Annotated in this window: 29 protein-coding genes and 4 pseudogenes (1 of these 33 running past the window's edge); 24 read left to right on the top strand and 9 right to left on the bottom strand. The window is 70.4% G+C overall.

The window, feature by feature from the left end; genetic code table 11:
- Window positions 1–1,317 (top strand): group II intron reverse transcriptase/maturase (gene ltrA / locus CLM62_RS27380; protein ID WP_107483826.1); only part of this gene is annotated, 1,317 nt, incomplete at its 5' end.
- A gap of 115 nt (window positions 1,318–1,432) precedes the next feature.
- Window positions 1,433–1,684: pseudogene (locus CLM62_RS27385) on the top strand (ATP-binding protein); the annotation flags it as partial.
- Between the two features lie 105 nt (window positions 1,685–1,789).
- On the opposite strand, the gene CLM62_RS27390 reads toward CLM62_RS27385, so the two are convergent.
- Complete coding sequence (locus CLM62_RS27390; protein WP_095752590.1) at window positions 1,790–2,455, bottom strand: maleylpyruvate isomerase family mycothiol-dependent enzyme; 666 nt, start codon at window positions 2,453–2,455, stop codon at window positions 1,790–1,792.
- A 344-nt stretch (window positions 2,456–2,799) separates the two neighbouring features.
- On the opposite strand from CLM62_RS27390, the gene CLM62_RS50250 reads away from it, so the two are divergent.
- The gene (locus CLM62_RS50250; RefSeq protein WP_179382247.1) at window positions 2,800–3,345 is read left to right on the top strand and encodes a multiubiquitin domain-containing protein; all 546 of its coding nucleotides are present in this window, start codon (window positions 2,800–2,802) and stop codon (window positions 3,343–3,345) included.
- A 23-nt stretch (window positions 3,346–3,368) separates the two neighbouring features.
- Here the strand turns inward: CLM62_RS50250 and CLM62_RS27400 are convergent, their stop codons facing one another.
- A complete protein-coding gene (locus CLM62_RS27400) occupies window positions 3,369–3,926 on the bottom strand; it encodes a transposase (RefSeq protein ID WP_257004122.1) in 558 nt (185 codons plus the stop codon).
- Window positions 3,923–4,462, bottom strand: coding sequence for a winged helix-turn-helix domain-containing protein (locus CLM62_RS27405; RefSeq protein WP_095752592.1), 540 nt, complete (start codon window positions 4,460–4,462; stop codon window positions 3,923–3,925). The genes CLM62_RS27400 and CLM62_RS27405 overlap by 4 nt, the downstream gene beginning before the upstream one ends.
- A 61-nt stretch (window positions 4,463–4,523) precedes the next feature.
- Between CLM62_RS27405 and CLM62_RS51900 the strand changes: the two are divergent.
- The 3 genes and pseudogenes from CLM62_RS51900 to CLM62_RS27420 all read left to right on the top strand — a co-directional run.
- A pseudogene (locus tag CLM62_RS51900) lies at window positions 4,524–4,709 on the top strand (ABC transporter ATP-binding protein); the annotation flags it as partial.
- 205 nt (window positions 4,710–4,914) lie between these two features.
- A complete protein-coding gene (locus tag CLM62_RS27415) occupies window positions 4,915–6,801 on the top strand; it encodes an AfsR/SARP family transcriptional regulator (RefSeq protein ID WP_179382248.1) in 1,887 nt (628 codons plus the stop codon).
- Between the two features lie 6 nt (window positions 6,802–6,807).
- On the top strand, window positions 6,808–7,158 hold the full coding sequence (locus CLM62_RS27420) for a hypothetical protein (RefSeq protein ID WP_095752594.1): 351 nt from the start codon (window positions 6,808–6,810) through the stop codon (window positions 7,156–7,158).
- Here CLM62_RS27420 and CLM62_RS27425 read toward each other — a convergent pair.
- The gene (locus tag CLM62_RS27425; RefSeq protein WP_179382249.1) at window positions 7,125–7,523 is read right to left on the bottom strand and encodes a transposase; all 399 of its coding nucleotides are present in this window, start codon (window positions 7,521–7,523) and stop codon (window positions 7,125–7,127) included. The two genes, CLM62_RS27420 and CLM62_RS27425, sit on opposite strands and share 34 nt — an antisense overlap.
- Before the next feature lie 194 nt (window positions 7,524–7,717).
- On the opposite strand from CLM62_RS27425, the gene CLM62_RS27430 reads away from it, so the two are divergent.
- From CLM62_RS27430 to CLM62_RS27505, 16 genes and pseudogenes are all read left to right on the top strand, one after another.
- Window positions 7,718–8,476, top strand: coding sequence for a thioesterase II family protein (locus CLM62_RS27430; RefSeq protein WP_095752596.1), 759 nt, complete (start codon window positions 7,718–7,720; stop codon window positions 8,474–8,476).
- Window positions 8,473–10,185, top strand: coding sequence for a non-ribosomal peptide synthetase (locus CLM62_RS27435; protein ID WP_095752597.1), 1,713 nt, complete (start codon window positions 8,473–8,475; stop codon window positions 10,183–10,185). Before CLM62_RS27430 ends, CLM62_RS27435 begins: the two co-directional genes overlap by 4 nt.
- Window positions 10,182–11,426 (top strand): cytochrome P450, encoded by a 1,245-nt coding sequence (locus tag CLM62_RS27440; protein WP_095752598.1) that lies wholly within the window; start codon window positions 10,182–10,184, stop codon window positions 11,424–11,426. The genes CLM62_RS27435 and CLM62_RS27440 overlap by 4 nt, the downstream gene beginning before the upstream one ends.
- An 83-nt stretch (window positions 11,427–11,509) precedes the next feature.
- A pseudogene (locus CLM62_RS27445) lies at window positions 11,510–24,085 on the top strand (amino acid adenylation domain-containing protein); the annotation flags it as partial.
- Between the two features lie 481 nt (window positions 24,086–24,566).
- The gene (locus tag CLM62_RS51905; protein ID WP_257004123.1) at window positions 24,567–25,595 is read left to right on the top strand and encodes a condensation domain-containing protein; all 1,029 of its coding nucleotides are present in this window, start codon (window positions 24,567–24,569) and stop codon (window positions 25,593–25,595) included.
- A complete protein-coding gene (locus CLM62_RS27455) occupies window positions 25,595–43,438 on the top strand; it encodes a non-ribosomal peptide synthetase (RefSeq protein ID WP_143659158.1) in 17,844 nt (5,947 codons plus the stop codon). Before CLM62_RS51905 ends, CLM62_RS27455 begins: the two co-directional genes overlap by 1 nt.
- On the top strand, window positions 43,435–44,199 hold the full coding sequence (locus tag CLM62_RS27460) for a thioesterase II family protein (RefSeq protein WP_095752601.1): 765 nt from the start codon (window positions 43,435–43,437) through the stop codon (window positions 44,197–44,199). The genes CLM62_RS27455 and CLM62_RS27460 overlap by 4 nt, the downstream gene beginning before the upstream one ends.
- Window positions 44,190–45,455: a crotonyl-CoA carboxylase/reductase gene (gene ccrA, locus CLM62_RS27465; RefSeq protein WP_095752602.1), complete on the top strand. Its 1,266-nt coding sequence runs from the start codon at window positions 44,190–44,192 to the stop codon at window positions 45,453–45,455. Before CLM62_RS27460 ends, ccrA begins: the two co-directional genes overlap by 10 nt.
- Entirely contained in the window at window positions 45,452–46,597 is a 1,146-nt protein-coding gene (locus CLM62_RS27470) for a CaiB/BaiF CoA-transferase family protein (RefSeq protein ID WP_095752603.1), read from the top strand. The genes ccrA and CLM62_RS27470 overlap by 4 nt, the downstream gene beginning before the upstream one ends.
- Complete coding sequence (locus CLM62_RS27475; protein WP_095752604.1) at window positions 46,594–47,817, top strand: cytochrome P450; 1,224 nt, start codon at window positions 46,594–46,596, stop codon at window positions 47,815–47,817. The genes CLM62_RS27470 and CLM62_RS27475 overlap by 4 nt, the downstream gene beginning before the upstream one ends.
- A 92-nt stretch (window positions 47,818–47,909) precedes the next feature.
- Window positions 47,910–48,119, top strand: coding sequence for an MbtH family protein (locus tag CLM62_RS27480; RefSeq protein WP_095752605.1), 210 nt, complete (start codon window positions 47,910–47,912; stop codon window positions 48,117–48,119).
- 139 nt (window positions 48,120–48,258) lie between these two features.
- Entirely contained in the window at window positions 48,259–48,666 is a 408-nt protein-coding gene (gene panD, locus CLM62_RS27485; RefSeq protein ID WP_095752606.1) for an aspartate 1-decarboxylase, read from the top strand.
- A 40-nt stretch (window positions 48,667–48,706) separates the two neighbouring features.
- The gene (gene sbnA / locus CLM62_RS27490) at window positions 48,707–49,672 is read left to right on the top strand and encodes a 2,3-diaminopropionate biosynthesis protein SbnA (RefSeq protein ID WP_095752607.1); all 966 of its coding nucleotides are present in this window, start codon (window positions 48,707–48,709) and stop codon (window positions 49,670–49,672) included.
- A gap of 21 nt (window positions 49,673–49,693) precedes the next feature.
- Window positions 49,694–50,695 (top strand): 2,3-diaminopropionate biosynthesis protein SbnB, encoded by a 1,002-nt coding sequence (gene sbnB / locus CLM62_RS27495; protein WP_095752608.1) that lies wholly within the window; start codon window positions 49,694–49,696, stop codon window positions 50,693–50,695.
- A gap of 131 nt (window positions 50,696–50,826) precedes the next feature.
- The gene (locus tag CLM62_RS27500; RefSeq protein ID WP_179382251.1) at window positions 50,827–51,174 is read left to right on the top strand and encodes a methyltransferase; all 348 of its coding nucleotides are present in this window, start codon (window positions 50,827–50,829) and stop codon (window positions 51,172–51,174) included.
- Between the two features lie 396 nt (window positions 51,175–51,570).
- A complete protein-coding gene (locus CLM62_RS27505; RefSeq protein WP_306457938.1) occupies window positions 51,571–52,692 on the top strand; it encodes an IS630 family transposase in 1,122 nt (373 codons plus the stop codon).
- A 19-nt stretch (window positions 52,693–52,711) separates the two neighbouring features.
- Here the strand turns inward: CLM62_RS27505 and CLM62_RS27510 are convergent, their stop codons facing one another.
- The 5 genes and pseudogenes from CLM62_RS27510 to CLM62_RS27530 form a co-directional block, all read right to left on the bottom strand.
- Window positions 52,712–53,356, bottom strand: coding sequence for a dihydrofolate reductase family protein (locus CLM62_RS27510; RefSeq protein ID WP_095752611.1), 645 nt, complete (start codon window positions 53,354–53,356; stop codon window positions 52,712–52,714).
- Between the two features lie 271 nt (window positions 53,357–53,627).
- Complete coding sequence (locus CLM62_RS27515; protein ID WP_218835626.1) at window positions 53,628–54,044, bottom strand: nuclear transport factor 2 family protein; 417 nt, start codon at window positions 54,042–54,044, stop codon at window positions 53,628–53,630.
- 2 nt (window positions 54,045–54,046) lie between these two features.
- On the bottom strand, window positions 54,047–54,730 hold the full coding sequence (locus CLM62_RS27520) for an SDR family NAD(P)-dependent oxidoreductase (protein WP_095752612.1): 684 nt from the start codon (window positions 54,728–54,730) through the stop codon (window positions 54,047–54,049).
- An 82-nt stretch (window positions 54,731–54,812) separates the two neighbouring features.
- Window positions 54,813–55,382, bottom strand: coding sequence for a methyltransferase (locus CLM62_RS51910; protein ID WP_257004124.1), 570 nt, complete (start codon window positions 55,380–55,382; stop codon window positions 54,813–54,815).
- Window positions 55,265–56,386: pseudogene (locus tag CLM62_RS27530) on the bottom strand (transposase); the annotation flags it as partial. The pseudogene CLM62_RS27530 and the gene CLM62_RS51910, both read right to left, overlap by 118 nt.
- A gap of 30 nt (window positions 56,387–56,416) precedes the next feature.
- Here CLM62_RS27530 and CLM62_RS27535 point away from each other — a divergent pair.
- Both CLM62_RS27535 and CLM62_RS27540 read left to right on the top strand, forming a co-directional pair.
- The gene (locus CLM62_RS27535; RefSeq protein WP_179382252.1) at window positions 56,417–57,025 is read left to right on the top strand and encodes a YdeI family protein; all 609 of its coding nucleotides are present in this window, start codon (window positions 56,417–56,419) and stop codon (window positions 57,023–57,025) included.
- A 262-nt stretch (window positions 57,026–57,287) separates the two neighbouring features.
- Window positions 57,288–57,671, top strand: partial view of an NmrA family NAD(P)-binding protein gene (locus CLM62_RS27540; protein WP_095752613.1) — the 5' portion only. Its footprint extends 54 nt past the window's final position; only the first 384 of its 438 coding nucleotides appear in the window; its start codon is at window positions 57,288–57,290; its stop codon lies off the right edge, out of view.

Genomic DNA, 57,671 nt, shown 5'->3' on the forward strand with positions numbered 1-57,671 from the left:
GTGGACGCGGTTACCCGTTACTACGTCGAGGAACGCCACGGAGTGATTCCGTTCCTGGAGGAGCTTCGCTCTTCGCTCAAGGACGGGTCCTTCGCCGCGCTGCCGGTCAAACAAGCGGTGATTCCCAAGAAGAACGGCAGAGTCCGTTACCTGGGCATCCCAACCCTGCGGGACCGCGTCGCGCAGATGGCCCTCAAGCTGGTCCTGGAGCCGATTTTCGAGGCCGACTTCTACCCGTCCAGTTACGGGTATCGGCCCGGACGTCGGGCCCAGGATGCCATCGCCGAGATCCACCGCTTCACCCGCAAGCCGTCGACCTACGACTGGGGCATCGAGGGCGACATCAAGGCTTGCTTCGACAACGTCGATCACCACGTCCTGATGGACCTGGTGGCCGAACGCATCAAGGACCGCAAGGTCCTGCGGCTGGTCAGCGCATTTCTGCGGGCCGGAGTTGTCGAACTGCACGGCGGATTCGCGGAGACCCTCACGGGCACCCCGCAAGGAGGAGTCGCCTCTCCGCTGCTGGCCAACATCTATCTTTCCGTCCTGGACCGGCATTTCTCGCGGATCTGGGACACCGAGATGAGCCCCGGGTGGCGCAGGCTAGCCCGGCGGCGCAAGGGGCTACCGAACTACCGTCTGGTGCGATACGCCGACGATTTCGTCGTGCTGGTGCACGGCACCAAGTCCGAGGCCGAAACGCTCAAGGTGGAGATCGGTGAGCTGCTGGCAAGCAAGCTGAAGATGACCCTCTCGGTCGAGAAGACCCACATCACCCACATCGACGACGGTTTCGTATTCCTGGGCTTCCACATCCAGCGCAGGCCCTGGTCCGACGGTCGTCGCGTCGTGCTCACCATTCCGTCCAAGCCCGCCTTGGCCTCGGTGATGCACAAGATCAAGAAACTGACGGGGCGAAGTACCACCTCGCACTCGTTGGAGGAGGTGCTGCGGGCGGTCAACCCGGTCCTGCGGGGCTGGGCTGCCTACTTCCGCTACGGCGCGTCCAAAAGAACGTTCTCCTACCTCGGCTGGTACGCGTGGTGGAGACTGCTTCTCTGGATTCGCTACAAACACCCCCACCTGACCTGGAAACAGCTGCGGCGCCGCTACTACGGGGCGGACCGCATCACCGAGGGCGGAATCGTCCTCTACAACCCGGCGAAGATGCGGGTCCAGCGCTACCAGTTTCGGGGAGCGCAGATCAGCACGCCCTACAACATCGACGAGGTCGATCCCGACGGAGCACGCTTCCGCCGGACGAACCACGACGATGTGGCCTTCGTCGGCCAGGTCAGCGAATACCTCGCCTGATCCAGCGGATCACGTGGAGAGCCGGATGCCCGGCCAACGGGCACGTCCGGTTCGGCGGGCGGGGACGGGAAAACCGGCACCGGAAACGGTGCACGGCGTCCCGTCCCCGACCCAACACATGGAGCTGGACCGCAGAGGCGCTGAACTGCTGTTTCAAGTGCTGACGGAGCGGGAGGAAAAGAACAGCGTCGCCATCGCCTCCAACGAGTCGTTCGGCGGGTGGACCAAAACATTCACCGATCCACGGCTCTGCGCGGCCATCGTCGACCGACTCACCTTCGGCGGGAACATCATCGAAACCGGCACCGAGTCCTATCGGCTCGCCAGCACTCGGGCGGCCCGAGCACGGGACACTGCCGCGGGCTGACCAGCCAGATTCCCATCATCACCCGACGATGACCACTCACGTCGGGTCAGCCCCGGGCCACGTCGGACACTGGTCCGGGGCCGGGCTGGAGGCCACGACATCGTGTCACGCTGTCCCGCAGCGACTGCGGAGGAGTTCCACACCGTCGCCTTCGAGATCGTCGCAGTACGTCGCGCGCCCAGTCATGGCCATTACCAGGGCCAAGGTGCGGCCGGACACGACAGGCCCGGAACCGGTCGCGAACGGGCCGTCATCCGCTACAAGTCTCAGGCCACCGATGCGTCCCTTGGCAACGACCACGAGGTCTGAGCCCTGGTAGTACTCGGCCGTCTCCGTGACGACCCCGATCGGGTAGTCGCGGCGGATGCCCAGCGGGCGCCGGATGTCTTCTCCATGCACGATCGTCTCGCCCAACATGGCGATGGCAGGCAAGGGAGGCTTGGTCGTGCTCGGGACGATGCGCCGGAAACGTTCAAGGGTCTCGCCCGGGGTCGCGCCGAGCTGCTCGGCCAGCCGCATGGCCACCTGCTTGTCGAAGTCGAACCGGCAGCGGATCACACCCGCCAGCCAGCTCACGGTGTTGAGACTTGCGCCCGCGGTCAGGTGCGCCAGCACCTCACGCACCGTCAAACCGGCGCAAAGCGATGGCGCTGCCCACTGCTCGTCCGTCAGATCTGTGAGATCGGCCGCCAGCGCCGCTCGCTCGGTGCGGATCAAGGGCCAGACTCCGGTCTCGCGATTGCGGTCTGCTGTCAGTGCCGGATCAGTCATTTGGGCTGGACTCCTGTCAAGGATCGTGATCTGCGTTGCCCCCGGCCCGAACAGTGGGCGTCCGGCAGGGGCGTTCCCAAAGGAGACTCTTGCTCAGGAGCAAAGTCATCGCCCGTGAGCGATCCTTTTTTCAGGCGCCTGAACCCGGATTGCACGCGCACCGGCAGCCACCGCAGTTGGCGCGCCAAGCTCACCAGCGGCTGCCCAGCGTTGCCAGTTCTCATCGACATTTTGGAGCCGTCTGATCGCTAAGTGCTACCCAAAACCATCGACAAACGTTGCCCGCTCCCGCTTACGCAACCACCCATCCGTCGCCCCGCCCGCTGGCGGGGCAGGAATACCCCATGAGTGCCACGCCCGACCAGGTCAGTCCCATCGACCAGGAGCACCGTCCGCCGCGCACGATGCCGGTGACCATCAACAACCAGACGGTCCAGCTGCCCGAGCGGGAGATGACCGGCCTGGAGATCAAGCAGGCCGCCGCTGAGCAGGGTCTGCCGATCGACACCGGTTTCCAGCTCTCCGTGAAGCACGGACACCGCTACGACGTCGTCGGGGACGCCGTCACCGTCACTGTGGACGGATCCGGCGGCCTCTACGTCGTCATCGACGACCTGCCCGTCGGTCCCGCCTACACCCCCGCGCGGACCCGGCTCGGCTTCCAGATCTCCGCTGCCTACCCCGACGCGGACATATATCCCCACTACACGGGCACGCTCAGCCGCACCGACGGCCAGCCACATGGCCAGGCCATCCAGCACGTCACCTGGCAAGGACGCCCGAACGAGCCGGCCCTGCAGATCTCCCGCCGCTCCAACCACCGCGACCCCACGGTCGACACCCCTGTCAACAGGGCAGTGAGGATCCTGGCATGGCTCACCGCACAGTGAACCCACCCGCCGCGGGAGCAAGCCTACTGATCTTTTCGGATTGGCTTCGGGTGATGCGAGGTGAAGATCAGCCCGGTCTCGGTGAGGCAGCCGTCGATGAGTTCGGGATGGCGCTGGATGTGGGCGAGTCCTCGGTGGAGGGTGCGGGTGAGGTGTTCGGGATCGGTGAGAGCGGTGTTGGCCATCGGTCCGCGCCGTAACAGCGACCAGATGCCTTCCACGGGATCCAAGTCCGGGATGTAGGAAGGCAATTGGATGATTGTGAGCCACTCGTGGCCGGCGGCGTGCGTGCGCATCCCGGCCGTGCGATGGGTGTTCGGATTGTCCCAGACAACAATGATCGGAGCGCCGAGTTGCAAGTGCGCGCGGACCAGGAGGTCACGGTAGTCCTGCCAGGAGAAACTCTTGCGTGCTCTTTGGAGGAGCGAGTGGAAGCGGGGCCGGTAGATCAGCCGGGACCGTTCGCCGGGCCGGTGGCAGCACATCGCGGCGATCGAGACCCGTCGCCGGGACCGCCCCCGCACTCTGACCACGGGAGTCTGTCCGCGCCGGCCCCACGTGCGGGCTCGTGGCGGCGTCATCGCGAACCCGGCCTCGTCCTCGAAGACGATGTAGGCCCCGAGCGCCGCCGCGGTCCTTCCACCTGCGGCCACACGTCCTTCTTCCAGAGCTCGACCGCATGGTCGTCGCGTTCCAGCGCGCGACGAGCCGGGCTCTGCCAGGACCAGCCGTGGCGGTGCAGGAGCCGCCACACTCCCGCGATGGAGCAGCTGATCTGGAACTGGCGGCCGATCACCGTTCTCACGCGTTCCAGAGTCCACCGCTGATCTTCCCAGCCATGTGCGGCCGGCCCCTTGGCCAGTTCTTCCTCCAGCCTGGCGAACCGTTCGTCCGACAGCTTCGGCAGCTTCGCAGGTCCCTTCGATTTCAGACCCGCCATGCCGCCTTCACGCCAGTCGTGGCGCCAGCGCTCCACCGAACGCTCGCTCACCCGCAAGTCCTTGGCGATGTCCGACGTTCTGTCACCCCGTGCGAACCTCTCCCCGGCCTCCAGCCGGAGCCCTTCACGCGCAGCCCGCCGCTCAGCCGTGAGGCCCCCACCATCCGCACACCGCATCACACCGGCATACCGCAGGGATCACCCATCGTCACCACCCGAAGCCAATCCGAAAAGGTCACTAGTACTCGGCCTGGACCGGCCGACGTCCGGTACCGCCACCATCGGCGGCCGCGCCTACGCGACGCTCGACGAGCCGCTACGCCACGTCGGCGCCCTGCTCGACGCGCAGGCCGCGCACGGCGCGCGCACCGCACGGGACCATCTGCGCGTGCTCGCCGCGAGCAACCGCCTCCCGGAGCGCCGCAACGAGACGCTGTGCGGAGCGGTCAATGGGGCGCCTACCGGAACGGACTTTGATCCGTCGTTTTTGCCGTCGACGACCCGCGTCGTGAGCAGTTTTGACAGGGTTGCAGCCTGTGGTGATCGGGTGACTGTCGTGCAACGATCAAGTTATGAGGTTCTGCGTACTTGGATCGTTGAGAGTGTCGAACGGGCAGGGGATAGGGACAATGCTGACTGGACGCAGAGACAGAGCGTTCCTGGCGGAGATGCTGGCCCACGCGGGGCGCGTGGTGTCGATCGACCACCTCGCCGAGGCGGCATGGCCCGCCCAGGCACCGGTTAATCGGGCCAACGCGGTACATGTCAGGGTGTCGCGCCTCAGATCGCTCTTCCGGTCCATGTCCGACCCGGGCACCGTCATGGCGGTGATGTCGACCGAGCCCGGTGCCTACCGACTGTCACCCGACGAAGTCGACGCCGATCAGTTCGAGACGTTATTGGCGGCAGGCATGCGGGAGCGCGACAAGGGATTCCTCGACAAGGCGGCCGACCTGCTCGATCGCGCCCTGTCGCTCTGGGAAGGAGAGGCGTTCACAGACGTCACAGCGGGTGACTGCGTCGCCGCCGAAGCCGATAGGCTGACTGAGCTGCGGTTGGTCGCTCTGGAACAGCACACCGATGTGATGCTGGCCATGGGAGCGCACACGCAGGTGGTGAGCAGACTTAAGCCCCTCGTCGCGAGGTACCCGCTCCGTGAGACGTTCCACGGCCACCTGATGATGGCCCTCCACCGGTCCAGCCGCTCGGCCGAGGCCCTCGCGGTCTACGCCGAGCTGTGTTCGAAGCTTGCCGACGAGCTCGGTGCTGAGCCGACTTCCGAACTGCGTGACCTGCATCGGTCCCTTTTGGAGCACGACGCGCGGGACAGCGGCACGGCGAACGCGTGGTCGTCGATCACCGTGTCGCGGTCTGGATGGGCGTCCCCGTCGCAACTTCCCGCCGACACTCCTGATTTTGTACCGGGTGAGGCCTCCAAGGTCGTTGCTCCCATCTTCACGGCCAGTGACCACACCACCACGACCGTCGCGGCGATCACGGGCCAGGGCGGGGCCGGAAAGACCACAGTCGCCGTCCACCTCGCGCATCAGCTGCGTTCCTTATTCCCGGACGGACAGCTCTACGTCGATCTGGGCGGCAGCGCCGAGCATCCCACGGAGCCCGAGGCGGCACTCGCCCAGATGCTGAGCGCGATGAACCTTCCTCTGTCGGAGCTGCCCGAGGGCCTCACGGCGAAGGCTGCCTGCTTCCGTGACGGTCTAAAGGACCGGCGCGTTCTCCTGGTGCTCGACGACGCCGCCGACGAGGCACAGTTGCAGCACCTGCTCCCGGGCAACCCGGAGAGCGGCGTAATCATCACCAGCAGGGCACGGCTCACCGGCATGCCTTTCACCTCCCGCATCGAGCTCAACGACATGAGCCAGCACCAGGCCGTGGTGCTTCTCAAGCGCGTCGTGGGTGCCGCGCGGGTGGACCAAGAACTGGCCGCGGCTCGCGAAGTGGCTCGCCTCTGCTGCTACCTGCCGTTCGCGCTGCGCATCGCCGGGGCCAGGCTTGCGGCCAAGCCGCACTGGACATTCGGTGATCTCGCCTCCCGTCTGTCCCACTCGCGCTGGCTTCTGGACGAACTCACCCGCGACTCACTCAGCGTCCGCTCCTGCTTCGCTCCCGCCTATCGTCGCCTGACCGAGGATGAGCGGCGCCTCTTCCGGATGATCGGACTGTCCGGCGTCGGGGTCTTCTCCGCCTTCTCGACGACCGCAGTGCAGGACCTCCCGGTGCCTGACAGCGCTGAGGCGCTGGAACGGCTGGTGGACAGCCGGTTACTCAAGGTGGTCGACAGGGATCCGCTGATGTTCCGGATGCTCGGTCTGGCGGCTGCTTTTGCCAGGGAAGTGGCAGAGGCGGACGCGTCGGACACCGAACGGGAGGCGGCGCAGCGCCTACGGCGCCTTCAGGATCAACGAGCGGCGCTTTTGGATGTCGGCATCGTGGGACCACTGGGAGCGGGGGACACGAAACCGCGGGTGCGCAGCCGTCTCCGAGGGAGCATCTGATCCTGCGTGAGTCATGTCCACGGACGTGGTGTACGGCTGAGGGGGCAAGACCCCGGCAACAGCTATCTGGCCTGCCCCCTGGGCAACGCCGTCGTCGCCGCCCGCATCGACACCTTCCTGGGCGAGCGCTACCGGCGCATCGCCCGCCGCTGCGGCAAGAAGAAAGCCGTCGTCGCCATCGGCCGCTCCCTCCTCGTGATCACCTGGCACCTGCTGTCCGACCCTGACGCCCGTTACCACGACCTCGGCTCCGGCTTCTACGACCAGCGCATCAGCCCCGAACGCAAGATACGCACCGCCAGCCGGCAACTGACCGCCCTCGGCTACACAGTCACCCTCCAACCCACCCCAGCCTGAGCCACCCCACCCCGCCAGCCCTCCGACCATCCCAAGTCCCAGGGCCACCCCCGCACGCCCCCCACAACCGGAGATTTTCGGATGAGGGCATCACGTTCCATGGCCGGCTCCTTGTTGTCCTTCAGCACCGCGTTCTCTCGTCGCAGCCGGGCGATCTCCTCATCCACGTCGGCTGGCTTGCCCTTCTCGCCTCGCTTGGCCCGTGACACCCAACTCGCGAGCGTCGCCTCGTTGATCCCCAGGTCATCGGCAACCTCGGAGATCGGATTCCCCGTCTCGGTCACGATCCCTACAGCCCTCTCACGAAACTCCGACTTGGACACCCGACGCTTCTCTGCCGTGACTCTCAGCTCCCCTGCAGTCACGGACTCCACGCTACGAGGGGGGACTCACAGGCCCCTGCCTTCCGGCCCAGCAGAGCGGAGGCAAGCCGACTGAAAGGGAAATGAAACCGGAACTGAAGAGGTGGTTGGCATGATTCAGGCTGAGCCAGATGGGGGATGTCGCGGCGCAGGGTTGCTGACCCTTGCCGACGACTTGAGAAAGTCTGACGGGGGCCATGTCATCGTTGAACGCCAACCGTATCCGTGGGCAGTGGTTGCTTCGCCGTCCCAATGACGCCGCGACGTGCCGCATTTTCTGCTTCCCGTACTCCGGGGTCGGAGCCTCCATGTACGCGCGCTGGCCGGAGTGGGCCGGGAGCGCGGAAGTGTGCCCGATTCAGCCACCGGGCCGGGAAAACCGGCTGGCGGAACCCCACTACGGCACCTTTGACGCCCTCGCCGAACAGGTGATTCCCGAGCTCGAACCCTATTTGGACCGACCGTTCGCGTTCTTCGGGCACTGCAGTTCGGCACTCGCCGGTTTCGCGGTGGCCACCCGGCTCGCCGGGGCCGGTCTGCCCGTGCCGCGACGGCTCTTCGTATCCTCGCAGGTGGCGCCGCACGAGCCGCCGTACGGCCGGTTCCTCGCCATGAGTGACGAGGAGCTGACCACCGAGCTTGCCGGGCTGACCCGGTCCATGGGCGGGGAACCGGTTCCGGACCTGCTCGAGCTGGGGCTCTCGGTCATGAAGGCTGACATCGCCGCGCACAAGGCGTACCGGATCCCCGAACCGCTGCGGCTGCCGGGCGGCGTCACGGTGATTGGCTGGGACCGTGACGAGGAGGTGCGACCGGAGCTGATGGACGGCTGGCGCCAGTACTGCTCCGACGTCCGGTTCATCACCCTTCGCGGCTCTCACCATACGTTCCTCGAGGCGCCTCTGGCGCTGATGGCGGAGCTGGCCAACGACATGCAGCGGGACGTGGCCCGATGAATACCGCGCACGAGGTGCTGGCCGAGCGGATCGCGGCGACCCCCGACAAGGTGGCCGTGCGCGGAGACGACTGTGTCCTCACGTACGCGGAGCTGGACGCGCGGGCGAACCGTGTCGCGGAGCGGCTGAGGGCGCTCGGCATGGGCCGGGAGTCGACGGTGGGCGTTCTGGCTCGGCGCTCGGTCGAGCTCGTGGTGACACTGCTGGGCGTCTTGAAGTCGGGTGCCGCCTACGTGCCCGTGGACCCGCGGCAGCCGGACGGCTGGCGCACCACGGCCCTGCGGTCCGTCGGCGTGCGTCATCTCGTGGACGAGAGAGGCACTGTGCTGCCGGGGTACGAGGCGGCCGGGCCGGATCCGGACGCCGGACAGGCCTCGGGGACGGCGGGCGGCAATCTCGCCTATGTCGCGTTCACCTCGGGGTCCACCGGTACCCCCCGTGGGGTTGCGGTGCCCCACGAGGCGGTGCTGCGGCTGGCGCTCGACCCGACTTGCGCCCCGCTCGACCCCCATGACCGCTATCTTCAGTTCGCTCCCGTGGCGTTCGACGCGTCCACGTTCGAGATCTGGCCTCCGCTGCTCGGTGGCGCCGAACTCGTGGTGCATCCTGCGAGTGAGCCGTCGCCGGCCGAACTCGCGGAGTTCATCAGCGAACAGAAGATCACGACGCTGTGGATGACCGCCGGGCTCTTTCAGCTGATGGTCGATGCGCACGTCGACCGGCTGGCGGGAGTGCGGCGGCTGGTCGTCGGCGGCGACGTGGTCTCCCCACGGCACGCCGCGGAGATCCTGGCGCGGGTGCCGGGCCTACGGCTCGTCAACGGGTACGGCCCGACGGAGAACACCACCTTCACCTGCTGCCACGAGGTCGTCCCGGGGGAGTCGGGACCGCTGCCGATTGGACGGCCAATCACAGGCACCGACGTACGGGTGCTGGACGCACGGCTGAGGCCGACCCTGGAGGGCGAGCTCTACGCGGTGGGGTTGGGACTGGCCCGCGGGTACGCGGGCGCGCCGGGGCTGACCGCGGCGCGTTTCGTCTGCGACCCGTGGAGCTCGCCGCCCGGCGGCAGGATGTACCGGACTGGTGACCGGGTGCGCGTCCGCCCGGACGGTGTGCTCGAGTTCCTGGGGCGGACCGACCGGCAGGTCAAGATCAACGGTTTCCGGGTGGAGCCGGGTGAGGTGGAGAGCGCCCTCGCGGCTCAGCCGGGTGTGCGCGCCGTGGCGGTGGTGGCCCAGCCGACCACGACAGGGACGCAACGGCTGATCGCCTTCGTCGCGCCGCACAGGGGGCAGGTGTTGTCCGTACTGGGGCTGCGGAAGCAGGCGGCTGCAGCACTGCCCGACTACGCGCGGCCTGCGTCCTATCGGGTTGTCGACGACCTTCCGCTGACGGTCAACGGCAAGGTCGATCGCGCCGAGCTAGCCGGGCTCGTCTCCCGTGAGCGCCCGGACCTGTTCACCGACTACGTTCCTCCGCGCTCCCCCCTAGAGGAACAGATCGCCGAGATGTGGTCCGACCTGCTGGGGATCGACCGGATCGGGGTCGACGACGACTTCATCGTCCTGGGCGGCTATTCCCTGCTCAGTATGCGGATGACCGCCGACATCGCCACCGAGTTCGGGGTGGCGCTCACGCCGCGGGACTTCTACCTGAGACCGACGGTGGCGAGGCTCGCGGCGCTGATCGAGGAGCGCACCCGATGAGGATGTCGCCGGACGATCCGGGGCAGCCGGTGGATCCGGACCGTGTCGACCTGTGGGATTCGCGGCTCTACAGCGACGGGCACCCGCACGCGGTATGGCGCCTGCTGCGGGCAAAGGCACCCGTGCATCGGCAGGAACTGGAGGACGGCCGGCACTTCTGGTCGGTCGTGCGGTACGCGGACGTGTGCCGGGTCCTGCGCGACCACGAGTTCTTCACGTCCGAACGGGGAACGCTGCTCACCGCGCTCGGCGGCGGCGACCCGGCAGGCGGCAAGATGATGGCGGCGACCGACCCGCCACGGCACACAGCGCTGCGGGAGTCGCTCAACCGCGTGCTGTCGGCCCGGGCCGTGGAGGCCCGGCGCGAGGTGCTGCTCAAGCCCGTCGACCGGCTCCTAGACCCCCTGCTCACCGGGGAGAGCACCGACCTCGCCGTGGCCGCTATGGACTTCCCGATGGACTTCATCGGCACGTTCATGGGCCTGCCGGAGGAGGACTGGCCGCGGCTGGCGAAGCTGACCACGATGGCGATCGCACCGCACGACCCGGACTTCCAGGAGGGATCCGCTCCCCTCACGCTGCTCACTGCGCACCACGAACTGTTCGAGTACTTCTCACGTCAGCTGTCCGCCCGCGGCGGTAACCCCACGGACGACCTGATCGGCCACTTGATGAGCATGCGGATCGATGGGAGCCCGCTCGACCACGAGACCATCGTCTACAACTGCTACAGCCTGATCCTCGGCGCCAACGTGACCACGCCGCACACCATCACCGGTCTGGTACAGGCGCTGATGGACCACCCGGCCGCCCACCGGAAGGCCGCCGCGGACCCCTCCCTCGTGTCCGGGTGCGTCGAAGAAGGGCTGCGTTGGTCCTCGCCGGCCAGCCACTTCATGCGCTACTCCACCCGGGACGTCGAACTCGGCGGATACACCATTCGTGAGGGCTCGGCACTGGTCGCGTGGCTGGGGTCCGCCAACCGGGACGAAGACGTCTTCGCCGATCCCTACGTGTTCGACATCGAGCGCAGGCCCAACCGGCACGTCGCCTTCGGCTTCGGGCCGCACTACTGCGTCGGGGGCGCGCTGGCCCGGATCTCACTGCGGATGCTCTTCGAACGGATCTTTGCGTGCATCGAACGCTTCGAACCCGCAGGCGAGGTCCGGCACCTGGCTTCCACCTTTGTAGCGGGGGTCAAGTCGATGCCGGTGCGAGCCGTACCCCACATCGGGTCCTAGCGGTTCGCTGACGTGACTCTCGTGACTGACGTGGCTGTGGAGGCGTCCCCGGAACCGGGCCGCCGGAGTGAATGGTCGGTGGAATGTTGAAGTACTCCCGCACGGATGACGCGTCGTCGGCGCCGCTGTCACCGACCCAGCACGACATCTGGGTCGCCTGCCGGGCCGACCCCAACGCCCCGGTCTACCGGGCGGCCGAGTGCGTCCAGATAGAAGGGCCGCTCGACCGAGCCCTGTTCGAGCGGGCGCTGCGGCGCACGGTGGACGACGTCGACTCGCTGCGGGCCAGGTTCGTCGAGACGCCGGACGGACCACGCCAGCTGATCGGCACCCTCCCACCGTGGGAACCGGCGTGGCTCGATCTCCGGTCACAGCCCGATCCCCGGGCCGCCGCCGACGAGTGGATACGGAAGGACCTCGCCCGCCCGATCGACCTGGCCGCCGACCGATTGTTCACCTTCGCCGTCTTCCAGATCGCCGACCACACGTACCTCTGGTACCAGGGCTATCACCACATCGTCATCGACGGCGTCGGCTTCTCCCTGCTCAACCAGCGGTTCGCCGAGGTGTACAACGCCCTGACGGACGGCCTGGCCGTTCCCGCCGGCGCCATGGGCTCGGTGCGGTCACTCGTCGACGACTACGAGGAGTACGCCCGGTCCAGCCAGTTCGCCGAAGACCAGGCCTACTGGTGGGACCGCTTCGCCGACCTTCCGGAGCCGGGCCGGCTGGCCGGGGAGCCGCCAACGGGCTGGACGGTGCCGGTTCGACGGCGCGCGGCACTGTCGGAGCGGTCCCTGGACGCGCTGCAAGACGCGCGGCAACGGCACGGCGCAAGGACGTCCCGGCTGATGTTCGCGGCTGCCGCCGTGCTGGTGCACCGGCACTCCGGATCCGGCGATGTCGTCCTCGGACTGCCGGTCACCGCACGGGTGACCGAGACGGCGAAGACGGCGGCCGGCCCGCTGGTGAACGTGCTGCCGCTGCGGCTCTCGGTACGGCCGCAGACCCCGGTGCGCGAGCTGGTCGAACAGGTCGGGGCCGAGATCAAAGCGGCGCTGGCTCATCAGCGCTATCCCGGCGAGCGGCTGCGCCAGGAGTTGATGGAGCGCGGCATGGGACGCTCCGTGCTGGGGCCAGCGGTGAACGTCATCCCGTTCCACTACGGCGGCCGCCTGGGCGACGCCCGCATGGTGACGTCACGTAACGTGTCGGTCCGTCATATCCACGACATGAGCTTCAGCGCCTACAGACGTGCCGACGGCGGGCTGGACATCGACCTGGACGCCGATCCGCGGCTCTACACGGACGGCGAAGTCGCAGGCCACCACGAGGCATTCGTTCAGCTCGTCGGGGAGATCACAGAGGCGCTCAACCACCCCGGCCGTACGGTCGCCGACCTGTCCACGGTGGGGGGCGAACGCCGGGAGGCGCTGCACGGTTGGGGAAGCCTGGCAGGACCGCCCGTCCCCGCACGCACCTTCTCCGACCTCTTCCGGGAGATTGCGGCACGTCACGGGGACGCGCCGGCGGTGGAGCTGGTGGGCGCGCCCTGCGTCGGCTACACGGAGCTGGACGAACGGGCCGACACCCTGGCCAGGCTGCTGCTCGCCAGGGGCGTCGGGCCGGAATCGGTCGTCGCGGTCGCTCTGCCCCGCTCCGTCGACCTCGTGGTGGCCGTGTTGGCCGTGATGCGGGCCGGCGGTGCCTACCTGCCCGTCGATCCGGCGTACCCGCGAGAGCGCATTGCCCACATGCTCGCCGACGCCCGGCCGCAGTGCCTGCTCACCGTGGGAGAACTGGCCGAAGTAGCCGGGACGGGGGACACGCCCGTCGTCCTCCTGGACGCTCCGGCCACCCGGGAGGAGTTGTCCGGGACGGCGTGCGGCTCCTTACCCGGCGCTGAGCCCGCCGCGGCGCCCGACGTCCGGAACACGGCCTACGTCATCTACACCTCCGGTTCCACCGGACGCCCCAAGGGCGTCGCGGTGACCCACCAGGGGGTGGCGGCCCTCGCGCAGGCCCAGCAGCGGGCCTTCGCCGTCGGCCCGGGGGCACGGGTGCTGCAGTTCGCCTCGATCAGCTTCGACGCCGCGTTCTGGGAGCTGGTCATGGCGCTGCTCTCCGGCGGCACCCTCGTCCTCGCGCCGAACCCGGACGAGCTGTCGCCGCCAGAGCTGGGGCGCTTCCTCACCGAGCGGCGGATCACCCATGCGACCCTTCCGCCGGCGGTGCTCGCGGCCCTCCCCGACGGGGCGATACCCGAGGGAGTCACCCTCGTCGTGGCAGGCGAGGCGTGCCCGCCCGAGCTGGTGGCCACGTGGTCGCCCGGCCGCACGATGATCAACGCCTACGGTCCCACCGAGACCACGGTGTGCTGCACCGCGAGCGAGCCGTTGGGCGACGATATCGGCTCGCCCGTCCCGATCGGCAGGCCCTTCGCCGTATCGGGCATTCACGTGCTGGACCACGCCCTGCAACCGGTCCAGCCCGGAGTCGCTGGTGAGGTGTACGTGACGGGTCCGGGCCTTGCCCGCGGCTACCTCGGCCGGGCCGGCCTGACCGCCGAGCGCTTCGTGGCGAACCCATTCACGGGCGACGGCGACCGCATGTACCGCACGGGCGACCTGGCACGGTGGCGGGAAGACGGCTGGCTGGAGTTCATCGGGCGCGCGGACCAGCAGGTGAAGATCCGCGGATTCCGCGTCGAGCTGGGCGAGATCGAGTCCGTACTGCTGGCGGCGGACGGAGTCCGCCAGGCGATCGCCGTGCTGCGCACTGACGGGGCACGGGAACCGCAGATCGTCGCCTACGTCGTGCCCGAGGGGACCGCCGCCCTGGATGTCGACGCGGCCAGAAAACGGCTGGCCGAGACGCTTCCCGCACACATGCGCCCCCACGCGATCCTCGAGCTCGACGCCCTGCCCGTCACCCCTCAGGGCAAGGTGGACCGCGCCGCCCTGCCGGCCCCGTCCCGGACGGACCGGACGACGGCCGCCGACCACGGGTCCGTCAGCCCGCCGCGGACACCGCGGGAGCGACAGCTGTGTGCGCTCTTCGCCGAGATCCTCGACGTCGATGCCGCCGCGGTCGGGATCGACCGGAGCTTCTTCGAACTGGGCGGACACTCCTTGCTGGCGGGCCGGCTCGTGGTGCGGCTCCGCGCCGAACTCGGTGCCCACTGCGGCATGGAGACGGTCTTCCTCGCGCCGACCGTACGGGAACTCGCCGAACGCCTGGGCGACGGTCAGGCCGGCTCCGATGACGACGATCCGGTCCGCCAGGGCCCGGTTCCGGCACCCGGCGACGGCGACCTGGCGCTGTCGTACGCCCAGCAGAGGCTGTGGTTCCTGCATCAGCTCGAGGGGCCCAGCGCCGCGTACAACATTCCGCTCGTCCTCAGCCTCGGCGGCGAACTCGACCACGGCGCCCTCGCGGCGGCACTCGGCGACGTCGTCGACCACCATGAGACCCTGCGCACCGTCTACCAGGACCGCGCGGGACTACCGGTCCAGCGCATCCTCGCCGAGGGCGGCCCGGCGCACCCCGGACTCGCCGTCGTGGCCACCGACGACACGCGCCTGCGTGAGGCGCTGGCCGCGGCCGCGGCCAGCGCCTTCGATCTGTCGGCCGAGCCTCCGCTGCGGGCCGTGCTGTTCGCCCTCGGCCCGAGGCGGCACGTACTTCTGCTGCTGCTGCACCACATCGCCGCCGACGCCGAGTCGCTCGGCCCGCTGATGCGCGACCTCCTGGCCGCCTACGAAGCCCGTCGCGCCGGGCAGGCTCCGGCCCTGACGCCCCTGCCCGTGCAGTACGCCGACTACACCGCCTGGCAACGCCGCATGCTGGGCGACGAGGCCGCCCCGGACAGCGTCGTCGCGCGGCAGATCGCTTTTTGGAAAGAGGCACTGGCCGGTCTTCCCGACCACCTCGACCTGCCCTTCGACCGGCCGCATCCGGCGGGCGTCGGCACCGCGTCCGCCGCGCTGACCGAAATCGACCTCGACCCGGCTCTCCACAGCCGCATCGCCGGCCTCGCGCGGTCCGCCGACGCCAGCACTTTCATGGTGCTCCAGGCTGGCCTGGCGGCGCTGTTGACCAGGCTTGGCGCCGGCGAGGACATCGCCATCGGCGCGGCCGTGGCGGGGCGCTCCCACGCATCCCTGGCAGACCTGGTCGGTCTGTTCGTCAATACGGTGGTGCTGCGCACCGACACTTCGGGCAACCCCGGTTTCCGTGAACTGCTCGGCCGGGTGCGCCGGGCGAACGCCGCGGCCTATGCCAATCAGGACCTGCCGTTCGAACGCCTGGTGGAGGCGCTCAAGCCTCCGCGTTCGATGTCCAGGCATCCGCTCTTCCAGGTCATGCTCTCGATGGACAGCTCCCGGCGGGCGCTGCCGTCCGTGGCCGGCCTGGAACTGGAGCTGACGGACATGCCCACCGGCACGGCCAAGTTCGACCTGTCCTTCAATGTCCGGGAGGCCTTCACGGCGGAAGGCGGTGCGGACGGGATCAGGGTGACGCTGGAATACCGCGCCGATGTCTTCCGCCCGGGCACCGCTCGGGCACTGCTGGAGCGGTACGTCCGCCTGATCGAGGCGGTCACGCAGGACCCGAGCACGCGGATCGGTGACGCCCGTATCCTCGCCGAGGACGAGTACCGTCGGCTGCTGCGCGACTGGAACCGGACCGAGGCACCGCACACGTTGGACGATGTGGTGACGCGGGTCAGGGCCATGGCGGAGGGGCGGCCGAACGCGGTGGCGGTTACCGACCATGACGGTGACGTGACCTACCGGGATCTCGTGGCGCGGATGGACCTGGTTGCAGGCCGGCTACGGGCTCATGGCGTGGGACCGGACACGGTGGTCGGCGTGCTGGTCGACCGGAGCCGGTGGGCGGTGACTGCGTTCCTCGGCGTTCTCGCGGCCGGAGCCGCGTACCTTCCCCTGGAGACGGGCGCACCCGTGAGCCGATCCGCGGCCCTGCTGACCGACGCGGGCACGCGGTGGCTGCTGGCCGGTCCCCGGCACGGCGACCTCGCGGCCGCGGTGGCGAAGGGCGCGGCCGGCACGGTGGCCGTACTGGAGCTCACCGGGGACGGCGAGGAAACCATCGGCGGTACGCGCGTGACACCGGCGCCCGACCAGCTGGCGTACGTCATCTTCACGTCCGGTTCCACCGGCCGCCCCAAGGGCGCGATGGTGCACCACCGGGGCATGAACAACCACCTGCTGGCCAAGGTGGAGAGCCTCGCCCTCACCGCCGAGGACACGATCGTCCTCAACGCCCCGCTCACCTTCGACATCTCGCTGTGGCAGATGGTCGCCGCCCTGCTCGTCGGCGGCCGTACGCTCGCGGTCGGACAGGCCCTGGCGGCCGATCCACCGGGGCTGTTCCAGTCTGTGGCCCGTCAGGGGGTCACCGTCCTGGAGGTGGTGCCCTCACTGCTGCGGGCCGCCCTGGAGGCGTGGGACGACGGGGCGCAGGTGCCGCCGTTGCCGAAGCTGCGGTGGCTGGTCGTCACCGGCGAGGAGCTGCCCGCCGAACTGAGCCGACGCTGGCTCGCCCGCTTCCCGGCCATCCCCGTCGTCAACGCATACGGTCCGACCGAGTGTTCGGACGACGTCACCCACGCCGTTGTCGCGCAGCCGCCCACCCGGACCACGGCACCCATCGGCCGCGCGATCCGTAACACCCGGCTTTACGTGCTGAGCGACGAGCTCCAGCCCGTACCCGTCGGAGTCGTCGGCGACCTGTACGTCGCCGGTACCGGAGTCGGCCGGGGATACCTGGGCGATCCGGCCAAGACCGCCGACACGTTCGTGGCCGATCCCTTCGCCGCCGACGGCGGCCGTCTTTACCGCACCGGTGACCGGGTGCGGTTCCTGCCGGACGGGCAGCTCGAGTTCCTGGGCCGCCGCGACACGCAGGTCAAGATCCGGGGTCGACGTATCGAACTGGGGGAGGTGGAGGCGCAGTTGCGCGCCCGACCCGGCGTGACGGACGCCGTGGCATCCGTGGTGACCGGCCCGGGCGGACACCCCCGACTCGTCGGGTACGTCGTCGGCGGCCAGGACACCCGGGCGGTGCGGGAGGCGCTGGCCGCGCAGCTGCCGGACCATCTGGTGCCGGCCGTGGTGATCGCGCTGGACGCGGTCCCGCTGACGCCGAACGGCAAGACCGACCGCAAGGCGCTGCCCGTGCCGGAGATGCACGGCGCGGTGAGCCGGGCACCGGGCACGCCCCAGGAGGAGATCCTGTGCGGGCTGTTCGCCGACGTGCTCGGCGTGGACCGGGTCGGCACCGACGACAGCTTCTTCGACCTCGGCGGCCATTCCCTGCTGGCCACCCGGCTGGTGTCGCGGATCCGCGCGAAGCTCGGCGTGGAGGTCGCCCTCGCGACCCTGTTCCGGGCACCGACCCCTGCCGGTCTCGCCCGGCGACTGCCGGGCGCCGGGCCGGCGCGTCCGGGACTGGTGCGGCAGACCCGTCCCGGCGTGCTGCCGTTGTCCCCGGGACAGCACCGTCTTTGGTTCCTGCACAACCTCCGACCGGACTCCACCGAGTACCACGTGCCGGTCGTGCTCGACATCGAGGGACCGCTCGACTCCGCGGCCCTGGGCGCGGCGCTGGCCGACGTCGTCCAGCGGCACGAGATCCTCCGCACGCTGTATCCCGCCGACGGACCCGAACCCCGCCAGCATGTGCTCCCGTACCCCGAGCGACTCGAGCTGCGGGAAACCTCGGTCGAGAAGCTGCCTGAGCTGGTGCAGGCCCGCATCGACCGGCCGTTCGACCTGGCGACCGAACCGCCCGTCCGGGCGGCTCTGCTGTCCACACCGGACGGCGAGGCCCGCGTCCTCGTCCTCGTCCTGCACCACATCGCCTTCGACGGCTGGTCGCTCGACGTCCTGCTCCGCGACCTGAACACTGCCTACCGGTCACGCTCAGCCGGGCAGGCGCCCGGCTGGGAACCGCTTCCGGTGCAGTACGCGGACTACGCGCTGGCGCAGCGGCAGCTGCTGTGGGACGCCTCCGACGGCGACGGTGTGCTCGAGGGCCAACTCGGGTTCTGGCGTGCGACGCTGGCGGACCTGCCCGAAGAGGTGACGCTGCCGACGGATCGGCCACGCCCCGCCGCGCCGGCCTTCACGGGTGACGTCGTGCCGCTCGGACTCGACGGAGAGGTATGGGACGGGGTACGGCAGCTCGCCCGCACCAACGGGGCGAGCGTCTTCATGGTTCTGCATGCCGCGTTGACCGCCCTGCTGTCACGACTGGGCGCCGGAGACGACGTGCCGGTCGGCACCGTGGTCGCCGGACGGGGCGACGAACTGCTCGACGACCTGGTCGGCTTCTTCGGCAACACGGTGACGCTGAGGGTGCCGACCGCGGGGAACCCCTCGTTCGCCGACCTGCTGGACCGTGCGCGTACTGCGGACCTCGAGGCCTTCGCTCACCAGGACGTGCCGTTCGAACAGGTGGTGGAGGAGCTCAACCCGGCGCGGTCGCTGTCGCGCCACCCCCTGTTCCAGGTGATGCTGACGCTGCAGGACACCCCGGAGGCACAGCCTGCTCTGGGTGAGCTGACCGTCCGCCGCCGGTTCGCGGGGCTCGGGCGGGCGAAGTTCGACCTGTCCTTCCTGCTGCGCTCGGCGGACGACGGACTCACCGGCGGCGTGGAGTACGCCACGGAGCTGTACGACCGGTCCACGGTGGAGCGTCTGGCGACGATGCTGCGCCGGGTGCTGACGGCGGTCGTTGCCGACCCTGGCGTCCGGCTCGGCGACATCGACCTGCTGGGCGCGCACGAGCGGACCGATCTGGTGCGCCACCGCAACGACACCCGCCATCAGCTGCCGTACGAGACCGTCGTCGAAGCCTTCCGGGCCCAGGCGGCCAGGACGCCCGACGCCATCGCCGTCAGCGCGCCCGACGGCGTACTGACCTACCGTGATCTGGACGCCCGGACCGATCGCCTCGCCGGGGCGCTCGCCCACCGCGGGGCCGGGCCCGAGCGGTTCGTCGCGATCCTCCTGCCGCGCGGTGCGGAGCAGATCGTGGCGGTGCTTGCGGTCCTGAAGTCCGGCGCCGGCTATCTGCCGCTCGACGTGGACCATCCCGCGGGGCGGCTCGAAGCCGTCGTCGGGAGCGCCACGCCGGTCCTCGCGGTGACCACCACCGGACTCGCCCACCGGCTCCCGCTTCCGACGCTGCTGGTGGACCACGACCTGCCCGAGACGGCAGCGCCCGTTCCCGCGCCGCCCCACCCCGGGCACCCGGCGTACGTGATCCACACGTCCGGCTCGACGGGCACGCCCAAGGGCGTCGTGATCGAGCACCGTGCGCTCGCTCACTACGTTGCGTGGGGGGCGGCGTCCTATCCCGGCGCGGGCGACCGGACTCTGCTGCACTCGCCGATCACCTTCGACATGCCCGTGACCACGCTGTTCGTGCCGTTGGTGTCCGGGGGCAGGATCGACGTCGGTGACCTGGAGCCCGGTCGCACACCCGACCGGGGATACAGCCTGCTGAAGATGACCCCGACCCACCTGGCCATGCTCGGCGAGCCGCAGCCACAGTTCGCGGCCGGATGCGATCTGGTGGTCGGCGGGGAGCAGCTGCCCGCGGAGCTGGCCGAGGCGTGGTTGTCCCGCGCACCAGGGATGACGATCCACAACGAGTACGGTCCCACCGAGGCGACCGTCGGATGCGTGCTCTTCTCGGCGACCTCCTCCACCCGCCTGCCCGCGGGCAGTATGCCGATCGGGCGCCCGGCGTGGAACACGGCCGTCTACGCGCTGGACGCATGGCTCAACCCGGTTCCCGTCGGGGTCACGGGCGAGCTCTACGTGTCCGGCGCGGGGCTCGCGCGCGGATACCTGGGCGCCGCGGGCGCCACCGCCGAGAGGTTCGTGGCCGACCCCTGGGCACCGGGATGCCGCATGTACCGCACCGGGGACCTCGTGCGGTGGACGGCCGACGGCCTGCTCACCTTCCACGGCCGGGCCGACGATCAGGTCAAGATCCGCGGCTTCCGGGTCGAGCCCGGTGAGGTCGAGGCGGTGATGGGCAGCCATCCCGCGGTGTCCCGGGCGGTCGTGGTCGCGCGGGAGCAGGACCTCGTGGCCTATGTGACCCCGACATCGGCGGTGAACCCGGGCGAACTGCGCGCGTGGGCCGCCCAGGTGCTGCCCGCGCACCTGGTGCCTGCCGTGTTCGTCGTGCTGGCAGAACTGCCCACCACCACCAGCGGCAAGGTGGACCGACGCGCCCTGCCGGAGGCGACGGCCCGGGGCAGCGGCGGCGCACTGGGCGACCCGGTCGTGGAAGTCCTGGCGGGCGTTTTCGGCGAGGTACTGGGAGCCGAGCAGGTCGGGGCCGACGACGACTTCTTCGACCTGGGCGGGCACTCGCTGTCGCTGATGCGGCTGGTGAACCGGATCCGCACGGTGTTCGGCCGAGAGGTGCCCGCACGGTCGGTGTTCGAGCATCCGACGGTGCGCTCTCTCGCCGGCCTGCTCGCCGGAGCCCGCGAGGCACGCCCGGCGCTGCGCCGACGTCCGCGCCCGCAGCGGGTGCCGTTGTCGTCGGCGCAGCGCCGGCTGTGGTTCCTCAACCGGATGAACCCCGAGGACTGGAGCTACAACGTACCGCTGCTGCTGGACCTGGAAGGGGCCCTGGCTCCGACGGCGCTGGAGGCTGCCCTGGCGGACGTGGTCCAGCGGCACGAGCCGCTGCGCACCGTGCTGCCCGGCGACGACGGGGAGCCGTGGCAGGAGATTCTGTCCGGCCTCGAGGCCCTGCCCAGGATCGTGACGCTGAGGGTCACCCCGGAGGAGCTGGCCCGGAAGACCGAGGAGGCCCAGCGGTACGCGTTCGATCTGGCCGCCGAACCACCGCTGCGGGTCTGGCTGCTGAGCACCGCGCGCGACCGCCACCGCCTCCTGCTGCTCTTCCACCACGTCGCCGTGGACGGCATGTCCTTCGCTCCGCTGCTGCGCGACCTGGACGAGGCCTTCCGGGCCCGGTGCGCCGGGCGGGCTCCGCAGTGGCAGCCGCTCGCGGTGGACTACGCGGACTACGCGATGTGGCAGCGGGAAATGCTCGACGACCCGGACACGGACAGTGCGCGGAACCGGGGTGTCGCGTTCTGGAAGTCCGCGCTCGCCGGCCTTCCCGACGACCTGCCCCTGCCGGTGGACCGCCCGCGCCCCGCCGTACCGGGCTTCACTGGCGGGGTGGTGCCCTTCAGCGTGGACGCCGCGCTGTGGGGGCAGGTCAGGTCGCTGGCGTGCAGCTGGGGCGCGAGCGTCTTCATGGTGCTGCACGCGGCGGTCACCGCCCTGCTGTCGCGGCTCGGCGCCGGGGACGACGTGCCGGTCGGCACGCCCGTCGCGGGTCGTGCGGACGAGGCCCTGGACGACCTGGTCGGGTTCTTCGTCAACACCGTGGTGCTGCGGGTGTCCACCGCCGGAGACCCGTCGTTCGCCGAGTTGGTGGAGCGCACGCGCGAGTCGGACCTCGCCGCGTTCACCCATCAGGACGTGCCGTTCGAACAGGTCGTGGACGAGGTCAATCCGGCACGGTCGCTGTCGCGCCACCCGCTGTTCCAGGTGATGGTCACCCTGCAGGACGCACCGGAAACGATGGCCGGGCTGGGAGACCTCACCGTCAGCCGGACCGTTCCCGACACAGCCGCCGCCAAGGTGGACCTGTCGTTCGGGTTCGCCGACGACGGTGGCGAGGAATGCCGGGGTGCCGTGCAGTATTCCGCGGACTTGTTCGACCGCTCGACCGCCGAGCGGCTGGCGGCCATGCTGGACCGGTTGCTGCGCGCGGTGGTCGCCGAGCCGGGCCGGGGCGTCGCGGATCACGACCTGCTCGGTCCGGAGGACCGGGACCTGCTGTCCCGGTACGGCAGCGGCGCCCGGAACGACGTGGCCGGCCTGGGCATCACGGAGGCCTTCGCGGCGCAGGTGGCCCGCACCCCGGACGCGGTCGCCGTGACCGACGGCGCCGACATCCTGACGTACCGTCAACTGGACGAGCAGGCCGAGCTGCTGGCCGACCGGCTCGCCGAAGGCGGCGTCACGGCCGAGACACGCGTGGCCGTTCTGCTGGAACGCTCGCGGGACCTGGTCGTCTCGGTCCTGGCGGTCCTCAAGGCCGGCGGCACATACGTTCCGTTCGATCCGGAGGATGCGCCGGCCCGGGTAGGTGCCCTGGCCCGGCAGGCCGACGCGGTCCTGCTGCTGACGCACACCCGGCTCCGTGACCACGACGTCGTCCGGGACTCCTGGGCACCGGTGGTGTTCGCCGACGAGCACGGCCGGGCGGGCACACCGAGACGACGCAGGGCCCGCCGCCCCGCGCAACTCGCCTACGTCATGCATACGTCGGGATCGACGGGCACGCCGAAGGGCGTCGGGATCAGCGACGCCTCCGTGGTCGCCCTGGCGGCCGACCGGTGGTGGTCCCACGGTGCCGCCGAGCGCGTGCTGATGCACACCTCCGTCGCCTTCGACCCCGCCACCTTCGAGCTGTGGGTACCGCTGCTCACCGGCGGATGCTCGGTCGTCGCACCCTGGCGGCGGCACCCCGAGCCGCATCTGCTGGCGCGCGCCGTGGCCGAGCACGGCATCACCGGAGTCGCCTTGTCCGCCGCGGTGTTCGAGGCACTCGCCGCCGCGGACCCCGGCTGCCTGCGAGGCCTGCGGGAGGTGTGGACCGGCGGCGAGAGCATGTCGCCGCAGGCGACCGCGCGGGTGCGCGAGGCAGCGCCCGGCACACGGCTGACCAACAGCTACGGGCCGACCGAGACAACCTTCGCGGTGGTACAGCACACCGTGGACGCGACCGGCCCGGCCGGCCGTGTGCCGATCGGCCGGCCGATGGACAACGTCCGCTGCCATGTGCTGGACGACCGGCTCCGACCGGTCCCCCTCGGCGTGCCCGGCGAGCTGTACATCGCCGGCCCCGGACTCGCTCGGGGGTACCTGGCCCAGCCCGGCCCATCGGCGGAGCGGTTCGTGGCCAACCCCTTCGGCGCGGCGGGGGAGCGGATGTACCGCACCGCGGACCTGGTCCGGTACCGGCCGGACGGCGAGCTGGAGTTCCTCGCACGGACCGACCAGCAGGTGAAGATCCGTGGCCACCGGGTCGAACCCGGCGAGATCGAGGCGGCGCTGGCCCACTGCCCGGGCGTGGCACGCGCGGTGGTCATGGTCCGGCAAGACCGGCCGGGCGTCCCCGTCCTGGTCGGCTACGTCGTCCCGGAACCGGGCGGATCGGCACCGTCGGCCGAGGCGCTTCGTACCCGGCTGGCGGCGCTCCTGCCCGCGCCCATGGTGCCCGCCGCCTTCGTGGAACTCGCCGAGCTGCCCCTGACGCGCAATGGAAAGGTCGACCGCGCTGCCCTCCCGGCACCTGCCCCGGACCCGGGCTCAGCTGCCGTCCGACCGCCCCGCGACCGGACCGAGGTGATGCTGTGCGAGGCGGTCGCCGAACTCCTCCGGCTGGAACAGGTGGGCATCGACGACAACTTGTTCGACCTCGGCGGGGACAGCATCCTGTTCATCCAGCTCGTCAGCCGGATGCGGGCCGCCGGTCTGCTGCTCAGCGTCCGGGACGTGTTCACCCACCAGACGGTCGCCGATCTGGCCCGCGTGGCCCGACCGGTCGCGGACCACCGGGACGTACCCGACGAGCCGGCGAGCGGTGTCCTGCCGCCCACGCCGATCATGCACTGGCTGCGTGAACTCGGCGGCCCCGTCGAGGCGTTCAACCAGTCCATGACCGTGCGCGTTCCCGCGTCGGTGAACCGCGCCGGGCTGGAGGAAGCCCTTCAAGCGCTGCTCGACACGCACGACATGCTCCGCGCAAGGCTGCGCCCGGACTGGACCCTGGAGGTCCCTGAGCCCGGTGCCTGCCGTGCCGCGCCACTGCTGCGGCGGGCGGACGCGACCACCGCGGACGAATCCGCACGGGCCACCGAGGGCGCGGCGGCCGCCGCACGCCTCGATCCGTGGAACGGCGTGATGCTGCAGGCCGTCTGGTTCGACGCCGGCCCGGCCCGGCCGGCTGCTGCTGGTCGTCCACCACCTCGTCGTCGATGGGGTCTCCTGGCGGATCCTGCTGCCGGACCTGGCGGCTGCCTATCGGGCCGCCGAGGCGGGCCGTGCGGTGGCACTCACGCCGGTGACGGCCTCCTTCCGCGGATGGGCCAGACGGCTTTCCGCCGCCGCCAAGGATCTGCGGCGGCGGGAGGAACTGCCGTGGTGGCGCCGCACACTCGCCGCGGGACCCGGGCTGTTCGGCGAGGACGCTCTGGTGCCCGAGCGGGACACCTTCGCCGACCTCGGCCGACTGCGTACCACCGTGCCCACGGAGCTGACGTCGGCGATCCTCGGCGAGGTGAGCACCGCCCTGAACCTCCGGGTGGACGAGGTCCTGCTGTCCGCCCTGGCGCTCGCGGCCGACGAGTGGCGCCGCCGACGGCGGATCCCCGGCCAGGGCGTGCTCGTCGACGTCGAGGCCCACGGCCGGGACCTGACAGGGGACACTGAGGGAACCGACCTGTCCCGCACGGTCGGTTGGTTCACCCGGATACATCCCGTCCGGCTCGACCCCGGCACGGTGCCACCCGAGGATCTGCGTTCCGGCGGCCAGGCCGTGGAGCGCGCCGCGCGCCGGGTGAAGGAACAGCTCCGCGGGTGCCCCGACGGCGGAGCCGGATACGGCCTGTTGCGCTACCTGACGCCGGACGGGATCGACAAACCCCTGGCCCGTCGCCGGGCCGAGGTCGGGTTCAACTACCTCGGCCGGTTCGAGGTCTCCGACGAGGCGGACTGGCTTCCGACCGCCGACCCCGTGCCCGTGCCGGCCGCCGATCCGCGGATGCCGGTGCCGCACGCCCTCGAACTGACGATTGTCTGCACAGACCTGCCCCGGGGGCCGGAGTTCTCGGTCACCTGGAGTTGGGCGCGCGCACTCCTCGGCGAACAGCAGGCGGCCGACTTCGCCGACCTCTGGAACGAGACGTTGGCGGCGCTGTGCGCCCGCGCCCGCACGGGAAGCAAGGCCGGCCGCACTCCTTCCGACGTACCCCTGGTCTCGCTCAACCAGGAGGAACTGGACCTGCTCGAAGAGAAGTGGAGTTTCTGATGGACCGTTCCGGGGTCGTCGACGTACTTCCGCTGTCACCCCTGCAGGAGGGCATGCTCTTCCACGCCCAGCTGGGCGACGGGCAGGCCGATCCGTACGTAGTGCAGCTCGTCCTGGCTCTCGACGGTCCGATCCGTGCCGACGGGCTGCGGCAGGCCGCCGAGCGGATTCTGACTCGGCACCAGAACCTGCGGGCCGCCTTCCTCAGCCAGCGCGAAGGCACGCCCATCCAGGTCGTGCCGCGCCGCGTGGAGGTGGCATGGCAGCAGCACGACCTGAGCGCACTGCCGCTGCCGGAGCGGGAGGCGGAGCTGGCTCGGCTGCTGCGGGAGGACCGGGACGCCGGATTCGACCTGGCCCGGCCGCCGCTGATCCGGTTCACCCTGGTCCGGCTGGCACCGGACGCACACCGCTTCGTGGTGACCAACCATCACATCCTGCTCGACGGCTGGTCCGGCCCGCTGATGCTGCGCGACCTGTTCTCCGTGTACGCGGCCGACGGCGACGACGGCCACCTGCCCGCGGTCACGCCGTACCGCGAGTACCTGCGGTGGCTGTCCGAACGCGACCGTGACGCCGCCCGGCAGATGTGGGGCGAAGTGCTGTCCGGACTGGACGGGGGGACTCTCGTCGCGGCGCAGGGCATCGGCCGGGCCGCCGCGCGGCCGTCGAGCCACGAGCACGTCACGGTGCGGCTGCCCGCGCAGGTCACCGATGCGCTGCGGGAGACCGCGAAGGACTTGCGCATCACGGTGAGCACCACGGTGCACACGGCCTGGGCCCTGCTGCTGGCCCGGCTGACCGGCCGGGTCGACCTCGTCTTCGGCAGCGTGGTCTCCGGCCGGCCCCCGGTACTGCCCGGGATCGAGACCATGGTCGGCCTGCTGATCAACACCGTGCCAGTGCGCGTCAGGCTGGACCCGGCCGAGTCGCTGGGAGAACTCGCCGCGCGGGTCCAACGCGAACAGTCGGCGCTCGCCGACCACCAGTACCTGAGCCTGGCCGAGCTGCACCGGCCAGCAAGTGCCACCGAACTGTTCGACACGGCCGTGGTGTTCGAGAACTACCCGGTCGACCGGGACGGTGTGCAGGCCATGCTCGACGGCGTACGGGTGTCGGTCGAGAGCGCCGAAGACGCCATGCACTACCCGCTGAGCCTCGGCGCCTCCCTGCGCGGAAGCGCGCTGGAGCTGAGGGTGATGCACCGAACCGACGTCTTCGACACCGAGCGGGCACGGGCGATCGCCGACCGGCTGGTCGACCTGCTGGGCGAACTGGCCACCCGGCCGGGAGCGGGCGTCGCCCGCACCGACACGCCATTCCGGGCGGAAACAGCCCGGGCACTGACCCACGCCCGCGGCTCGGACGCGGACCTCGCGGCGACCGACCTGCCCAGCCTGATCGAGGCCCAAGCCGCCCGCACTCCGCACGCCGTCGCGGTCGTGGCCGAGGACACCACGCTCACCTACGCCGAACTCGACGCGTGGGCCGACAGGCTCGCCGGACACCTCGTCCGACGTGGCGCCGGCCCGGAGCGCACGGTGGCCGTGGCCCTGCCCCGCTCGGCCGAACTGATGGTGGCGCTGTACGCGGTGCACAAGACAGGGGCCGCCTATCTGCCGATCGATCCCGGCTACCCGGCGGAGCGCATCGCGTTCATGCTGGCCGACGCCGAACCCGCGGTCGTCCTCGACGACCCGTCCGAGGTCCGCGCATCCCGGGCGCAGACCGGTTCCGCCCCGCCGAGGACCCTGTGGCCGGACAGCCCGGCCTACGTCATCCACACCTCGGGCTCCACCGGCCTGCCCAAGGGCGTCGTGGTCAGCCATGCCGCGATTCTCAACCGGCTGCGGTGGATGCAGGACACCTACGGGCTGCGCGCCGACGACCGGGTGTTGCAGAAGACACCGTCGAGCTTCGACGTGTCCGTCTGGGAGTTCTTCTGGCCGCTGATCACCGGGGCCACGCTGGTCCTCGCGCGGCCGGAGGGCCACAAGGACCCGCGCTACCTCGCGGAGCTCATCCAGAAGCAGCATGTCACCACGGCGCACTTCGTCCCTTCGATGCTGCAGATGTTCCTGGAGGAACCGGCCGCGTCCGGATGCTCCTCGCTGCGGCTGGTCGTGTGCAGTGGCGAGGCGCTGCCCGTGGAACTGGCCGCGTCGTTCCGGCGCACCCTCGGCGCCGAGCTGGCCAACTTCTACGGCCCCACCGAAGCGGCCGTGGACGTGACGGCCTGGGACGTGTGCGACGACATGGTCCCGATCGGCCGACCCGGATGGAACACCCAGGCCCACGTCCTCGACGCCTACCTGCGCCCCACTCTGCCCGGAGTGCCCGGTGAGCTTTACCTGGCGGGCGCCCAGCTCGCCCGCGGCTACCTCGGCCGGCCCGGGCTGACCGCGGAACGGTTCGTCGCCAACCCGTGGACACCCGGCGAACGGATGTACCGCACCGGTGACCTCGTCCGCCGCAGGGCCGACGGAGTCCTCGAGTTTCTGGGCCGGACCGACGACCAGGTCAAGATCAGAGGCTTCAGGGTCGAACTGCGCGAAGTCGAGTCGGCGCTCGCACGGCACCCCGGCGTCCGCCGGGCCGTGGTGGTGGCGCACGGCCAGGAACTGGCCGCCTACCTGCTCGCCAGGCCCGGCACGGACATCTCGGCGGTCCGTGAACTGGCCGCCTCGGTACTGCCGGAGTACATGGTGCCCTCGTCCTTCACGACGCTGGACGAGATACCGGTCGGGCCGAGCGGCAAGGTCGACCGCCGGGCGCTGCCCGCGCCGCAGCGCCCCCACAGTGCCGGACGGCGCCCCCGCAACCCGCGCGAGTCGATCCTGTGCGACCTGTTCGCCGAGGTGCTGGGACTGGCCGGGACCGGCATCGACGACGACTTCTTCGCCCACGGCGGTCATTCGCTGCTCGCCACCCGGCTGGTCAACCGGATCCGTGCCACGCTCGGTGTCGAGGTCGCCCTCCGGCAGTTGTTCGAGACACCGACCGTGGCGGGCCTCGCGGCTGCGCTGGACCCCGCTGCCGCCACCCGGCCGTCCCTGCGCCCCATGCCGCGTCCCGAGCGCATCCCGCTGTCGTTCGCGCAGCGGCGGCTGTGGTTCATCAACCAGCTCGAGGGGCAGAGCCCGACGTACAACATCCCCGTCGTGCTGAACCTCAGGGGCCGGCTGGACACGGACGCGCTGCGCGCCTCCCTGGCCGACGTGATGCTGCGGCACGAAAGCCTGCGCACGGTCTTCCCGTCCCACGACGGCCTGCCGCACCAGGTGGTGCTGGCACCGGACGCCGTCGAGCCGCAGCTCACCGTGGCCGCCGTCGCCCCCGACGCACTCGACGACGCGGTGCGCGCAGCGGTGGGCCACACCTTCGACCTGACCGCGGAACCACCGTTGCGTGCCTGGGCGTTCACGTCCCGGGCATCCACCGAGAACCACGTCCTGGTCCTGCTGCTGCATCACATCGCCGGCGACGGCTCCTCGCTCAGCCCGCTCCTCGGCGACCTCGGCACGGCCTACGCCGCGCGGCGCGACGGTGCGCGGCCCGACTGGGCGCCTCTGCCCGTGCAGTACGCCGACTACGCGCTGTGGCAGCACCAGATGTTCGGCGACGGCCAGGACATCGACAGCCTCATCGGCCGCCAGGTGACGTTCTGGACCACCGCCCTCGACGGTGTCCCGGCGGAACTCGACCTGCCGACCGAGCGGCCGCGGCCCGCGGTGGCCAGCTATCGCGGCGACACCGTCGACTTCACACTCGACGCCGATCTGCACGCCGAACTCGCCGACCTCGCCCGGACCGGCCGGGCCACGCTGTTCATGGTGCTGCAGGCCGCCTTCGCGGCACTCCTGACCCGGCTGGGCGCCGGCACCGACATTCCGCTGGGCACACCTGTCGCCGGTCGGACTGACAACGCGCTCGACCGGCTCGTCGGGTTCTTCGTCAACACCCTGGTGCTGCGCTGTGACACCTCGGGCAACCCCGCGTTCCGTCAGCTCCTCGCCCGGGTCCGCGCCACCGACCTCGATGCCTACGCCCACCAGGACCTGCCCTTCGAGCACCTGGTGGAGACGATGAACCCGGCGCGTTCTCTGTCGGGCAACGCCCTGTTCCAGGTGATGTTCGCCCTGCAGAACGTCGACAACGTCACGGTCGACCTGCCCGGCCTGACCGCCCGCCCCCGTCCGGTGCACGCCCGCAACGCCAAGTTCGACCTGTTCGTCAGCATGGCCGAGCGCCGTACGGCAGCGGGCGGACCCGACGGCCTGTATGGCACGGTCGAGTACGCCACCGACCTCTTCGACCGGGAGACCGTGGAACGGCTCGTCGCATGGTATAGCGAGTTCCTGCGGGCTGTGGTGCGCGACCCCGCGACCCCCATCGAGCAGGTGGTGTTCCTCTCCCCGGCCGAGCAGCAGGACCTGCTGGTGACGCGCAATCGGACGGACCGGCCCCTGCCGTCCCACTTCCTGCACGAACGCTTCCAGCAACAGGCTGCAGCCACACCAGACGCTCCCGCGGTGCGCTGCGGCCGCGACGGGCTGACTTACGCCCAGCTCAACGCGCGCAGCAACCGCCTTGCCCGTGAGCTGATCGCCCACGGCGTCGGACCCGAACACGTCGTCGCCCTGGCCGTCCCCCGCTCGGTCGACATGGTCGTGGCACTACTCGCCGTCCAGAAGGCCGGGGGCGTGTACCTCCCCATGGACCCCACGCATCCGGCCGAGCGGCTGGAGTTCCTGCTCGGCGATGCCCAGCCGGCCCTCCTGATCACCACCCCGGACATCGCACCCCGCCTGCCCGCGGGGGACACCCCGATGATCGTGCTCGGTGACCCCTCGACCGAGCGCGCCCTGGCCGGGCAGGACGCCTCGGACCCGGCCGACGAGGACCGCGTCGCGCCGATCCTGCCCGGCAACGCCGCCTACATCATCCACACCTCCGGCTCCACCGGTCGGCCCAAGGGCGTCGTGATCTCCTACCGGAGCATCATCAACAACCTGACGGGTTTCGCCGAGCGGTTCCCGATGAGCAGTGACGACTGCACGCTCGCCGTCGCGACCGTCGCGTTCGACATCGTCGCGGTCGACGTCTACCTGCCCCTGCTGCACGGCGGCCGGGTGGTCGTCGCCGAGTCGGAGGCCGTCCGCCACCCCGCCGCGCTCGCCGAACTCGCCGTGCGCAATGGCGCCACCGTCCTGCAGGCCACACCGTCGCTGTACCGCACGCTGCTCGCTCACGCGCCCGAAGGACTGCGCGGGATGCGGCTGCTGGTCGGCGGCGAGGCGCTGGGCGCCGGCCTCGCCGCGCGGATGGAGGCGGTGGGCCGCGGGGTCGTCAACCTCTACGGCCCCACCGAGACCACCGTGTGGAGCACCCTGGCCGAGGTCGACGCCTCCCGGACGGTCGCCGACGGCCCGCCTCCGGTGGGCAGTCAGACCCAGAACGTCCGCATGTACGTGCTCGACCCCAACCTGCGACCGGTGCCCGTCGGCGTCACCGGTGAGCTCTACATCGCCGGGACGGGCCTCGGGCGGGGATACCTCGACCGTCGGTCGCTGACCGCGCAACGGTACGTGGCCGATCCCTTCGGCGAGCCGGGAAGCCGGATGTACAGCACCGGCGACCTGGTGCGGTGGCGCCGGGCCGGCGGACTGAACTTCGTGGGCCGGGCCGACGACCAGGTCAAGGTACGCGGTTTCCGCATCGAACTCGGTGAGGTCGAGGCGGCACTGTCCCGCCAGGACGACGTCGTGGAGGCCACCGTCTTGGTCGACGAGACGGGCGACGGCGAGCGCACGCTCGTCGGCTACGTCGTCCCCGGCACGGCATGGTCCGCGGGCCGCGACGAGCAGGAGGAGAACGACCAGGTCAGCTCGTGGCGCGACCTCTACGACTCGCTCTACGCCGACCAGGTCGCCGACGGAGGTTTCTGGGAGGACTTCACGGTCTGGCAGAGCAGCTACGACGGCCGGCACCTCCCGCTCGCCGAGATGACCCAGTGGCGCTCGGCGGTCGTCGACCAAGTGCTGCGGCTGAAGCCCCGGCGCGTCCTGGAGATCGGCGTCGGCAACGGCCTGCTGCTGTCCCGGCTGGCCCCCCAGTGCGAGGCGTACTGGGGGACGGACTTCTCCCCGTCGGTGATCACGGAGCTGGGGGAGCGGCTGCGGGCGCACGGCGAGGACCGGCCGGGCATCGAACTGCGGGTCCAGAGCGCCGACGACGTCAGTGGACTGCCCCGCGACTTCTTCGACACCATCGTGCTCAACTCGGTGGTCCAGTACTTCCCGCACGCGGGCTACCTCACCGACGTGCTGCACAAGTGCCTGGATCTGCTGGTGCCCGGCGGCTCCGTCGTCCTCGGCGACATCCGCAACCTGCGCCTGCTGCGCTGTCTGCAGACGGCGGTCGCCGTCGGACGGCTCACCGACGCAGCGGACACGTCCTCGGTCCGTGCCCTGGTGGAGCACAAGGTGGCCGCCGAGGAGGAGCTGCTGCTGGCACCCGACTTCTTCGTCGCGCTCGCCCGGACGTCCCCCGACATCGCGGGGGTGGACATCAGGCTCAAGCGGGGCCGGTTCGACAACGAGCTGTCGCGCTACCGCTACGAGGTGGTGATCATCAAGGCACCCGCCGCCCCGGCCCCGGTCGACCGCCTGCCCAAGACGGACTGGACGGACCTGGGCTCGACCGGCGCACTGGCCGAGGCGCTGCGGGGCGCGCCCGGCGGCCTCCGCGTCACCGACGTGCCCAACGGCCGGCTGTTCGCCGAGTACGACGCCCTGCGTGAGCTGCGGCGTGGCAGCGGAACCGCCCGAGTGCTGGCCGCCCTGCGGGCCGAGGGGCGGGGTGTGGACCCCGAGGACCTCCACGACGTGGGTGCCGCTCACGGCTTCCAGGTGGTGACCACCTGGTCCGGACAGGGCCGGGACGACTGCTTCGACGCGGTCTTCCTGCCCGCGCACGCCGACGCCACCGCGGTGCAGGCCTACGCGGGGGACTCGGCCGGGGACAGCCTGCAAGAGCACGCCAACAGCCCCGCACGCACCCGCCGCCTGCGGGGATTCAGCGACCGGCTGCGGACCGGCCTGCGGCGGTGGCTGCCGGACTACATGATCCCGGCCGCCTTCGTCATCCTCGACGAACTCCCCCTGAACGCCAATGGAAAGCTCGACAGAAGCGCACTGCCGAAGCCGGACTTCGCGGTCCTGTCGTCCGGACGCCCGCCGCGCACGCCCCGGGAGCAGGTGCTGTGCGAGCTGTTCGCCGAGGTGCTCGGGGTGCCCGAGGTGACCATCGACGACAACTTCTTCGAACTTGGCGGGCACTCCCTGCTGGCCACCAGGCTCGTCAGCAGGATCAGGTCGGTCACCGGCATCGAGATCCCGATCCGGCACGTCTTCGAGGGCGCCACCGTCGCTGCCCTGTGCGAACGACTGGACGCCCGCACACCGGCGCGTCCGCCGCTCCTCCCGATGCCGAGGCCGCCGCGCATCCCGCTGTCGTTCGCGCAGCTGCGCCTGTGGTTCCTCAACCGTTTCGAGACGTCCTCACCGGGCTACAACCTGCCGACCGTGCTGCGCCTGAGCGGAGACCTGGACCGGGACGCGCTCCGCGAGGCGCTGTGCGACCTGGTGGCCCGTCACGAAACGCTGCGCACGGTGTTTCCCGAGCAGGACGGCGAGCCGTCCCAGATCGTCCGGCCCGCCGAGCGGGCGCGGCCCGAACTCCCGGTGGTCGCCACCGATCCGGACGCGCTGCCCGGAGCCCTGGCCGCGGCCGGCCGGGTGCCCTTCGACGTCACGACCGACCTGCCGCTGCGCGCCACTCTGTTCGCGCTCGACGACCACGAGCATGTGCTGCTGCTGGTCCTGCACCACATCGCGGCCGACGGCTGGTCGGTCGGACCGCTCGCCCGGGACCTGGCCGCGGCCTACCGGGCCCGGGCGCGGGACCAGGCCCCCGACTGGCCCGACCTGCCGGTGCAGTACGCCGACTACGCGCTGTGGCAGCGCGAGGTGCTGGGCAGCCCCGACGACCCCGACAGCGCGATGTCCCGCCAGCTCGTCCACTGGCGCCGGGCACTGGCTGCCGCCCCGGCGGAGACCTCGTTGCCCACCGACCGGCCGAGAGCCGAGAACTCCACACCGGCGGGCGAGCGGCTGTCGTTCGAGCTGGGGGCCGATCTGCACGCCCGGCTGCTGGACCTCGCTCGTGCGCACCGTGCCAGCCTGTTCATGGTGCTGCAGAGTGCCGTCGCCGCCCTCCTCACCCGCGTGGGCGCCGGCACCGACGTCCTGCTCGGCAGCGCGATCGCCGGACGGACCGACACGGCCACGGAGGACTTGGTCGGGTTCTTCGTCAACACCCAGGTACTGCGCGTGGACACCTCCGGCGATCCGGGATTCGGTGAGCTGATCGACCGGGCCCGGCAGGCGGGTCTGGCCGCCTACGACAACCAGGACCTGCCGTTCGAGCACCTTGTGGAGGCGCTCAATCCGGAGCGTTCGCTGGCCCGCCATCCCCTGTTCCAGGTCATGATGGTGCTCCAGAATGCCCCCCGGACCGAGACGTCCCTGCCGGGCGTGCGGATCACCGGTGAACCGCTGGACGTGGGCGCGGTCAACTTCGACCTGGGGTTCAACCTCGCCGAACGCGACCCGGTCGCGGGCCGTCCCGCAGGCGTGGCCGGCATGGTGGAGTACCGCTCGGACCTCTTCGACCGGCTCACGGTGGAACGGCTCGTCGACCGGCTGCGGCGGCTGCTGGAGACGGTGGCGGCCGACCCGTCGGTGCGGATCGGAGCCGTGGACCTCACGGCCGGGGACGCACTCGACGGGCATCTGGCCCCGGTGCCGGCTGTCCGGGAGATCAACCTCGCCCGGATCGAGGAGGTCCTGGCCGAGCACGACGACGTTCAGCAGGTCGCCGCCGTGCTCCACTACGACACGGAAGCGGGGAGGCAGACCGTCGCGGTGCATGTCCTTGCCGAGGACGACCATGCGCTCGACGTCGACCGGCTGCGCGCGTTCGCCGCTCGATGGCTGCCGGACCACCTCGTGCCGGCCGAGTACACCGTCGCCCCCGCTCCGGCCGCACGCCCGCCCGCCCCTCGGCCCGCCATGGACGCGACGCCCCCGGCGACGCCGCGTCAGGAGACCCTGTGTGCCCTGTTCGCCGAGGTACTCGAGCGCCCGTCCGTGGGCGTCGACGAGGACTTCTTCGCGGTCGGCGGACACTCCCTGCTGGCCGTTCGGCTGATCGGCCGGGTGCGCGACGCACTGGGGGTGGAGCTGCCCATCCGACGGCTCTTCGAGGCCACGACGGTGCGCGCCCTCGACGCGGTGTTCGATGATCAGGCGGCCGCCCGCCCCCGCGTCGCCCCGGTGACCCGGCCGAAACGCGTCCCGCTGTCGTTCGCCCAGCAACGGCTATGGGTGCTCGACCGTCTGGAGGGGCCGTCGGCGACCTACAACATCCCGTTCGCGCTGCGCCTGAGGGGGCCCCTGGACGAGACGGCCCTGCAGACCGCTCTGAGGGACGTGCTGGACCGGCACGAAGTGCTGCGCACGGTCATCGACAGCGACCACGGTGTGCCCTACCAGCGGATCCTCCCCGTCGACGAAATCTGGCCGGGCCTGGCCGTCGGCGACGTCGCACCCGACGCACTCGCCGCGGAACTCGCGGCGGCATCGGCGCATGCCTTCGACCTGTCCGAGGAACCCCCGCTGCGGGCACGGCTGTTCAGGCTCGCTCCCGAGGACCACGTCCTGTCGGTGGTCCTGCATCACATCGCCGGCGACGGAGCCTCCCTCGAACCGCTCGCCACGGACCTGTCCACCGCTTATGCCGCTCGCAAGCGGTCTGTCGCACCCGACTGGCATCCTCTGCCCGTGCAGTACGCGGACTACACGGTGTGGCAGCGCGAGCTCCTCGGAGACGAGAACGATCCCGACAGCCTGATCGCCCGGCACATCCGGTACTGGAGCGACACACTGGCCGAACTGCCCGAGGAGCTTCCGCTGCCCACCGACCGCCCACGCCCGGCGGTCGCCGGGCACCAGGGCGAACTGGTCGAATACACCGTCTCCGCGGACACCCACCGGTTGCTCGCCGAGCTCGCCGAACGCCACGGCGTGACGCTGTTCATGGTGATGCACGCGGCCCTCGCCGCGGTGCTCACCCGGCACGGCGCCGGTACCGACGTACCGATCGGCACCCCGGTGGCCGGCCGCGACGACAGCGCGCTGGATCCGATGATCGGGTTCTTCGCCAACACGGTGGTCCTGCGCACCGACACCAGCGGCGATCCGGACTTCGCCACCCTGCTGGACCGCGTCCGGCAGACCGACCTGGCCGCGTACTCCCGCCAGCACGTGCCCTTCGAACGGCTCGTCGACATGCTCGGTGTCGAGCGGTCCATGGCCCGCAACCCCCTGGTACAGGTCATGCTGGCGTTCGACCAGTACGGCGCTTCCCCGCTGCGCCTCGACGGGGTGCGGGTGAGCGCGCAGCCCACGGGCCATGTCGCGGCGAAGTACGACCTTGCCGTCAACGTCGCCGAACGCCGTGGTGCCGACCGGGAGTACGAGGGCCTCGCAGGAGCCCTGGAACTCGCCACGGACCTGTTCGACCGGCGCACCGGGGAAGAACTGGCCGCGCGGCTGGTGCTCTTCCTCGATCAGGTCGCGGCCGATCCCACGCTGCGGATCGGGGCGGTGCGCCTGGAACCGGCCGCCGACCAGTTCCCCTGGAACGACACGGACCGCCCCGTGCCCGTCGAGCACGCGCTGGCCGCCTTCGAACGGCAGGTCCCGCACTACCGGGACTACGACGCCGTCGTGTGCGGCGAGGATCGGATCAGCTATCAGGAGCTCAACGAGCGCGCCAACCGGCTGGCCCACCGGCTCATCTCGCGGGGGATCGGTGCCGAGCAGATCGTCGCGCTCTACCTTCCGCAGTCCGTCGACCTGGTCGTCGCCCTGCTGGCGGTACTGAAATCCGGAGCAGCGTACATGCCGGTGGACCCCGACTACCCGGCCGAGCGGGTGCGCCTGCTGTTCGGCCGGGCCGCTCCCGCACTGGTCCTGGCCAAGGGCGACGCGGGACCGACGGCCGCGCCCGTCCTGGACCCGGCGGAACACCTGCCGGACCTCCCCGCTCACGACCCCACCGACACCGATCGGCTGCTTCCCTGGTCGCCCGACCATCCGGCCTACCTGATCCACACCTCGGGTTCGACCGGCACCCCACGGGGCGTGCTGGTGACCCACCGCGGACTGCCGGGCCTGGCCCTCAGCCTTGCGGACGCCTATCAGGTCGTGCCGGGAAGCCGGGTCCTGGAATTCGCCTCGCCGGGCTTCGACGTGGCCACCGGGGACATCCTGTTCACGCTGTCATCGGGCGCGGCCGTGGTGCTGCCCGATACCGACCGGGTCACCGCTGCGGCGAACCTGGCCGATCTGGTGGCGCGCCACGGCGTCACGCACACGACGCTGACCCCGACCGTCGCCGCACGCATCCGCCCCGGCGCGCTGCCGGACGGCTTCGTGCTCGCCCTGGGCAGCGAGACGGTACCGGGTTCGCTCGTGGACCAATGGGCCTCGTCGTGCCGGGTCCTGAACGTCTACGGCCCGACCGAGTGCACGGTGGCGTCGACAATCACCGGGGCATTGACCGGTGACGGTGCACCACCCCTGGGCCAGCCGCTCGCCAACACCAAGGCATACGTGCTCGATCCCGCGCTGCGCCCGGTACTGCCCGGCATGGTCGGCGAGCTCTACCTGTCGGGTCCGGGACTGGCCCGGGGCTATCGCGGCGAACCGGCCGTGACCGCCGGCCGGTTCGTCGCCGATCCGTACGGCGCACCGGGTGCGCGCATGTACCGCACGGGCGACCTGGTCCGTCGGCGCCGGGACGGCGAACTCGACTTCATCGGCCGGGCCGACGGACAGGTGAAGATCCGCGGCCACCGCGTGGAGCTGGGCGAGCTCGAGCAGGTCCTCCTCGGCCATCCCGCCGTGCGCGCCGCTGCGGCGGCCGCCTTCTCCACTCCGGCCGGGAAACGGCTGGCCGGATACGTTGTCGCAGAACCCGGCGGCGTAAGCCTCTCCGAGCTGCGCGGGTGGCTCGCCGAGCGGGTCCCCGACCACCTCGTGCCGACCGCGCTCGTCCCTGTGGACGCCCTGCCGTTCACGGCCCACGGCAAGGTGGACCGGGCGAAGCTGCCCGCTCCCGCCACCGGTGCGGCCCCGAGTGCCGGCCGAGTGTCGGGCCACACCCCGGTCACCGAGTACGAGCGCGTTCTGTGCCGTCTGATCGGCGACCTGCTGGGTCAGTCCGACCTGCCGGCCGACGGTCACTTCTTCGAACTCGGCGGCGACAGCATCCTCGCCATCCAACTGGTGAGCCGGGCGGACCGGGAGGGACTCTCGCTGACCCCGCGCGACGTCTTCGCGCACCCGGTGATCGCGGAACTCGCCGCCGTGGCCGCGTCCGGCCGCCCCGCCCCGGCACCCGTGTCCGATCAGGGGGTGGGTTCGGTCCCGCTGACCCCGGCCATGCACTGGCTGCGCGAACTCGGTGAGGACATCGCAGGCTTCGAGCAGTCCGTGGCCGTCCCGGTTCCGGCCGGACTCGACCGGGGCCACGTCACCGCCGCGCTGCAGGCCGTCCTCGACCATCACGACACCTTGCGGATGCGCCTGTCCCGTGACGGCGACACAGGGCTATGGGCACTGGACATCCCGGAACCGGGAGCCGTCGACGCGCAGGACCTGCTCGTCGTCGCCGACGCGACCGGGCTGTCCGGCGACGCACTGCGCGAGCTGGCGGCCCAGTCGGTGGGCGCTGCCCGGGACCGCCTCGACCCCGACGGCGGGGTCATGCTTGCCGCGGTGCTGCTGGCAGGGGAACCCGGCGCACCCGGTCTGCTGTCCCTCACCGCCCACCATCTCGTTGTGGACGCCGTGTCGTGGCGGATCCTGAGCGGCGATCTCGACCAGGCCCTGACCGCTCTGGCGGAGGACCGGCCGGTCGAGCTCGCCCCGGTCGGCACCTCCTTCAAGCGCTGGGCCGAATGGCTGGTCGCCGCCGCCGCGGACCGTTCCCGGCTCACCGAGGTCCGGCACTGGACGGACGTACTGCGCACCCCCGACCCCGCGCTGGGCGACCGGCCGCTCGATCCCTTCGAGGACACCGTCGCCACGACCCGGTCGATCCGGCGGACGGCCCCGGCCGGGACGACGGCTCCGCTGCTTACCGAGGCCCCTGCTTCGTTCCACGGCCGGGTACCCGACGTGTTGCTCACCGCGCTGGCCCTGGCCGTCGGCGAGTGGCGAAAGCGCCGCGGTATCCCGGCGACGAGCGCGGTCCTGCTCGACGTGGAGGGGCACGGCCGGGTCGAGCAGGACGGACTCGACCTCACCCGGACCGTCGGATGGTTCACCACGCTGCACCCGGTGGCCCTCGATCCCGGGGCACTGGAGTGGGCGAACGTCCGGCACGGTGCCCCGGACCTGGGCACGGCCGTGAAGCGGGTGAAGGAACGGCTGCGGTCCGTGCCCGACTCCGGGCTCGGCTTCGGCCTGCTGCGCTACCTCAATCCCCAGAGCATGCCGCTGCTGGCGCGGGCGGGCACGCCGCAGATCTGCGTCAACTACCTGGGGCGGGTGGCCGGCCCGGCCGATTCCGCCCCTGCGACGATGCCGCCGCGGGAAACCGCCGCGCGGGCCGTGGCCCACGCCGTCGCGCTCGACGCCATGGTCAGGGACACCCCCGAGGGACCACGACTCGTCGCGAACTGGACCTGGCCGGCAGGGGTGCTGGCCGAGCGGGACGTGGAAGAGCTGGCCGATCTCTGGTTCGAGGCTCTGGAGGGCATCGTCGTCCATGCGCGCGGCGCGACGGCCACCCGTAGTCCCTCGGACTTCCCGCTCGTCGACCTCACCCAGCAGCAGGTGGACTGGATCGAGCGGACCTGGCCGGCACTCTCGGACGTGCTGCCGGTCACCCCCTTGCAGGAAGGCCTGCTCTTCCACGCGCTGCTCGACGGCCCCGACCGCGAACACGACGACCCGTACGTAGTGCAGAGCGTCCTCGCCCTGCCCGGAGAGCTGGATCCCGACGCGCTGCGTCAAGCGGTCCAGACGGTCGTCGAACGCCACGACGCGCTACGCGCGGCGTTCGTCCAGACACCGGACGGTCCCCCTGTCCAGGTGATCGCCGAACAGGTGACCGTCCCCTGGAAGGAAGCCGCGGCTGTTGATGCGGCCGAGCTGGCCGCGTTGGCGGCCGGGGAACGCCGCGCGGGCTTCGACCTGGCCGCTCCGCCCCTGATCCGGTTGCTGCTGGTGCGGTTGGCCGGAGAAGAACACCGGCTGGTCATGACCAACCATCACATCCTGCTGGACGGCTGGTCGCTGCCGTTGCTGCTGCGCGAGCTCTTCGCCGCCTACCGGACCGCCGGGGACCAAGCCCGGCTTCCGGCGGTGACTGCGCACCGTGCCTTCGCCTCATGGCTGGCGGGGCAGGACCGGGAGACGGCACGGGAGGCCTGGCGGGCCGCCCTGTCGGGTGTGGACAGCTGCCGAGTGGCCGCCGGTGGCGGTGCGGCCGCAGGTCCGCGGCAGGAAGTGCGTCGGCGGCTGCCCGCGCGGGTCGCGGCATTGGTACGGGAGACGGCTCGCACACTGGGTGTCACGACCAGCGCCATGGTGCACGTCGCCTGGGGGCTCGTACTCGGTCGTCTCACCGGACGGCGGGACGTCGTCTTCGGCAGTGTGGTGTCGGGGCGACCGCCGGCCGTCCCCGGCGTCGAGTCGATGATCGGCTGCTTCATCAACACCGTGCCGGTCCGGCTCACTCCACGCCCCGCCGAGACCGTGGCGGACATCCTGCGCCGCTTCCAGGCCGAACAGGCGGCTCTCGGCGAGGCGCAGCACCTCGGGCTGGCCGAGGTGCACAGGCTGATCGGCGCCGGTGAACTGTTCGACACCGCGCTGGCGTTCGAGAACTATCCGACCGGCGGGGACGCCGTCCGGGTGGGCCCGTCCGACACGGCCGTCCGGCTGGAGCAGGCCAGGGACGGGATGCACTATCCGATCGGCCTGGTGGCCGCCGCCCACCCCGACGGGATGGGGCTGCGACTGGTCCACCGCGTCGACCTGATCCCCCCGGCCCGGGCGGAGCAGATCGTGACCTGGCTCAGCGACGCGCTGGAATCGATGGCAGCCGATCCGGACCAGCCGGTCGAGCGGGTCACCGGGCACCGGGACCGGGCACCGATCATGGCGGCCGCTTCGTCCGTGGACTCGGCCGACCGCGATCCGATCGCCCTCTTCGCCGGCCAGGTGGCCAAGACCCCCGACGCCCCAGCCGTGACCGGCGAGAACCGGACCTTCACCTACGCCGAACTCGACGCGTGGTCCGACCGGCTGGCGCGGGCCCTGGTGGCGGCCGGGGCCGGCGCGGAGACCACGGTGGCCGTGCTGCTGGAGCGCACGCCCCGGATGATCGCCGCGCTGCTCGCTGTGTTGAAGGCGGGTGCCGCCTACGTGGCGCTCGACCAGCGGTTCCCCACCGCGCGGATACGGACCGTCCTGGCCGAGTCCCGCGCCGCGCTGCTGCTCGCCGACGGCGAAGGGGCGACGGACTTCGGGGTCCCGCTCGTCGATCCGGCCACGGTCGTGCCGCCCGGCGACGACGTCGAGCTCCCCGCCGTACCGGTGCGGGCCATGGCCTACGTCATGTCCACGTCGGGCTCGACCGGCCGTCCCAAGGCCGTGGCCGTCTCCCGCCGGGAGCTCACCTGGCTCGCCGGTGAGGAGGGCTTCCGCGCACCGCGCCGGTCGCTCGTGCACAGTCCGCTCGCCTTCGACGCGTCCACCGCGGAGATCTGGGGCACTCTGCTCAACGGCGGCTGCCTGGTCCTCGCCCCGCCCGGTGACCTGGACACCGTCACGCTCGCCCGCGTCATCCGCGACGAGCGGGTCACCTGGGCCTGTTTCACCCCCGTCCTGTTCCGGACGCTGGTCGAGGACGAGCCGTCGTGCTTCGAGGGCCTGCGGGAGGTGCTCCTCGGCGGCGACGTCGTCCCGCCCGCGGCCGCGCGGGAGGTGCTGCGGCGCAATCCCGGCCTGTCCCTCGCCAACGGATACGGCCCGGCCGAGACCACGGTGTTCGTCACGGTCCACCGGATGCGCTCCGCCGGAAGTGCCGGCGCGCCCGTGCCCATCGGGCTGCCGCTGCCCGGCATCCGGATGCACCTCCTGGACGACGCCCTGCTACCGGTACCCGAGGGAACCGTCGGCGAGATCTACATCGCGGGCGACGGAGTCGGCCGCGGCTACCTGGGGCAGCCGGGCCTGACCGCGACCCGGTACGTCGCCGAGCCCGGCGGGTCGGGCGCACGCGCCTACCGCACCGGCGATCTGGCGCGCCTGAACTCCGACGGCCTGCTTGAGTTCGCCGGCCGCGTCGACACACAGGTCAAGATCCGGGGGTTTCGGGTCGAACCGGGCGAGGTCGAGTCCGTGCTGGCCGCCCACCCCGGTGTCGCGCACTGCGTCGTGGTCGTTTCCGGCGAGGGGCCGGCGGGTCCGCGTCTGGTGGCGCACGCCGTGCCGTCGGCCGGACACCGGCCGGACGCCGCCGAACTGACCCGTTTCGCCCAGGACCTGCTGCCCGCCTACCTGGTGCCGCCGGTCGTCGTGGTCCGCGACTCGCTGCCGGTGACGGCCAACGGCAAGGTCGACCGCGCCGCGCTCGGCGCGGTGACACCGGTCCGGCGGGCGCGCACCGCCCCGGTCAACCGGACGGAAGAAGTGCTGTGCGAGCTGTACCGCGACGTACTGGGCGTACCCGAGGTCGGCACCGACGACGACTTCTTCGACCTCGGCGGCGATTCCCTGCTCGCGATGCGGCTGATCGGCCGGATCCGGCGCCGGCTCGGCGGCGCGCCGACCATCAGAGACCTGTTCCTTACCCCCACGGTCGCCGGATTCGCCCGTCGGCACATCCTGGGCGGCGGCATCGCCCAGGACACCGCCTTCGACGTCCTGCTACCCCTGCGCCCCCAGGGGACGGCGGCGCCGGTCTTCTGCCTGCCCCCGGCGAGCGGGCTCGGCTGGCGCTACTCGGGTCTGATCCGGGTGCTGTCGCACACCGTGCCGATCCACGCCCTGCAGGCTCCCGGATACAGCGACGACGGCCCGCTGCCGGGATCCGTGGCCGAACTCGCCGCCGACTACACGACCCGGATCAGGAAGGCCGCGCCGGGCCCGTACCGGCTTGTCGGCTGGTCCTTCGGCGGACTCGTCGCCCACGAGGTCGCGACGAGGCTGCGCCAGGCGGGGGAGGACGTGGAACTGCTGGCCGTACTCGACGCGGCGCCGGCGGCAGGGCTGGTGACCGGGTCGCCCGACGGCGTGAGCATCCTGCGGACGCTGCTGGAGACGGTCGGTGACCTGTCCGACCGGTTGCCGGACGGGATGACGGCGGAAGAAGCGGAGACGCTGTTGCGCGAGCACGACAACCCGATGGTGGCCCTGCTGGGCGAACGGTCGCGGCGGCTGGTGCAGGTCTCCCGGAACTTCACCGAACTGGCCGCCTCGCATGTTCCGGACACCTTCGACGGCGACATGGCCTTCTTCCCCGCCGTCCGCGGTCACGGCGCGAGCCGCCTGACCGTGGACAGCTGGCGGCCCCACGTCACCGGCACCATCACCACGTATCCGATCGACTGCGAACACCAGCAGATGCTCGACGGCGCACCCCTGCGCGAGATCGGCCGCGTCCTGCGGGCGGCCCTCGACGACGGCGCACCCGCATGACCGCCCGCGCGATGTCCCGGCACCTCGTGCTGGGCTCCGCGGACGCCCTGCACCGTGTCGTGCTGCTGCACTACGCGGGCGGGTCGGCCGCGTCGTTGCTGCCACTGGCCCGGCACATGCCGGACACCTGCGGCGTCGTCCTGCTGGAACTCAACGACCCCGGCGACCCCGCGCACACCTTCACCGAAGCGGTGACCCGGCTCCGGCCGGAGTTCGAGGAGCTGCTCGACCGCCCCACCGTCGTCTTCGGCCACAGCATGGGCGCGTTGCTGGCCCACGCGCTGGTCGAGGCATTGCCGGACCACCGCCGGCGCCTGGTGTCCGATGTCGTGCTGTCCGGATCCCGCTCGCCCACGACCACGAGCAGACTCGCGACCTTCCCGCCGACGGCGTTCACCGCCCGGTCCCGGACGGGGCTGCGGGACGACATGATCCGGTACGGCGGCTGCCCTCCGGAACTGTTCGCCGACACCGAACTGCTGGAGAGGGCCGTGACGGCCCTCGGCCACGACATGCAGCTCATCGACACATATTCCGGGCCGGTCCGCCGCGGCGGACGGCACGACGCCACGGAGTACCACATCTGGTACGGCGAGACCGACGACGAGGCGAGCGCGGACGAGGCCTGGCTGTGGGCCGACGACGTGCCGCGCCCGCCCCACCGGCGGGGCTTTCCCGGCGGCCACTTCTACCTGCTGGAACACACGGAGGCAGGCCAGGCGTTGCGCCGCCTCGCCGTCGCAGGGATTGGATGCACATGACACGAGACCTCTATGAGCTGGGCGAGATCCCCCCGCTGGGGGAGGTGCCCCGGCACATGTACGCGGCGCTGATCCGTCCGGAGCGATACGGCCCGCCGCAGGACGCGATCAAGGTCGAGACCGTCGAAGTGCCGCCGGTGGGCCCCGGCCAGGTGCTGGTGCTGGTGATGGCGGCCGGCATCAACTACAACGGCGTCTGGGCCAGTCTGGGCACACCCGTGGACGTGATCGCCGCCCGGCAGAAGCAGGGCGACCCGCACGGTTTCCACATCGCGGGCTCCGAAGGATCGGGGGTGGTCTGGGCTACCGGCGAGGGCGCCACTCGGTTCCGCGTGGGCGAGCACGTCGTGTTCGGCGGGCTGAAATGGGACGAGCGGGCGGACGACATCAGGCTCGGCACGGACCCGGCCGTCTCCCGCTCCCAGCGGGCCTGGGGATACGAACTCAACTTCGGCACTTTCGCCCAGTTCACCGTGGTCGACGAGTACCAGCTGCACCCCAAGCCTGAACGGCTCACCTGGGAGGAGGCCGGCTGCTTCCTCGCCGGCGGCGCCACCGCGTACCGCCAGCTGTGCGGATGGCCGCCGCACACGGTCCGGCCGGGCGACCCGGTCCTGGTGTGGGGCGGCTCGGGCAGCCTCGGTTCCATGGCGATCCAGATCGTCGATCTGCTCGGCGGCGTGCCCATCGCGGTGGTGTCGGCCGAGGAGAAGGTCGAGCACTGCCTCCGGCTGGGTGCCCGAGGCGTGATCGACCGCACCCAGTTCGACCACTGGGGCAGGCTGCCGGACCACACCGACACCGCCGCGTACCACGACTGGCTCAGCGGTGTCCGTGCCTTTGGCCGCAGGATCTGGGACGTGCTCGGCGAGCGCCGGTCGCCCCGCATCGTGCTCGAACATCCGGGCCAGGACACCCTGCCGACCTCGCTGTACGTCTGCGACAACGGCGGGATGGTGGTCACCTGCGCCGGGACCAGCGGCTACAACGGCGACGTGGACCTGCGCTTCCTGTGGATGTTCCAGAAGCGCCTGCAAGGGTCGCACTGCGCCAACGCCCGGGAGTCCCGGGAGGTCACCAACCTGGTCGCGGCGGGCAGACTCGATCCCTGCCTCAGCCGCACGGCACCGTTCGACGACATCGCCGAACTTCACCGGCTCATGTACGAGAACGCCCATCCGCCCGGCAACATGTCCGTGCTGGTGAACGCTCCCGAGCCGGGGATGACAGCCCTGCCCGGCGGGGTGGCGGCATGACGGGCCCGCAGGACACGCCGTGGCTGCCGCTGCGGCAGCTGCGCGTCCTGGACCTGACACGGCTGCTGCCGGGCGGCTTCGCCAGTTCGCTGCTCGCGGACCTGGGGGCGGACGTCGTCAAGGTCGAGCCACCTGGCGGAGACCCGCTCCGGCAGGTCATGCCCGAGACGTTCGCCGCGATCCACCGCAACAAGCGCTCGATGGTGCTCGACCTGGCCGAGCCTGAAGGAAAACGGTCCTTCCTGGCCCTGGTGCCCCGGTTCGACGTGGTGATCGAGAGCCACCGGCCCGGTGTGCTGGACCGGCTCGGCCTCGGCTTCGACGCGCTGCGGCGTGCCAATCCACGTGTGGTGCTCTGCTCCCTGTCGGGCTTCGGCCAGACCGGCCCCTACTCCCGGCGTCCCGGTCACGATGTGAACTTCCTGGCCCTGTCCGGGTTCTTCGCCGTACCGCAACGGCCGGCCGGCACTGTGGACCGCCCCGGAGTGCGGGTCGCGGACCTCACGGGAGCGATGTACGCCGCTCTGTCGATCACCGTGGCGGCGCAGCATGCCGCGACGACGGGCACCGGTCAGCATGTCGACGTGTCGCTGCACGAGGCGGCCGCGGCCTGGGCCGGACCGCTGGCCCTGCCTGCGCTCAATGTCGCCGCGGCCGACAGCCCAGTGGTCATCGGGGACAACGACGTGTTCACCACGCGCGACGGCCGACGCCTGTCACTCGTCCTCTTCGAGGACAAGTTCTGGCGTGCCTTCCGCGACCGGCTCGCCGGTGAGTTCCCCGCCCTGGCCACTGACGCCTACGACCGCCGGGCCGACCGGAACCGGCACAAGGAGGCCGTGTCCGTCCTCCTCGCCGCCGTCTTCGCCGACCGGGATCTGAAGTGGTGGATCGAGGTCCTCACCGAACTGGACCTGCCCTGGGCACCGGTTCACGAGACGGCGGCGGAGGTCGTCGACGACGAACACGTCCAGGCCCGGCAGCTGATCGCCGAGGTGCCGGGCGGACCGGAGGACCAGCAGTGGCACCAGGTCCGCTTCCCGGTGGTGTTCGGCGCCGGGCTCGACTCCTTCCGCACGCCCGCACCGGACCTCGGCGAGCACACCGCCGAGGTCCTCAAGGGCAACGGACCACGCTCATGACCGGAAAGGCCGCCATGTCCACCTTCGCACCCGAGGATCCACGGCTGGACGAGATCCTGTCGTCCGCCGACCGGGACACCCGGTACGACACCCTGTCGGCGGGCCCGTCCGTGATGCGCGGACGCCACTTCGGCGGCGTCGAGCTCTGGCTCGTCACCGGATACGACGAGGTCGTCACGGTGCTCACCGATTCTCGCTTCAGCAACGACCTCAGCCGGCAGGACAGCGTTCCCCTGCCCGGCGCGAACCTGCCGGAAGACCTGCGTACAGCCCTGACCTCGACCCTCGCCGCCTACGACCCGCCGGACCACACCCGACTGCGCAGACTGGTGTCCCACGCCTTCACCGCCCGTCGGACACAGCGACTCGGGCCACGTGTCGAGCAGATCGTGGACGACCTGCTCACGGGACTCGCCGATCACGTCGACGCCGACGGCACAGTGGATCTGATGGAGCACTTCGCCCATCAGCTCCCCGTCCTGGTCATCGGTGAACTGCTGGGAGTACCGTCCGCCGACCAGCAGCGGTGGCGCTCGTCGGCCGCGGGGCTCACCAGCGGCGACCCGGCGAGGGTCGTGGCGGACGCCCGGGAGCTGATCGCCTACATGACGGAGGCGATCGCCGTACGACGCGACGCGCGGTGGGACACGGACGACCTACTCACCGCGCTCGTCCGGGCCAGAGACGACGGCGACCGGCTCACCGAGGGAGAACTCGTCTCCATGGCGCTGAGCATTCTGATCGCCGGGCACCGCACGACCGCTCATCTCGTCAGGACCATGGCGGTACTGGTCCTGACGGGAGCCGTGCGGTGCTCTGACCCGGCCGGGATCCCCGCGCTCGTCGAGGAGATCCTGCGCCGTCACGGGCCCGCGGAGGTGGGCACCTTGCGCATCGCACGCGAGCCGGTCGAACTGGGCGGAGCGACCATCGCGCCGGGAGACCTCGTCCAAGTGGTCCTGGCAACCGGCAACCGCGATCACCGCCGGTTCACCGAACCGGGCGTCATCGACCCCGCCCGGCGGGACAACGCGCACTTGGCGTTCGGCCACGGAGTGCACTACTGCCTGGGAGCCGCGCTCGCCAGGAGCATGGCCCACGCGGCGCTGGCCGGACTGCTGCGCTCCGCGCTGGCCATGACGCCGACACGGAGTCCGGCCCTCATGATCACAGATCCGTCCTCGGCTGTGCTGTCCGTACGGCTGGGCCCGCCAGTGTGACCGGGGTTCGACCACCCACTCACGAAAGATCCGCAAAGGACCCGAGGGAAATCCCTCAGGAAATCCCCCTACAGAAAGACCAAGGAGCAACCATGACCAATCCGTTCGACGACGAGGACGGCTCGTTCTACGTCCTGGTCAACGACGAGGGCCAGCACTCCCTCTGGCCCACTTTCGCGGACGTTCCGGAGGGCTGGACCGTCGCGCACGGCGAGGCGGACCGGCAGTCCTGCCTCGATTACGTCGAGGAGAACTGGACCGACATGCGTCCCAAGAGCCTGATCCGCGCCATGGGGGACTGATTCCTCACCGCCCTGACCGCGCATGCCGTTGCGTCGCCCGCCGCCCCGGCGCAACGGCATGCCCGGCGGCAGCCACACGGGCGTGGATGCCGCACACGATGCCGACACGACCGGCCGAGATCCGAAACCGAGGCACCTCATGCAGCGCACCTTGATGAACGGCAAGATCCACCGTGCCACCGTGACCCAAGCCGACCTGCACTACGTCGGCTCGCTGACGATCGACTCCGACCTGATGAAGGCGGCGGACATCGTGGAGAACGAGAAGGTCCAGGTCGTCGACATCACCAACGGCGCCCGGCTGGAGACCTACGCGATCGCGGGCGAACCCGGCTCCGGCGTGATCGGCGTCAACGGTGCGGCCGCGCACCTGGTGCTTCCCGGGGATCTGGTCATCATCATCACCTACACCCAGGTCCACGAGTCCGAACTGCACCGCCACCAGCCGAAGGTGGTGCACGTGGACGGTGCGAACAGGCAGGTCCATCAGGGGCACGACCCGGCCGAGCCGGTGCCCGGCGCACCTGCACAACTGCCGGGCCGGTAGTGGACGGGGAACTGGGGCCCGCGGCCCGAGGTGAACATCCATGACCATCATCACGTCACCGCAAGAGCTGTTCGGCTCCGATCTGTATGTCGACCTGCGTCCGGTGCTGGGACGCGAGCTCTATGTGAAGTGCGAGGGGCTGAACTTCGGCGGCTCGATCAAGATGAAGGCGGCCGCCTCCATGGTCGCCGCGGCCGAACGTGTCGCCCTGATCACCGAGGACACCGTGCTCATCGAATCCTCCTCCGGGAACCTCGGTGTGGCCCTCAGCGCCATCGCGGCGAGCAAGGGACTCAACTTCACCTGTGTCACGGACCGCCGGTGCAATCAGCTCACCGCCGCCACCATGCGGGCCCTGGGCACCACCGTTCTCGTGGTCGACGAGCCGCACCCCGAGGGCGGCTTCCTCAGAGCGCGGCTGGACCTGGTGCGCCGCCTGTGCACCGAGGACAGCCGCCATGTCTGGCTGAACCAGTACTCCAACGACGAGAACTGGAGAGCGCATTACGAGACGACCGCGCCCGAGATACTCAAACGCTTCCCCGACGTGGACGTCGTGTTCATCGGCGTGGGCACCTCCGGTACCGCGATGGGATGCGTGCGCTACTTCCGAGACGCGGGGAGCAGCGCCCAGGTCGTCGCGGTCGACGCCGTGGGGTCGGTGAGCTTCGGCGCCCCGGCGGCGCCCCGGCACATTCCGGGGCTGGGGGCGGGAGTGCGGCCGCCCATGCTCGATTCCAGTCTGTTCGACGATGTGGTCCATGTGCCGGAGAACGACGCCGTCCGCATGTGCCGCACCCTCTCCGCACGCGGAATGCTCTTCGGCGGTTCCACGGGAACCGTCGTCGGCGGGGCACACACCTGGCTCAACCGGCACGATGCCGGGCGCTCCCTGCAGTCGATCTGCATCTCACCCGACATGGGCGAGCGCTACCTGGAGACGGTCTACAACGACGACTGGGTGGTCGACCACTTCGGCCCGCAGGCCCTTCAGCCGATCCTCTGACTCCTGGAAAGGAAAGTCCGCGTGTTCGACTTCGACCTGGTTCCCGGACCCGTGGTCAACGAGATCTTGAACAACAACCGGACCGGTGTCATGGCGCTCGTGCGGCAGACGTACCTTCAGCACGAGGCCGGCGAGTCGGTGAACCCCGACAGCTGCTTTCTCCGCTTCCCGGAAAAGCCGGATGCGCGGATCATCGCGCTGCCTGCGTTCCTCGGCGCGGATGTCCAACTCGCGGGTATCAAATGGATCTCGAGCTTCCCGGCCAATACCTGCAAGTCCATACCGCGTGCCTCGGCCGTGCTGATCCTCAACAACTACGAGACCGGATATCCCATCGCCTGCATGGAGGCCGCGCAGATCAGCGCCGCACGGACGGCGGCCTCGGCTGCCGTGGCGGCACAGGCCCTGCGCCCCGGCGGGTACGAGGGAACCCGCATCGCGGTCGTCGGTGCCGGCGTCATCGCCCGCAATGTGTGCCGGTACCTGCGCGAGGCCGGCTGCCGCCCCGCCTCCTACCTCGTGCACGACGTGGACGAGACGTCCGGGCAGGCCCTCGTCGGCCACCTGCGCAGCGCCCTGGGGGAGCGCGCCGAGTTCACCGACGACCTCGGTACAGCTCTGAAGGCCGACACGGTGATCTTCGCCACCACGGCGGGCCGTCCCTATGTCCACACCCACTTCGAGCCGGAGCAGGTCGTCCTCAACCTGTCGCTGCGTGACCTCGCCCCCGAGGTGATCCTGACGGCGTCCAACGTCTTCGACGACGTCGAGCACTGCATGAAGGCCGACACCTCGCCGCACCTGGCGGAGCAGGCGACAGGGGGGCGGGACTTCGTGACCGGCACGCTCGCCGGAGTCCTGACGGGCGCCGTGTCCGTGCCGCCGGACAGGCCGGTGATCTTCTCGCCGTTCGGGCTCGGCATCCTCGACCTCGCCGTCGGCGCGTTCGTCCACCGCCGCGCCCGCACGGCCGGCACGACCGTTGCCGTGCCGGACTTCTTCGCCGAGACCCGGCGGTGGTGACGATCCTCCCCCGGTCCTGGTCATCCGGCGACGTCGGCCGCCCGGGAACGGGGGACAGCGGACCAACGGGACGATCATTCAGCCGGTATCGGGGCGGAGGATGTATGGCTGCTGGGGCAGGGCCTTTACGCGTGCATGAGCTGTTCGAGGCGCAAGTGGTTCGGTCGCCGGACGCCGTCGCCGTGGTCCACGGCGAACAGCGGTGCCATTCGCCGGACGCCGCCGCCGTCAGCCTGCTCCAGTCAGCGGCCAAGGCGGGTGGGCCGGGTGCTCGGGTGCTGATCGTCGAGGCTGTGATGCCGGACGGCGACGAGCCGCACGTGGCCAAGACGATCGACCTCACCATGCTCGCCATGGGCTCCGGGAAGGAACGCACCCGGTCGGAGTACGAGTCGCTGCTGAACGCCGCCGGTATCAGCATCGACAGGGTCGTGTCGACGCCGACTCCCTACTCGATCATCGAAGCGACGATCGACTGAGACCGTGTTCCGGGCCCATGCCTTGGCCGCGTAGGCCGCGTGCGAGGTTCCCCTCTCCGTCGGCGAGGGGAACCACCGCCTGAACGGCTGCGGCCTTGAGGCGGATGATGGCGGCGAAGCTCCTTGCTCCGTACGGTAGTTGACACCATCGCAACGGGCAAGGAGCTTCGTGCGTCACGCTCAAGAGGACGAGTTCCATGTCGGCGCGTCCCAGGCCAACTGACCCCTGATCCCCTCAAGGGAGGTCATGGAGTACATGGAGCAGGCGTCAGCGGTCACCCTTGAGCATGATGGGCCGACGGAAACTCGCCTAGCGCTGTGACCGCGTAGGTTCGCCGGGTTAGCGGTTGGAGCGATTGGATGAGCGGTGACGTCCGTTCCACCGCTGGAGGCCCGGTGGCTGAGCCTGTCCGTGTGCGCAGACTGACTGACCAGGAGGGGCAGAAGCTACAGCAGATCGTGCGGCGGGGGAGCACGAGTTCGGTGCGTTACCGGCGCGCGATGATGCTGCTGGCCTCGGCTGGCGGGAACCGGGTGCCGGTGATCGCCCAGCTGGTGCAAGCCGACGAGGACAACGTGCGTGAAGTGATCCACCGGTTCAACGAGATCGGCCTGGCCTGCCTGGACCCTCGATGGGCGGGAGGCCGTCCCCGCCTGCTCACCCCTGACGACGAGGACTTCGTCATCCAGACGGCCACCACCCGCCCCACCAGGCTCGGCCAGCCCTTCACCCGCTGGTCGATCCGCAAACTCGCCGTCTACCTGCGGAAAGTGCACGGACGCGTCATCCGTATCGGCCGGGAAGCCTTACGGTGCCTGCTGGTGCGCCGCGGCATCACCTTCCAGCGCACCAAGACCTGGAAGGAATCACCCGACCCCGAACGCGACGCCAAGCTCACCCGCATCGAGCAGGTGCTGGACCGCTTCCCCGACCGAGTCTTCGCCTTCGACGAGTTCGGGCCCCTGGGAATCCGCCCCACTGCGGGCTCCTGCTGGGCCAAGCAGGGCAAGCCAAACCGGCTGCCGGCGACCTACCGCCGCACCCACGGCGTCACCTACTTCCACGGCTGCTACTCCGTCGGCGACGACCGGCTGTGGGGCGTAAACCGCCGCCGCAAGGGCACCGCCAACACCCTGGCCGCGCTGAAGTCGATCCGCACCGCCCGACCCGACGGCGCCCCGATCTACATCATCCTGGACAACCTCTCCGCCCACACCGGCGCCGACATCCGCCGCTGGGCGAAGAGGAACAAGGCCGAGCTGTGCTTCACCCCGACCTACGCCTCCTGGGCCAACCCGATCGAGGCCCGCTTCGGCCCACTGCGGCAGTTCACCCTGGCCAACTCCCACCACCTCAGCCATCCCGCGCAGACCCAGGCCCTGCACCGCTGCCTGCGCTGGCGCAACGCCAACGCCCGTCACCCCGACGTACTCGCCGCCCAGCGCAAGGAACGCGCCCGCATCCGCATCGAGAAGGGCATCCGATGGGGTGGACGCCCCCTCGCTACCGCGGCCTGAACTCAAGTGGGCCCTCGCGTCACCTTCGCCAGAACAGGTGGTGCGTCACGCCGCTCGGGCTGCGCACGACCTCCAGGTGGAACCGGTCGAGCAGCTCATCGGGGGACTCCCAGAGCCGTAGTCCGGACCCGAGCTTTGCCGGCGAGACCGCCACATGCATGGTGTCGACGAGGTCGGCATCAAGGAACTGCCGGATGGTGGTGACCCCTCCGCCGAGTCGGACGTCCTGGCCTTGCGCCGCTTCCCGCGCACGTTCGAGGATCGTGGCCGGGTCGTCGTCGACGAAGTGGAACGTGGTGTCGGAGAGCGTGAACGACGGACGCTCGTGGTGAGTCATGACGAACACCGGAGTGCGGAACGGGGGCTCCTCCCCCCACCAGCCGCGCCACTCATGGTCCTGCCAGGGCCCGCGCTGGGGGCCGAACTTGTTGCGGCCCATGATCTCGGCACCGATGTTGCGTGCGAAGTCTCGCGTGAAGTAGTCGTCGAGGCCCCGGCTCCCCCCGGGATCCGTGCGCATGGGCCAGCTCGCCGTGGCTCCGGCCCAGGCGAAGAGCCTCTCGGGATGGTCGTGGCCGAACGGCCGCTCGAGACTCTGGTGCTCACCGGCACCGATGCCGTCACTCGAGACGTTGAAGTTCATGACTCTCAGCAGTTGATCCACGTCTGTCCTCGTCAGGTCCTGTCGCGTCATCGTGCGGCGAGGCGCCGCACATCATGACGTCGAACGGGACGTGGCCGGATCGACAGCGGCCCGCAACTTTTTTCCAGGCGCGTCAGGAAGCGGCCGCATTGGCACTGTGGCCGTGGCGGACGCGGACGGCATCGAGGCGGTCGCGGTGGCCGCCCGCGACCACTCACATGCGTCGCAACGGACGTCACCGCACGTCCAACCGTTCTAACCGCCGACCCGGCGAACCTTCACGGTCAGAGCACTAGGTGTACTTGCCGGTGATGCGAAGCTCCTCGTCGAAGTGGAAGATGTCGGTTCCTTCCCAGCGCATCCGGCTGCCGTAGCGGGCGCGGAGGGCCCAGCGCAGCGCCGAGGTGGCGCCGCGGGTGTGCTGGGGCGCCAGATCGAGGCGGCAGGTCCAGCGGATGGCCGCGCGACGCTGCGGTTCGTCGATGAGCCGGTCGTGTTCGTCGAAGGTGACCAGGCCGAACTTCCCCGAGAAGATCGGCACGAACGCGGCGCGGATCTGTGTGGGTCCACGGTGGGTGGTGCCGTCGCCGGGAAGGTACTCGGCGTCCTCGGCGAAGAAGGACATGGCGAGGTCGAGGTTCCGGGTGTTGAAACTGTCGACGAAGCGGTCGATGGTCTCGGTGATGGGCCCCCTGGGCTTCGCGCTCACCGTCACCACGGGACGACGCCGTCGGCACCGAGAAACTGCCCGGTCGGGCCGTCGGGGCCAAGGAGAGCAACCCTGGCGACGACCGCAGCTGCTTGGGCCACCGGCTGGCCCACTTGACCACCCATCATGTCGGTTGCGGTCAAACCCGGATCGACACAATTGATCCGCACAGCGGGGTATGCCTTGGCGTACTGGACGGTGAACATATTGAGAGCCGCCTTGGAAGCGCGGTACACATCCTGCGGGTAGGCGGTGAATTCGTCGTTCGGATCGGCCGATTTGGTCAACGAGCCAATGCTGCTGGTCACGTTGACCACCGTAGGCTGCGTCGACTCCCCCAGGAGAGGCAGAAAGGTTGTCGTGACGCGGACGACACAGAAGACATTCGTGTCGAAAATCTGGTGCACGAGGTCGGACGTGAGGTCTCCGATGTGTGTCGGCGGCTCCAGCAGGCCTGCGTTGTTGACCAGTACGTCCAGTTGGCCGATGGTTGCGGCGGCAGCTTGGGCAGAGGCGTCGTCGGTGACGTCGAGCAATAGGAATTGCCCGCCCAGCTCGTCGGCGGCGCGCTCCCCTCGGGCCTTGTCCCGACAGCCCAGCCATACGGTGTGACCCTCGGCAATGAGTGCTCGCGCCGTCTCGTAGCCAATGCCCCGATTGGCACCGGTAATGAGAATTGTTGACATGTAATTTTCCTGAAATTCATCGACTCGATTACAGAGTCGCTCATCTCCTCAGAAGGCGTCCCCTGGGGAGTGGTCCGGTTGGTCAGATAGCCTCGAGTTCCATGGCGTGGTAGCCGCCGCCGACGGGGTAGGTTCTGCCGCGGCGCCAGTAGGTAGCAGCGAAGAGAGCGTCGAACTCGTCCAGGTCTCGTTCGATGCCGCCCGTGACGCAGAGCATGGTCACGTCCGCAATGGTGGCAAAGTCGGGCTTGCCGATCTCGCGGTCGACGAGCATTTCCACGACCAGGGCGCGCCCGCCTTCGCGCGCCGCAGAGCGGCAGTTGCGCAGGATCGTCGTACACCGCTCGTCGTCCCAGTCGTGGAGCACGGTCTTGAGAAGGTAGAGATCCGCGCTGGGTACCTCATGGAAGAAGTCGCCCGGCACACCGGAGAAACGGTCGGACAGGCCTCGCCGTCCGGCCTGCCGGATCTGCAGGTCGAGTACCCGGCCGGGCGGGCTCGGCGGGTGGTGACGCAGCGTGTCCGCAGCCGCTGGTTGTCGGCGTTGCGGAAGCCGAACGCGTTGCGGGCGACGAGCTTGATCACGCGGTTGATCCCTTCGCTCTTGGCGTTGCTGTGTCCGGTGTCGATGAACGCGGCGATCTCGGGCCACCAGCGGTCGACGGTGGTGGCGAACTGGCGGACTTCGGGGATGTCGGAGTCCGCGCACCAGGTGAGGAACTTCCAGCGGGCGTGGCCGACTTGGTGGCGGTCGGCTCCGGTGCGGGCCAGGGCGAGGAGGGTGCGCAGGTTCTCCTTGGCTATCCAGGCCGTCAACAGTGTTTGCCCGATCTTCCCCTCGCCCAGGAGCGTGTTCCACATCGTGGCGAACTGGTCGTCGATGAGGTCCTCGCGGTTGCGCAGAAGCCGCCGTCTGGCCTTCCACTCCGGGTCGCTCGCCCGTCCGCGCCGGCCGCGGGTCTCGGCGGTGGTGCGGCCCTCGACCTGTCCGAGCAGCCCGCCGTGACCGAGGGCGTCGACGAAGCCGGTGTGCCACCGGTCCTGGGTCAGGCGCCACTTGCCGGTATCCGCATCCCGTTCCCAGCGGGGCCGTCCGCGCCGGGTCTCGTCGATGCCCAGGACTGCGACCTGCGGCAGAGGTGCCGCAGTGACGTCGCGGGCTTGCGTGCGGAAGGCTTCCATCACGGTCGGCCAGGACAGATGCAGATCCCGCGCGGCCTGGATGACCGTGGAGCCGGCATCCCGTATGCGGCGCCCGGCCGCACCCCGCAGCCGGGCGGTCAGTCTGGCACCGGCCGGGATCTGCGGGATCTGCTCGGTGAAGGACCGGCGAGGGCAGTCGGCCTCGCGGCACCACCAGCGGCGCTTGTGCCAGCGGAACTCCAATCCGCTCTCGCCGTAAGGGAGATCGCGCGGCCGGGTCACCGCCGAGCCCTTCACCCGGGTGGCGAAAACCCCGCAGGCCGGGCAGGCCCTGGCCCTCTCGTCGGCCCGTGACCAGGTGAACTCGGCGCCTTCCGTCGGCCAGCCGCTCAACCCGCGCGACGGACACCCCGTCGAGGTCGAGCAGCAACGTCGTATCGATGAGCAAGCTCGTGGCTCCTGCATGATCGTTCTGTGTCGAGAACAGAGATGATCACGCAGGTCCACGGGCATCCTGCATCCGGGGCCGTGCCCGAATGCGTCATGACAATCGGCCGGGTGTGGTTCGCTGCTGGGGTGACTCAGGACTTGGAGACCGTCGCATTCGAATCCGCCGAGGCGTTCGAGGCATGGCTCGGTGAGAACCACGCCGTCTCGCCGGGCATCTGGCTCAAGCTTCGTAAGAAGGGCCCCGGAATCGTCGCGCTGGACTACGCCCAGGCGCTCGACGTGGCACTCTGCTACGGCTGGATCGACGGCCAGAAGGGCAAGTTCGACGACCAGTGGTGGCTCCAGCGGTTCACCCCGCGCAAGCCGCGCAGCAAGTGGTCCAAGGTCAACCGGGACAAGGCGGCCGCCCTGATCGAGCAGGGCCGGATGCGTCCGCCGGGGCAGGCCGAGGTCGACCGCGCCAAGGCGGACGGCCGCTGGGAGGCGGCCTACGACGGTGCGAAGAGCGCCACGGTGCCGGACGACCTCGCGGCGGCCCTGACCGCCGAACCGGCCGCGGCGGAGTTCTTCGAGACACTGGACCGCCAGAACCGCTACGCGATCCTGTACCGCGTCCAAGACGCCAAGAAGCGCGAGACCCGGGCGCGCCGGATCGAGAAGTACGTAGCGATGCTGGCGAAGGGCGAGAAGCTGTACCCGTAGTCACGGAAAGGGGACCATGGCCGTGTGGTGCCCTGGGATCCCGGCGCGCCTGCGGCCCCGGCAGCAGCCACCAAATGCCCTCACCGAGCGTAACGAACGTCAGAGACCCTGAGCAGGATCACCGCTCAAGATCGAAGACCCGGAATGGCGCGGACTCGCCACCCGACGAGACTCCGGCCGGCTACCTGGCCGGAGTCCACTTACGCGGAGCCGTCATCCGGCTTGGCAGCCGTCGGCCAGCCCAAAGGAACTCCGCCTGCCGATGGCCGACAGCAAACTGGCCCTCATCGCAGCCGAAGACATGGGCCGGACCGCGTTCGCCGTCTTCCGGAATCCGGATGTCCACATCGGACGGACCGTGAGCGTCGCTGGAGCCCATGCCAGTGGAGCTGAACTCGCGGCGCTGATCTCCGACGTCATCGGAGAAACAGTGCATTACCGACCGTTCGCGTGGGACCAGTTTCGATCCCTGCCGTTCTGGACGGCGGTCACGGCCGGTAACGCGTTCCCATACTTCGCGGAGAACGAGAGGGACTTGCCGGCACGCCGCGATCTGGACGAGTCCAGACGGTTGAACCACGCGATGGAACCACTCGACGCATGGCTCCGATCGCACCGCGCCGGCCTCCTGTTGTCCGCCCAGAGC

The sequence above is a fragment of the Streptomyces sp. SA15 genome (assembly GCF_002291145.1).
GTDB lineage: Bacteria > Actinomycetota > Actinomycetes > Streptomycetales > Streptomycetaceae > Streptomyces.

What these genes read in the sequence shown, in the direction of transcription:
- CLM62_RS27390 (WP_095752590.1), bottom strand. Translation starts at nt 2,455, where the DNA reads ATGACTGATCCGGCACTGACAGCAGACCGCAATCGCGAGACCGGAGTC.
- CLM62_RS50250 (WP_179382247.1), top strand. Translation starts at nt 2,800, where the DNA reads ATGAGTGCCACGCCCGACCAGGTCAGTCCCATCGACCAGGAGCACCGT.
- CLM62_RS27400 (WP_257004122.1), bottom strand. Translation starts at nt 3,926, where the DNA reads ATGACGCCGCCACGAGCCCGCACGTGGGGCCGGCGCGGACAGACTCCC.
- CLM62_RS27405 (WP_095752592.1), bottom strand. Translation starts at nt 4,462, where the DNA reads ATGCGGTGTGCGGATGGTGGGGGCCTCACGGCTGAGCGGCGGGCTGCG.
- CLM62_RS27415 (WP_179382248.1), top strand. Translation starts at nt 4,915, where the DNA reads ATGCTGACTGGACGCAGAGACAGAGCGTTCCTGGCGGAGATGCTGGCC.
- CLM62_RS27430 (WP_095752596.1), top strand. Translation starts at nt 7,718, where the DNA reads ATGTCATCGTTGAACGCCAACCGTATCCGTGGGCAGTGGTTGCTTCGC.
- CLM62_RS27435 (WP_095752597.1), top strand. Translation starts at nt 8,473, where the DNA reads ATGAATACCGCGCACGAGGTGCTGGCCGAGCGGATCGCGGCGACCCCC.
- CLM62_RS27440 (WP_095752598.1), top strand. Translation starts at nt 10,182, where the DNA reads ATGAGGATGTCGCCGGACGATCCGGGGCAGCCGGTGGATCCGGACCGT.
- CLM62_RS27455 (WP_143659158.1), top strand. Translation starts at nt 25,595, where the DNA reads ATGGACCGTTCCGGGGTCGTCGACGTACTTCCGCTGTCACCCCTGCAG.
- CLM62_RS27460 (WP_095752601.1), top strand. Translation starts at nt 43,435, where the DNA reads ATGACCGCCCGCGCGATGTCCCGGCACCTCGTGCTGGGCTCCGCGGAC.
- ccrA (WP_095752602.1), top strand. Translation starts at nt 44,190, where the DNA reads ATGCACATGACACGAGACCTCTATGAGCTGGGCGAGATCCCCCCGCTG.
- CLM62_RS27470 (WP_095752603.1), top strand. Translation starts at nt 45,452, where the DNA reads ATGACGGGCCCGCAGGACACGCCGTGGCTGCCGCTGCGGCAGCTGCGC.
- CLM62_RS27475 (WP_095752604.1), top strand. Translation starts at nt 46,594, where the DNA reads ATGACCGGAAAGGCCGCCATGTCCACCTTCGCACCCGAGGATCCACGG.
- CLM62_RS27480 (WP_095752605.1), top strand. Translation starts at nt 47,910, where the DNA reads ATGACCAATCCGTTCGACGACGAGGACGGCTCGTTCTACGTCCTGGTC.
- panD (WP_095752606.1), top strand. Translation starts at nt 48,259, where the DNA reads ATGCAGCGCACCTTGATGAACGGCAAGATCCACCGTGCCACCGTGACC.
- sbnA (WP_095752607.1), top strand. Translation starts at nt 48,707, where the DNA reads ATGACCATCATCACGTCACCGCAAGAGCTGTTCGGCTCCGATCTGTAT.
- CLM62_RS27520 (WP_095752612.1), bottom strand. Translation starts at nt 54,730, where the DNA reads ATGTCAACAATTCTCATTACCGGTGCCAATCGGGGCATTGGCTACGAG.
- CLM62_RS27535 (WP_179382252.1), top strand. Translation starts at nt 56,417, where the DNA reads ATGACAATCGGCCGGGTGTGGTTCGCTGCTGGGGTGACTCAGGACTTG.